Origin of the sequence: Halalkalibacter nanhaiisediminis, from assembly GCF_007830185.1 — a bacterium.
GTDB lineage: Bacteria > Bacillota > Bacilli > Bacillales > Bacillaceae_D > Halalkalibacter > Halalkalibacter nanhaiisediminis.
This window is the reverse complement of sequence record NZ_VLKZ01000005.1, coordinates 1-57,671: the sequence shown is the minus strand read 5'-3', so window position 1 is coordinate 57,671 and position 57,671 is coordinate 1. Positions and strand designations below refer to the sequence as shown.

General features: G+C 36.1%; 43 protein-coding genes, 14 tRNA genes, 5 pseudogenes and 1 riboswitch (1 of these 63 running past the window's edge). Of the genes and pseudogenes, 14 read left to right on the top strand and 48 right to left on the bottom strand.

The genetic code is table 11. From position 1 onward, the window contains the following. The 14 genes and pseudogenes from IQ10_RS09830 to IQ10_RS09760 all read right to left on the bottom strand — a co-directional run. Nucleotides 1-1,161, bottom strand: the 5' portion of a protein-coding gene (locus IQ10_RS09830) for an MFS transporter (RefSeq protein ID WP_144450317.1). It extends 108 nt beyond the left edge of the window; the window shows 1,161 of its 1,269 coding nt (coding positions 1-1,161); it begins with the start codon at nt 1,159-1,161; its stop codon lies beyond the left edge, outside the window. A gap of 179 nt (nt 1,162-1,340) precedes the next feature. Next, on the bottom strand, nt 1,341-3,020 hold the full coding sequence (locus tag IQ10_RS09825) for a glycerol-3-phosphate dehydrogenase/oxidase (protein ID WP_144450316.1): 1,680 nt from the start codon (nt 3,018-3,020) through the stop codon (nt 1,341-1,343). A gap of 249 nt (nt 3,021-3,269) precedes the next feature. After that, the gene (glpK, locus tag IQ10_RS09820; RefSeq protein ID WP_144450315.1) at nt 3,270-4,763 is read right to left on the bottom strand and encodes a glycerol kinase GlpK; all 1,494 of its coding nucleotides are present in this window, start codon (nt 4,761-4,763) and stop codon (nt 3,270-3,272) included. 37 nt (nt 4,764-4,800) lie between these two features. Next, nucleotides 4,801-5,625, bottom strand: a complete 825-nt coding sequence (locus IQ10_RS09815) for an MIP/aquaporin family protein (protein WP_144450314.1) — start codon at nt 5,623-5,625, stop codon at nt 4,801-4,803. Nucleotides 5,626-5,842: 217 nt separating this feature from the next. After that, nucleotides 5,843-6,400, bottom strand: coding sequence for a glycerol-3-phosphate responsive antiterminator (locus IQ10_RS09810; protein WP_144450313.1), 558 nt, complete (start codon nt 6,398-6,400; stop codon nt 5,843-5,845). Nucleotides 6,401-6,561: 161 nt separating this feature from the next. Then, nucleotides 6,562-7,797, bottom strand: a complete 1,236-nt coding sequence (locus tag IQ10_RS09805) for an MFS transporter (RefSeq protein ID WP_144450312.1) — start codon at nt 7,795-7,797, stop codon at nt 6,562-6,564. An 88-nt stretch (nt 7,798-7,885) separates the two neighbouring features. Then, nucleotides 7,886-8,533, bottom strand: a complete 648-nt coding sequence (locus tag IQ10_RS09800) for a flavin reductase family protein (RefSeq protein ID WP_144450311.1) — start codon at nt 8,531-8,533, stop codon at nt 7,886-7,888. A gap of 356 nt (nt 8,534-8,889) precedes the next feature. Beyond that, the gene (locus IQ10_RS09790; protein ID WP_144450310.1) at nt 8,890-9,186 is read right to left on the bottom strand and encodes a thiamine-binding protein; all 297 of its coding nucleotides are present in this window, start codon (nt 9,184-9,186) and stop codon (nt 8,890-8,892) included. Nucleotides 9,187-9,293: 107 nt separating this feature from the next. After that, nucleotides 9,294-10,145: a 3-hydroxybutyryl-CoA dehydrogenase gene (locus tag IQ10_RS09785; protein ID WP_144450309.1), complete on the bottom strand. Its 852-nt coding sequence runs from the start codon at nt 10,143-10,145 to the stop codon at nt 9,294-9,296. Between the two features lie 46 nt (nt 10,146-10,191). Further along, nucleotides 10,192-11,151 carry an NAD(P)H-dependent flavin oxidoreductase gene (locus IQ10_RS09780; RefSeq protein WP_242009806.1) on the bottom strand — a complete coding sequence of 320 codons (960 nt, stop codon included), beginning with the start codon at nt 11,149-11,151 and terminating at the stop codon, nt 10,192-10,194. Nucleotides 11,152-11,188: 37 nt separating this feature from the next. Next, entirely contained in the window at nt 11,189-12,376 is a 1,188-nt protein-coding gene (locus tag IQ10_RS09775) for a thiolase family protein (protein ID WP_144450308.1), read from the bottom strand. Nucleotides 12,377-12,401: 25 nt separating this feature from the next. Further along, entirely contained in the window at nt 12,402-13,928 is a 1,527-nt protein-coding gene (locus tag IQ10_RS09770; protein ID WP_144450307.1) for a class I adenylate-forming enzyme family protein, read from the bottom strand. Between the two features lie 88 nt (nt 13,929-14,016). Beyond that, nucleotides 14,017-14,559, bottom strand: coding sequence for a TetR/AcrR family transcriptional regulator (locus tag IQ10_RS09765; RefSeq protein ID WP_277877993.1), 543 nt, complete (start codon nt 14,557-14,559; stop codon nt 14,017-14,019). A gap of 131 nt (nt 14,560-14,690) precedes the next feature. Continuing rightward, nucleotides 14,691-15,118: pseudogene (locus tag IQ10_RS09760) on the bottom strand (acyl-CoA dehydrogenase family protein); the annotation flags it as partial. Between the two features lie 616 nt (nt 15,119-15,734). Here IQ10_RS09760 and IQ10_RS09755 point away from each other — a divergent pair. Then, nucleotides 15,735-17,474 (top strand): methyl-accepting chemotaxis protein, encoded by a 1,740-nt coding sequence (locus tag IQ10_RS09755; protein ID WP_144450306.1) that lies wholly within the window; start codon nt 15,735-15,737, stop codon nt 17,472-17,474. 680 nt (nt 17,475-18,154) lie between these two features. Here the strand turns inward: IQ10_RS09755 and ilvD are convergent. The 3 genes from ilvD to IQ10_RS09740 all read right to left on the bottom strand — a co-directional run bounded on the left by ilvD (nt 18,155) and on the right by IQ10_RS09740 (nt 22,502). Next, the gene (ilvD, locus tag IQ10_RS09750; protein ID WP_144450305.1) at nt 18,155-19,843 is read right to left on the bottom strand and encodes a dihydroxy-acid dehydratase; all 1,689 of its coding nucleotides are present in this window, start codon (nt 19,841-19,843) and stop codon (nt 18,155-18,157) included. 348 nt (nt 19,844-20,191) lie between these two features. Further along, nucleotides 20,192-21,238 (bottom strand): AAA family ATPase, encoded by a 1,047-nt coding sequence (locus tag IQ10_RS09745; protein ID WP_144450304.1) that lies wholly within the window; start codon nt 21,236-21,238, stop codon nt 20,192-20,194. Between the two features lie 211 nt (nt 21,239-21,449). After that, a complete protein-coding gene (locus IQ10_RS09740; protein WP_144450303.1) occupies nt 21,450-22,502 on the bottom strand; it encodes an aliphatic amidase in 1,053 nt (350 codons plus the stop codon). 308 nt (nt 22,503-22,810) lie between these two features. Here IQ10_RS09740 and IQ10_RS09735 point away from each other — a divergent pair, with 308 nt between their 5' ends. From IQ10_RS09735 to IQ10_RS09720, 4 genes and pseudogenes are all read left to right on the top strand, one after another. Beyond that, on the top strand, nt 22,811-25,651 hold the full coding sequence (locus tag IQ10_RS09735) for a transporter substrate-binding protein (RefSeq protein ID WP_158640025.1): 2,841 nt from the start codon (nt 22,811-22,813) through the stop codon (nt 25,649-25,651). 589 nt (nt 25,652-26,240) lie between these two features. Continuing rightward, nucleotides 26,241-26,693 (top strand): MarR family winged helix-turn-helix transcriptional regulator, encoded by a 453-nt coding sequence (locus IQ10_RS09730; RefSeq protein WP_144450301.1) that lies wholly within the window; start codon nt 26,241-26,243, stop codon nt 26,691-26,693. 25 nt (nt 26,694-26,718) lie between these two features. Next, nucleotides 26,719-27,226, top strand: a pseudogene (gene paiA / locus IQ10_RS09725) (spermidine/spermine N(1)-acetyltransferase). 22 nt (nt 27,227-27,248) lie between these two features. Beyond that, nucleotides 27,249-27,860, top strand: coding sequence for an FMN-binding negative transcriptional regulator (locus tag IQ10_RS09720; protein WP_144450300.1), 612 nt, complete (start codon nt 27,249-27,251; stop codon nt 27,858-27,860). 472 nt (nt 27,861-28,332) lie between these two features. On the opposite strand, the gene istB (IQ10_RS09715) is transcribed toward IQ10_RS09720, so the two are convergent. Further along, complete coding sequence (istB, locus tag IQ10_RS09715) at nt 28,333-29,100, bottom strand: IS21-like element helper ATPase IstB (protein WP_144450299.1); 768 nt, start codon at nt 29,098-29,100, stop codon at nt 28,333-28,335. A 1-nt stretch (nt 29,101) separates the two neighbouring features. After that, nucleotides 29,102-30,676 carry an IS21 family transposase gene (gene istA / locus IQ10_RS09710; protein WP_437177679.1) on the bottom strand — a complete coding sequence of 525 codons (1,575 nt, stop codon included), beginning with the start codon at nt 30,674-30,676 and terminating at the stop codon, nt 29,102-29,104. 187 nt (nt 30,677-30,863) lie between these two features. On the opposite strand from istA, the gene IQ10_RS18025 reads away from it, so the two are divergent. After that, the gene (locus IQ10_RS18025) at nt 30,864-31,037 is read left to right on the top strand and encodes a hypothetical protein (protein ID WP_158640024.1); all 174 of its coding nucleotides are present in this window, start codon (nt 30,864-30,866) and stop codon (nt 31,035-31,037) included. A gap of 650 nt (nt 31,038-31,687) precedes the next feature. Here the strand turns inward: IQ10_RS18025 and IQ10_RS09705 are convergent. The 5 genes from IQ10_RS09705 to IQ10_RS09685 all read right to left on the bottom strand — a co-directional run bounded on the left by IQ10_RS09705 (nt 31,688) and on the right by IQ10_RS09685 (nt 37,121). Further along, nucleotides 31,688-33,463: an ATP-dependent helicase gene (locus IQ10_RS09705; protein ID WP_144450297.1), complete on the bottom strand. Its 1,776-nt coding sequence runs from the start codon at nt 33,461-33,463 to the stop codon at nt 31,688-31,690. Beyond that, nucleotides 33,460-35,427, bottom strand: coding sequence for an ATP-dependent nuclease (locus IQ10_RS09700; protein WP_144450296.1), 1,968 nt, complete (start codon nt 35,425-35,427; stop codon nt 33,460-33,462). The genes IQ10_RS09705 and IQ10_RS09700 overlap by 4 nt, the downstream gene beginning before the upstream one ends. Before the next feature lie 427 nt (nt 35,428-35,854). After that, nucleotides 35,855-36,100 carry a hypothetical protein gene (locus IQ10_RS09695; protein WP_144450295.1) on the bottom strand — a complete coding sequence of 82 codons (246 nt, stop codon included), beginning with the start codon at nt 36,098-36,100 and terminating at the stop codon, nt 35,855-35,857. Nucleotides 36,101-36,365: 265 nt separating this feature from the next. Next, a complete protein-coding gene (locus tag IQ10_RS09690) occupies nt 36,366-36,764 on the bottom strand; it encodes a hypothetical protein (RefSeq protein ID WP_144450294.1) in 399 nt (132 codons plus the stop codon). 117 nt (nt 36,765-36,881) lie between these two features. Beyond that, nucleotides 36,882-37,121, bottom strand: coding sequence for a hypothetical protein (locus tag IQ10_RS09685; RefSeq protein WP_144450293.1), 240 nt, complete (start codon nt 37,119-37,121; stop codon nt 36,882-36,884). A gap of 689 nt (nt 37,122-37,810) precedes the next feature. Between IQ10_RS09685 and IQ10_RS09680 the strand changes: the two are divergent. Continuing rightward, nucleotides 37,811-38,924 (top strand): annotated as a pseudogene (locus tag IQ10_RS09680) (IS4 family transposase). 299 nt (nt 38,925-39,223) lie between these two features. Further along, a riboswitch (cyclic di-GMP riboswitch) is annotated at nt 39,224-39,311 on the top strand. A gap of 89 nt (nt 39,312-39,400) precedes the next feature. Beyond that, nucleotides 39,401-40,777, top strand: a complete 1,377-nt coding sequence (locus tag IQ10_RS09675) for a hypothetical protein (RefSeq protein ID WP_144450292.1) — start codon at nt 39,401-39,403, stop codon at nt 40,775-40,777. A 389-nt stretch (nt 40,778-41,166) separates the two neighbouring features. On the opposite strand, the gene istB (IQ10_RS09665) is transcribed toward IQ10_RS09675, so the two are convergent. The 3 genes from istB (IQ10_RS09665) to IQ10_RS18395 are packed head-to-tail and all read right to left on the bottom strand — an operon-like array spanning nt 41,167 to nt 42,880. Continuing rightward, nucleotides 41,167-41,931 (bottom strand): IS21-like element helper ATPase IstB, encoded by a 765-nt coding sequence (istB, locus tag IQ10_RS09665; RefSeq protein WP_144450291.1) that lies wholly within the window; start codon nt 41,929-41,931, stop codon nt 41,167-41,169. Further along, on the bottom strand, nt 41,928-42,683 hold the full coding sequence (locus IQ10_RS09660) for a hypothetical protein (RefSeq protein ID WP_242009804.1): 756 nt from the start codon (nt 42,681-42,683) through the stop codon (nt 41,928-41,930). The genes istB (IQ10_RS09665) and IQ10_RS09660 overlap by 4 nt, the downstream gene beginning before the upstream one ends. Then, nucleotides 42,671-42,880, bottom strand: a complete 210-nt coding sequence (locus IQ10_RS18395) for a hypothetical protein (RefSeq protein WP_242009803.1) — start codon at nt 42,878-42,880, stop codon at nt 42,671-42,673. Before IQ10_RS18395 ends, IQ10_RS09660 begins: the two co-directional genes overlap by 13 nt. Nucleotides 42,881-42,919: 39 nt before the next feature. On the opposite strand from IQ10_RS18395, the pseudogene IQ10_RS18895 reads away from it, so the two are divergent. Next, a pseudogene (locus IQ10_RS18895) lies at nt 42,920-43,030 on the top strand (recombinase family protein); the annotation flags it as partial. 23 nt (nt 43,031-43,053) lie between these two features. On the opposite strand, the gene IQ10_RS09655 reads toward IQ10_RS18895, so the two are convergent. The 3 genes from IQ10_RS09655 to IQ10_RS09645 all read right to left on the bottom strand — a co-directional run bounded on the left by IQ10_RS09655 (nt 43,054) and on the right by IQ10_RS09645 (nt 44,716). Then, complete coding sequence (locus IQ10_RS09655; protein WP_144450290.1) at nt 43,054-43,980, bottom strand: hypothetical protein; 927 nt, start codon at nt 43,978-43,980, stop codon at nt 43,054-43,056. Nucleotides 43,981-44,120: 140 nt separating this feature from the next. Continuing rightward, nucleotides 44,121-44,489 carry a tyrosine-type recombinase/integrase gene (locus IQ10_RS09650; RefSeq protein ID WP_144450289.1) on the bottom strand — a complete coding sequence of 123 codons (369 nt, stop codon included), beginning with the start codon at nt 44,487-44,489 and terminating at the stop codon, nt 44,121-44,123. 32 nt (nt 44,490-44,521) lie between these two features. Then, nucleotides 44,522-44,716, bottom strand: a complete 195-nt coding sequence (locus tag IQ10_RS09645) for a site-specific integrase (RefSeq protein WP_144450288.1) — start codon at nt 44,714-44,716, stop codon at nt 44,522-44,524. A gap of 237 nt (nt 44,717-44,953) precedes the next feature. On the opposite strand from IQ10_RS09645, the gene IQ10_RS09640 reads away from it, so the two are divergent. From IQ10_RS09640 to IQ10_RS09620, 5 genes are all read left to right on the top strand, one after another. Beyond that, a protein-coding gene (locus tag IQ10_RS09640; protein WP_199757411.1) for an IS3 family transposase occupies nt 44,954-46,074 on the top strand; the annotation gives its coding sequence in 2 pieces (ribosomal slippage) (nt 44,954-45,203 and nt 45,203-46,074; 1,122 coding nt in all). A 603-nt stretch (nt 46,075-46,677) separates the two neighbouring features. Continuing rightward, nucleotides 46,678-48,192 (top strand): HNH endonuclease, encoded by a 1,515-nt coding sequence (locus tag IQ10_RS09635; protein WP_144450286.1) that lies wholly within the window; start codon nt 46,678-46,680, stop codon nt 48,190-48,192. Between the two features lie 21 nt (nt 48,193-48,213). Then, a complete protein-coding gene (locus IQ10_RS09630) occupies nt 48,214-48,810 on the top strand; it encodes a hypothetical protein (RefSeq protein WP_144450285.1) in 597 nt (198 codons plus the stop codon). Nucleotides 48,811-49,452: 642 nt separating this feature from the next. Further along, a complete protein-coding gene (locus tag IQ10_RS09625; protein ID WP_144450284.1) occupies nt 49,453-49,908 on the top strand; it encodes a PCRF domain-containing protein in 456 nt (151 codons plus the stop codon). A gap of 847 nt (nt 49,909-50,755) precedes the next feature. Next, nucleotides 50,756-51,355 (top strand): recombinase family protein, encoded by a 600-nt coding sequence (locus IQ10_RS09620; protein ID WP_144450283.1) that lies wholly within the window; start codon nt 50,756-50,758, stop codon nt 51,353-51,355. Nucleotides 51,356-51,649: 294 nt separating this feature from the next. Here IQ10_RS09620 and IQ10_RS09615 read toward each other — a convergent pair whose 3' ends face one another. The 18 genes and pseudogenes from IQ10_RS09615 to IQ10_RS09530 form a co-directional block, all read right to left on the bottom strand. Then, the gene (locus tag IQ10_RS09615; protein ID WP_144450282.1) at nt 51,650-52,063 is read right to left on the bottom strand and encodes a hypothetical protein; all 414 of its coding nucleotides are present in this window, start codon (nt 52,061-52,063) and stop codon (nt 51,650-51,652) included. A gap of 154 nt (nt 52,064-52,217) precedes the next feature. Then, nucleotides 52,218-52,562 (bottom strand): hypothetical protein, encoded by a 345-nt coding sequence (locus IQ10_RS09610; protein ID WP_144450281.1) that lies wholly within the window; start codon nt 52,560-52,562, stop codon nt 52,218-52,220. A 412-nt stretch (nt 52,563-52,974) separates the two neighbouring features. Continuing rightward, entirely contained in the window at nt 52,975-54,153 is a 1,179-nt protein-coding gene (locus IQ10_RS09605) for a YonV family putative phage-derived protein (RefSeq protein WP_242009802.1), read from the bottom strand. Nucleotides 54,154-55,156: 1,003 nt separating this feature from the next. Continuing rightward, nucleotides 55,157-56,145 (bottom strand): annotated as a pseudogene (locus tag IQ10_RS09600) (tyrosine-type recombinase/integrase). Nucleotides 56,146-56,329: 184 nt separating this feature from the next. Further along, nucleotides 56,330-56,411, bottom strand: a tRNA-Leu gene (locus tag IQ10_RS09595). Nucleotides 56,412-56,422: 11 nt separating this feature from the next. Further along, nucleotides 56,423-56,499: transfer RNA gene (locus IQ10_RS09590), tRNA-Arg, on the bottom strand. 8 nt (nt 56,500-56,507) lie between these two features. Beyond that, a tRNA-Leu gene (locus tag IQ10_RS09585) sits at nt 56,508-56,593 on the bottom strand. Nucleotides 56,594-56,615: 22 nt separating this feature from the next. After that, a tRNA-Cys gene (locus IQ10_RS09580) sits at nt 56,616-56,690 on the bottom strand. Between the two features lie 13 nt (nt 56,691-56,703). Then, a tRNA-Gly gene (locus tag IQ10_RS09575) sits at nt 56,704-56,775 on the bottom strand. A 5-nt stretch (nt 56,776-56,780) separates the two neighbouring features. Continuing rightward, nucleotides 56,781-56,855 (bottom strand) — tRNA-Gln (locus tag IQ10_RS09570). 13 nt (nt 56,856-56,868) lie between these two features. After that, a tRNA-His gene (locus tag IQ10_RS09565) sits at nt 56,869-56,944 on the bottom strand. Between the two features lie 20 nt (nt 56,945-56,964). Then, a tRNA-Trp gene (locus IQ10_RS09560) sits at nt 56,965-57,038 on the bottom strand. 8 nt (nt 57,039-57,046) lie between these two features. Further along, a tRNA-Tyr gene (locus IQ10_RS09555) sits at nt 57,047-57,131 on the bottom strand. 75 nt (nt 57,132-57,206) lie between these two features. Beyond that, nucleotides 57,207-57,279, bottom strand: a tRNA-Thr gene (locus IQ10_RS09550). A 7-nt stretch (nt 57,280-57,286) separates the two neighbouring features. Further along, a tRNA-Phe gene (locus tag IQ10_RS09545) sits at nt 57,287-57,362 on the bottom strand. Nucleotides 57,363-57,375: 13 nt separating this feature from the next. Beyond that, nucleotides 57,376-57,452, bottom strand: a tRNA-Asp gene (locus tag IQ10_RS09540). Nucleotides 57,453-57,456: 4 nt separating this feature from the next. Next, nucleotides 57,457-57,533 (bottom strand) — tRNA-Met (locus tag IQ10_RS09535). Nucleotides 57,534-57,550: 17 nt separating this feature from the next. Beyond that, nucleotides 57,551-57,626: transfer RNA gene (locus tag IQ10_RS09530), tRNA-Val, on the bottom strand. Nucleotides 57,627-57,671: the final 45 nt, after the last annotated feature.

Sequence of the window (57,671 nt, the reverse complement as noted above, 5' to 3'; positions counted from 1 at the left end):
GAGACCAGGTACATAGGAACCGAGCGCTGCTCCAATTTGGTGACTAAAGAAAAATAAACCAATAATAAAACCTAAAGCCGATGGATCAAAATACTGTGAAGCGAGTTTCATTGTTGGGGCAACTGTTGAAAAATCAACAATGCCAAACGAAACAGAAAAAAGCATAAGCAGAAATGAATTACTAATCACAAACCCAAATAGCGTCGGTTCATAAATAATAACAATGAGTAACACAATCGTTAATGCACGAATCCCGTACAATCCCCCGAGCATCCATCGACAATCCCACTTATCTGAAAGAAAACCAGAGACAATCGTTCCTGAAAAATTAAATAAAGCGAGAACACTAATAGCTGTTCCTGCAAAAGCAGCTGACAGGCCGCAATACTGAGCAAACGGAACAAGATGTGTATCGATAAGACCACTTGTTGTAAAGCCACACACAAAAAAAGGAAGTAGTAAAAATAAAAACGATCTGCTTCGTAATAATTGGCTTATTACAGCAAATGGAGATACTTTCTTTTTTTCTTCCTGCTTAAGATTTACTTGCGTGTGCTGTCCACCATATGGATCAATCCCACGCTCTTGTGGAAGCGAGACATAGAAGAAATAAATAACTGGAGCAATGACAACAAGAAGTAAAAGTCCAAGCAGCATAATGGCCATATTCCATCCGAATGCATAAATCGTGAAAATTGAGAGAGGCACAACAAAAAATTGTCCTGAAGCCGTACCCGCGGTCATAATCCCAATTGCTAATCCTCGTCTTGCCGTAAACCACTTTGTCACAACAACTGTACCTAACACATTGGAGGCTCCTCCAAATCCTACTGATGCAATGACTCCATAAATAACCATCAACTGCCATGGTGTAGTTGCAACTGATGTAAGCATCATCGAAACAGAAACAACGAGAACACTGATCATCAGAACCTTTTTGGCCCCTATCCGATCAATGAGTCGTCCGACAAAAGGCTGAATAATACCAAACACTAAGTAACTAACAAAAGCAACGGCTGAAATTTCAGCACGGCTTGATTGAAATGAATCTTCCCAAGGTGTTAAAAAAGCGCCAAAAGAAAGACGAATTCCTTGAACAAGCATTAAAGCTGCAAAAGTGATAATTAAGATCACCCACGCATTTTGCTTTTTTCTACTCATCTATTCACCCCATTACTTTTTAAACTCTGTTAACCTCAACCAATTTCATTATACGTTTCTCTTATCAATATTTGGAGAAAACATTCCAAATAGAAAGAAAAAATCAATCCTACTTCCGAATATCAATTGAAAAAGGCTGACTATTTTTGACTAGTCAACCTTTTTTTCATATTGCTATTTTAGATGATTTGTTTATTTTCTTCTTGATGCTCATCAACTGGATGCTTTGCATAATGCATCTCTGACTCTAAGTAATCCTTATGTTGATTTGCCTCTTCATTCGTCCACTGAAATTCTTTTTTCATATAAGAGATAACACTCTCTTTCCATTCTAATACCCAATCAATATTGAAAAACAGTGCCCCTGTACGACGATTAAAGAAATCAATCGGTGTTGTCACCATCTCTTCCTCGATTCCATAATGAAGCTGGGCATAGACAAGTGGTGAAAGATTGTTTTCCTTAGCTTTTTCTTGTCCGTTCGTGTAGTTGGCGAAAACCTTATCTACGTTTGTTCCATACAATTTCACCATTTTCCAAGCATCGTTCTCTGACATACCAAGAGCCTTACCCTCTGAAACTTTTTTCATTATGAACTGTTCAAACATAGTAGAGCCACCAACATCTCCCCCAGAAAGAGTGATGCGATCTGTTGTACATGACTGATCGTTTCCTAAATCTTTCGCTACGAGATCGATAATTCTTTCAGCCATTTTACGGTAGCCAGTCAGTTTTCCACCAGCAATTGATATCAACCCAGACTCTGAGACGAAAATTTCATCTTTACGGGAAATTTCTGATGCACTTTTTCCTTCCTCATGAATAAGTGGTCTTAAACCCGTCCAACTAGATTCAATATCATTTTTTGTCATTTGAACGCTCGGGAACATATAATTAATGGCATCAATAATGTAATCACGATCTTCTGTTGTCATTCTTGGATGAGCAATCTCATCTTTATAAAATGTATCAGTTGTTCCCACATACGTCTTCCCATCACGTGGTATCGCAAATACCATGCGACCATCCTTCTTAGCAGTATCAAAATAAACAGCTTGCTTCAGTGGGAAACGGTTCCCGTCAATCACTAAGTGAACACCCTTTGTTAGGTGAAGGTATTTTCCTTTTTTCGAACCATCCTTCTCACGGAGCGTATCAACCCAAGGGCCAGCTGCATTGACGATTTTCTTTGCATAAATATCATACGTTTTACCAGAGAGGATGTCTTTCACTTTAACAGCAACAGCCTTTCCATCTTGATAAATAAAGCCCTCAGCCTTCGCATAATTGACGGCTTTTACCCCACGATCAACGGCTTCTTTTATGACTTCTAATGTTAAACGAGCATCATCCGTGCGATATTCAACATAAACCCCTCCACCTTTAAGACCGTTTTTCATAATGAGTGGCTCTTTTTGCAGAGTTTCCTGCTTACTCAGCATTTTGCGACGTTCTGTTCTTTTCACACCTGCTAAATAGTCATACACTTTTAAACCAATTGAAGTAGCCATTTTTCCAAATGTACCTCCCTCGATCATTGGGAGTAACATCCATTCAGGTGTTGTCACATGGGGTGCATTTTCATACACGATTGCTCGCTCTTTTCCAACTTCAGCGACAAGCTTTACCTCAAACTGTTTTAAATAACGCAAACCACCATGGACGAGCTTTGTTGATCTGCTCGACGTTCCCGCTGCAAAATCTTGCATCTCAATTAAACCTGTGTGAATCCCTCTTACTCCAGCATCAAGAGCAATTCCTGCACCCGTAATTCCTCCACCTATGACTAATAGATCTAGTTCCTGCTTACTCATTTCCTCTAAATAATCTAATCGTTTTAGACTAGAGAAAGTTCCCATTACAATCACTCCTCGTATTAGATAAGGTTTATCACCCATTTATTAACGGCAAAGCCTTAGTTGTTAGACATCCTTGAAACTTCAATTTTTCACTACTCTATAAACTCCTGTGAAAAAAAAGAGAAGACCACAACCGCTCTATCTCAGTTTTCACTAAAAATAGAGAGTTGTGGTCTTCTCCTAATCTCCGACCGCAATAATTAACTTACTAAGAGTATATATCACATTCTATGAACATTGCAAGATTTATTACTTAAATGCCATCGTAGCATTCACTGCCTTCTTCCAGCCATTATAAAGTTTTTCTTGCTCCTGCTTATCCATTTTCACATCAAATGTATGATCCACAACCCACTGTTTTGCGATCTCTTCCTTACTATCCCAGAAACCAACTGCTAACCCCGCTAAGTAAGCTGCACCAAGAGCCGTTGTCTCTAGAATAGTAGGGCGTTCAACTGGCACACCTAGCATATCGCTTTGGAATTGCATTAAAAAATTATTCGCTACGACCCCACCGTCAACACGTAACGTTTTTAAAGAGATTCCTGAATCGGCTTCCATTGCTGTCAAAACATCCTTTGTTTGGTAAGCAAGTGACTCAAGTGTTGCTCGAATAAAGTGCTCTTTCTCTGTCCCACGTGTGATACCAAATACCGCTCCTCGCACCTCACTATCCCAATACGGTGTTCCAAGCCCAACAAAGGCTGGTACAACATAGACACCATCAGTAGACTCAACCCGTGTTGCATATTCCTCTGAATCCTTTGCTGATTTTAACATTCTCAGTCCATCTCGCAGCCACTGAATCGCTGAACCAGCAACGAAAATACTTCCTTCAAGTGCATATTCAACACGCCCGTCAACACCCCAAGCTAATGTTGTTAATAAACCGTGCTCTGATTTAACCGCTTTCTCTCCAGTATTCATGAGCATAAAGCAACCTGTACCGTACGTGTTTTTCGCCATTCCTTCTTCAAAACAAGCCTGACCAAAAAGGGCTGCCTGCTGATCACCAGCTGCCCCTGCAATTGGAACACGTGACCCAAAGAAATGATAATCAATCGTCTCACCGTAAATTTCCGAAGAAGGTCTGACCTCAGGTAACATCGATTTAGGAACTGTCAGCATATCAAGTAATTCATCATCCCATTTTAATTCATGGATGTTGTACATTAATGTTCGTGATGCATTCGAATAATCCGTTACATGCGCCTTCCCACCAGAGAGCTTCCAAATGAGCCACGTATCAATCGTTCCAAATAACAAATCTCCACGTTCCGCTTTTTCTCTTGCTCCCTCCACATTATCAAGTATCCACTTCACCTTTGTTCCTGAAAAATAAGCATCAATCAATAAGCCTGTTTTCTCTCGTACAACTTCCTCATAACCATCTTTTTTCAACTGCTCACAAATTTCTGCTGTTTGACGAGATTGCCACACAATCGCATTGTAAATCGGCGTTCCCGTTTTTTTATCCCATACAACTGTAGTTTCACGTTGATTTGTAATGCCAATCCCTGCAATTTCTTTCTCACTAACATTTGCCTTCAGCATCACTCCAGACATAACAGCAAGAATCGAAGCCCATATTTCATTTGCATTGTGCTCAACCCAGCCTGGATGAGGAAAAATTTGTTTAAATTCCTTTTGTTCTACATCGACAATCTTTCCATCTTTATCAAATAAAATCGCTCTTGAACTAGTTGTTCCTTGATCCAAGGCTAGAATATATTTTTTCTCCATGTCTATTCCTCCGCTATTCGAAATTTTTAGTTATCAATTAAGCTACTACTGTTTTCTTTTTTTCAATAAGGCTTGCTTTCTTCTCTAGTCTGATGCTTATGATTAACACAACAAAAAATGCTGCAATAAACACCCATAATGCTGAATAAACGATTCCTTCAAACAATGCTGCATGTGTTAAAGCTCCTAAGCCACCACCGATGATCGGACCTACAATCGGAACCCACGCATATCCCCATTCGGAATCCCCCTTTTTCGCTATTGGCCATAGAAAATGAGCAATACGTGGGCCTAAATCACGAGCAGGATTAATTGCATAGCCAGTTGTTCCTCCTAAAGATAAGCCAATTACCACAATGAGTAAGCCGACAATTAGTGGATTTAATCCTTCTGTAAATTGATTTGCCCCAATTGCCAGAATTCCAAGTACAAGTATAAATGTTCCAAATACTTCACTAAAGTAATTTGATGGAGTATGACGAATAGCTGGCGATGTGGAAAAGACAGCTAATTTCGCACCTTGATCATCTGTTTCCTTCCAATGAGGGTAATAATGCAACCATACGAGAGTTGCGCCAATGAAAGCACCAAGTACTTGAGCTACAATATAACCAGGTACGTCACTCCAAGGAAACTCCCCCACAAGCGCAAGCCCGACAGTAACGGCTGGATTAAGATGAGCACCACTAAATTGTCCTACAGCATAAATGGCTGTTGCAACCCCTAATCCCCATGCAGCTGTAATCACCATCCATCCACCATTTTCTGATTTTGTTTTTTTCAAGACTGCACCAGCGACAACCCCACCACCAAACACAATCAAAATCATTGTACCGATTAACTCCCCCATAAATGGCAACATGCAATTTCCTCCTTCATTGTTATTAATAAAAATTAAAGAGAGAAAAAAAGAGACCAGCAAAAACCTTCCCTATCTCAAGTATTACGATAGGTAAGCTGCTAGTCTCCGAATCTCCGTCACAAATTATTAACTTACTAGTAGTAAAACATATCATGTAAACGCTGTCAACGTTTTAATTTTTAGAAAATTAAGTTTATTTTACCTTTCGAATAAACTATTACACATCCCATAAATCTTGCCTAGATGTCGTGACTCCTACCGCACCAGCTTCTAAGGCTCTTTTTACTTCCTCTTTTTCACGAATTAATCCACCAGCGATAATTGGAATTCCTGTTTTTTCGAAAACTTCTTGAATAATGTGTGGCATGACTCCAGGAAGCACCTCAATATAATCAGGCTGTGTCGTCTCAAGTAACTTATAACTTGATTCGAGGGCAATAGAATCAAGCAAAAATAGACGTTGAATCGCAATAATTTTGTTTTTCTTTGCTGTTAAGACAACATTTTTTCTTGTTGAAATAATCCCTGCAGGCCGAATGTCCTGACAAAGAAATTGCGCCGCATATTCATCATTCTTTAATCCTTGGATGAGATCCGCATGCACAAATACTTTTTTATTCGCGCTTTTTGCCAGTTGAATCAAGCTCTTCAATTGTCCAATATGACTATTTAACAAAATAATCACTTCAAAATCACTTTTGACTAATTTCTCAAATTCCTTTACCGACCTCGCTGCTGGAAAAATGCGTTGCCCGTCAAAATCATGCGTGACCATTATGATCAACTCCTTCGCACTTACTCCGTTTAATTAAAACAAGTCACAAAAGTAATGTCAAAACATAAAAAACTGTACTACCTCTTCACCTTGCTCTTAGGAAACAAAAAAGTATCCTTAAATGACTTAAGTAAGGATACCTTAATGAATTTATTATTCTCTTAAAATGATCTTCGTTTTCTCAGTCCTATTAATAAACCTATTGCGACAATCATTAAAATGGACATAAACATCCATGCTAACGTAAAGCTTCCGCTCATATCGACGATAAGCCCAAACAGCGGTGGTAGGGTGATAACTCCCATTGAACCAATCGTGAGACTCACACCGCTTGCTAGCCCAGCTTTATCTGGTGGAGTCAACTCTGTTGCGATATTCATCCATAAACCATTGAACCCTGAAACGGCGAACCCCAATATAAAAATAATCATTGTTAGCAGCCATAAAGGAATTGTCGTTTGTAAAAAGGACATTGTGAACATACCCGAAAATGCAATTATTGTAAGCAAGAGCATGACAGCAAAACGACTACCTTTAAACAATGTGTCACTCATCGTTCCCCAAACAATCCTTCCAACAGATCCCCCGACCTCTGATAATACAAGCATCATTCCTGCAATCGCTAAACTATAAAGAAGCTCATTACTAACAAAAAATATTAAATACACATTTAACGTCATTTGTGCTCCATTTAATAAAAAAGCAACAAGACTGATTAGCAATAAAGGACGGTGTTTGATCACACTTAGTACTTGAGATACTAATGGACCCTTGTCTACACTCTTTACTTTTTCTTCGATCGGACGTTCTTTATAGCTCCAATAAGAAAGAATACCAGCAAAAATTAATAATAGGCAGGCAACAGCCATTGCTATTCTCCATCCGATGGTAAGGGCGAGTGGTAGAAGTAAAATAGCTGCTAATGCAGACCCAAATGTAACCCCCATCTGCTTAATGCCCATTGCTGTGCCTCGACGTCTTTCAGGAAACCAGTAAAGAATGCCTCGATTCGTAACAGGATGCATTGTCCCATACGCCATTCCACCTAGCATAATAAAGACTAGTATCCACACAAAAGAAGTAAGGAATGATGCCACTAAATAAGAAGCACCAAGTAAAAAACAGACAACCAACAAGAGCCTACGCGTTCCAATTCGATCGACAAGTAACCCTGATGGAATACTAACAAGCATTTGTCCTAAGAAGAGAAAGGAAGGAAAAAGCCCCACTTGTGCATTAGTTAGCTGTAAATCCTCGGCCATAAGAGGCGCAAGTGGTGCTAAACTTCTCCCAACTAAAGCAACCATAATTTGGGCAAGGAGTAACCACCCAAGCATTTTCCAAGCAAGATAGGCATCTACCTGCACACGATTTAGCTGTAACGACTCTCCCCTCATGACATCCTGACTCTATTCTCTTGTCTAGATACTTGATAATCAGTATTGCAGCTTATCTTTTCCACTTGTTTAAATTGAGTTTCCATTATCATTTATCGGTCTTACTTTTATCCACTGGTGTCGTCAAGACTTGTTCTAGGTTGTCATGAGGAAGCGTGAAAATCGTTTCCACAGGCGTATAAGTTCCTGCTAATCTGCCTAATGGAGCAAGCTTCTCAAGATTAATTCTGCCATTGTCATAAAGCTCATCCTTTACATGAAATTGTACCACCTGACCAATAATAAGATGATCACTTCCAAGCTGGATAATGTCGTGAAGCTTACACTCCATATTAACTGGTGATTCTTTCACCCGTGGTACTTTCACAACGACACTTTCCGCTGCAGTAAGCCCTGTGTACTCAAACTCATCCACATCACTTGCAAGATTCTCACCACTACGATGCATTTCATTGCCAAGAGGAGCAGACACAATATTTACAACAAACTCTTTTTGATCACGGATATTTGTTAACGTATCTTTAATCGTTCCTTCTCGTTCTCCCACGCCTGGACCAATTGAAATCACAAGCATCGGCGGTTGTCTCGATCCAACCGTAAAAAAGCTAAATGGTGCTAAATTATTCTTCCCATCTCCCGAAATTGTTGATACCCAAGCAATAGGGCGTGGCACAACACTTCCCTGCAATAGCTTATAGCTTTCTTTTACTGTTAAGTCATCTGGATTAATCTTCATATCAACCACCCTTTCTTCTATACTACATTTTACTACTTTTTTCTCCTCTTATACTCGTCTCATCTCTTGCCAGGTATCCATAAAGCTTTACCCGTGCTTTGTCTACTTTCCACATATTCATGAGCTTCCGACACAGCTTCTAATGGAAAGCGTTCTCCTACTTCATATCATACGATTGCCTTCATATTTCTTCACTCTTTTCCTTATATATCTGTTAACCGTTACTGTAAATATTCTACAATAAGTATATCGATTGATTTTCTGAAAATAAAGTATTTAATAAAAAAACAAAATTAATGATCTAAAAAGACGCTTCCTTATTCAAGAAACGTCTTTTTTCGTGGAAGGTTCTTGTCTTAGACCTCAACACTTCTATGCGTTAATTTCTCCTTAATGGAAACACCATTTGGTTTGTAATGGATTTTAATATTTGTTAGCACTTCTGATGCACCCTCATCAATTCCTACTTGTTGTGCTTGTTTGATCAAGCTAAAGACCTCATCCATTGTCCCTTCAATAACTGTCTCCATTGGACCAACATCGTACTTTAACCCTGAATCTTTCACGACTTCAATAATTTTCGGAATCACACCGTCTGTATTTACATCTTTCCCATTCGGCAATACTTGAAAGCCTGCTGTTACAGTAGCCATTGTACGCATCCACCCTTTCTTATTTTATAGTTACGATATCCTTTATAGAGAATTTTAAACATTGAGAAAACAGAACCTCATTTTGACAAGGTTCTGTTAAAATATTTTCATTTATATTCATAAAATCCCCTTCCTGTTTTCCTTCCTAAATGACCTGCTCTCACTAATTTTTTAAGTAAGGGACATGGTCGGTATTTCGAATCTGATGTTTCTTCATATAATGTTTCTTGGACAAAGAGTAGCGTATCTAAACCGACAAGATCAGCTAGCGCAAGGGGACCGATTGGATGATTAGCACCTAGTACCATTCCTTTATCGATATCCTCTGCACTCGCCGTCCCTTCTGCTAAAACAAAAACCGCTTCATTGATCATTGGAACGAGAATACGATTGACGACAAATAATGGTGCATCATTAATCGAAATGCCATCCTTGCCTAACAATGCCGTTAGCTGTTGTACTCTTTCGTACGTTTCCTCAGATGTATCCGCTCCTTTAATCACTTCGACTAACTTCATGACTGGTACAGGGTTGAAAAAGTGCATCCCAATCACTTTCGTAGGTCGTTCTGTAGCTGAAGCCAGTTCTGTAATACTCAAACCAGATGTATTCGTAGCAAAAATCGTTTCAGGTGGACAAATCGTATCAAGCTCTTTAAACAAGCTCTTTTTAATATTCATTTTTTCCACAATCGCTTCAATAATGATTTCTGCATCTATCAATTCATTTAAACCTACAATAGGCTTTATTCGATTCAATATCTCTTCCTTTTCAGCCGCTTCGATCTTCCCTTTTTTGACGATTCTATCTACATTTTTTTCAATCATTCGCAATCCTTTTTGTACTAATTCCTCATTCACATCACTTAATATCACGTTACACCCAGCCTGGGCAGCCACTTGTGCAATACCATTTCCCATCGTTCCTGCACCAATGACCCCAATTGTATTAACAGTCATGACTCTACTCCTTTTTCTTTAAATCGAATTTTCTTATCTGTTCCTGTTACTTAGAACAGATATTGGATAGTGCATCCTCATATTCTTGTTTTAAATCAGCAATCACATCAGCAATTGGAGTTATTTCTTCAATTGTTGTTACTCCTTGGCCTGCAGACCACAGGTGCTTCCAAGCTTTTGCATCAGACATATGAGATAAATCAACCTCTGCTTTTTTCTCTAATTTTGTTGGGTCAATTCCTCTGTTCTCTAAACTAGGAATTAAATAATTAGCATTTACCCCACTTATAGCATCGGTATAAATGAGGTCATCGAGCGTTGAATCAATTAACATTTTCTTATATTCATCTGCTGCTAAGCTTTCTGAAGTTGCGATAAACCTTGTTCCCATATAGGCAAAATCTGCCCCTAGTGCTTTCGCCGCCAAAATATCCTTACCGTTAGAAATGCATCCAGATAGAATCGTAATCCCGTCCCAAAATTGCTTAACCGCTCCCATAAATGCAAGAGGATTAATCGTCCCTGCGTGTCCTCCTGCCCCACCACAAACAAGGATCAATCCATCAACACCTGTTTGTGCTGCTTTTTTAGCATGCTTAAGATTACTCACATCAGAAAACACCAAGCCTCCGTATTTATGTACAATATCAACAACGTTCCCTGGATGACCTAAAGAAGTAATCACAATCGGAGGCTGATATTGTTTAATTAATTCCAAATCCACATCATATCGTTTATTCGTGCGGTGAGAGATGAAATTCACAGCCCATGGCGCAATTTTTCTTTCTGGATCTTTCTCTTTGGCAACAGCAAGCTCTTGTTTGATTTGTTCGATCCACTCTATTAAAACCTCGTTCGTTCGTGCATTTAATAGTGGAAATGAACCAATAATTCCTCCTTTACAAGCTTCGATAACAAGTTGCGGGCTTGAAACAAGGAACATAGGTGCTGCAATAACAGGTAAAGTCATTTCTGCTAATACTGGTTCAGCTAAATGTTGTTTCATTTCTTTCATCCTCTCTATCTAGATCTTTTAGTCTACATTATCCATTCCCATTCTCAATAACTAAGGCGATCCCTTGTCCTCCGCCAATACACAAACTAGCAACACCATAGCGAAGTCCCATTCTTTTCAGCTCATATGCTAGTGTTAACACAATGCGAGCACCACTTGCTCCTACTGGGTGCCCTAGGGCAATGGCTCCTCCATGTACATTTGTTTTTTCTCGGTTTAAGCCCAGCTCTTTTTCAACAGCTAAATATTGTGCCGCAAACGCTTCATTAATTTCAATTCGATCGATTTGATCTAACGTTAACGCAGCACGTTGTAGTGCCTGCCGAATCGCTGGTACTGGTCCAATACCCATGATATTCGGATCGACACCTGCAATACCCCAAGAAACAACTTTCGCTAACGGTTTCTGACCACGTTTTTGCATCTCTTTTTCACTTGCAATGACAAGTGATGCAGCCCCGTCGTTAATGCCACTCGCATTTCCTGCTGTCACCGTTCCCTCTTTTTTAAAGGAAGGCTTTAAAGAAGAAAGCTGCTCCAATGTAATATCCTTTTTGACATGCTCATCTTCTGAAACGATGATTTTTCCTTTCCTTGTCGCAATCTCTACTGGCGTAATTTCTTCAGAAAAAATGCCTGTTTCAATGGCCTCTTGTGCGCGCTGCTGACTAAGCAGAGCAAATTCATCCTGCTCTTTTCTTGTAATCTCATACTTGTCTGCTAGATTTTCTGCCGTAATACCCATACCAATGCCAACATGTTCATCCGTAAGCGTGCATGAGAGCATATCCTTGAATTCGAAATCACCATACTTTACTCCGCTAAATCTACTAGAAAAATTCGAATGAGGAGTCATCGTCATATTTTCAGCTCCCCCTACAAGGGCGAGGTTCGTCTGTTCTAATTGAATACTTTGGGCAGCTGACACAATCGCTTGCATCCCTGAACCACAAAGACGATTTACCGTTAGAGCAGGTGTTTCTATTGGAATTCCAGTATTTAATGCAATATGCCTAGCAAGATAAGCAGCATTCGTTTGTGAGTGAATGACATTTCCATAGACAACATCATCAATATCTTTCACTTCTACACCTGAACGTTTTAATGCTTCAATAGCTGTTGCAGTTCCTAATTCTGTAGCCTTCACCGTTTGAAAAGAACCTCCAAAAGCCGTAAATGCTGTTCTTGCTCCATCTAAAATATATGAATGACTCATAGCATTTCTCCCCTTTTATCTATTTTTATAAATCAATTTTTTCTTTTACATTTCTCAACACCGTTTTCAGCACTTTACCACTTGCATTTCGAGGTAATGCTTCGATAAATTCCACTTCATGAGGCATTTTGTACTTTGCTAATCGTTTTTGACAGTATTCAAAAACATCATTTTCATTTATTTGCATACCTTCTTTTCTGACCACGATTGCTTTTGGAACCTCTCCTAGTACTTCATCTGGAATACCAATAATTGCAGCTTCTAAAACCTCTGGAATTTCGTAAAGAATTTCTTCGATCTCGACTGGATAGATATTTTCGCCACCACGAATAATCATGTCTTTTTTACGATCAACAATATAAAGGAGTCCATCTTCATCAAAACGTCCGAGATCACCACTATAAAGCCAACCATCTTTTACGGTTGTTCGTGTCGCTTCCTCATTTTTTAGATATCCTTTCATTACTTGAGGTCCTTTGACAATAATTTCACCGACCTCACCAATTGGTAACTGCTCTCCATTTTCATCAACTACACGAACTTGCGTCTGAGGTAAGGGCTCTCCTACTGACCCAATTTTTGATAGGGCATAATGGTCTTTTAATGTCGTAGCTGCAGGGGAGTTTTCTGTTTGTCCATAGAGATTTTGTACTTTGACCTCTGGGAAGATTTCTTTTACCCGTTTCACAAGTTCGTAAGGCATCGGCGCAGCTCCGTACGTAAGAAGTCGTAAATGCGGTAGAGAAGCTTCTTTTAAAGCTGGAACCGTAAGAAGAATGCTGTACATAGCTGGAACACCAAAGAAGATCGTTACCTTTTCTTTTTCCATCGTTTTGATCGCTTGTGCAGGTGAGAAGCCTTCTTCAATAACGAGCGTCCCCCCCGAATAAATCATTGGAATGCTAAATACATGACATGCTGCACAATGAAATAACGGAGCAACAACCTGCATGCGGTCTTTATTTGTAATATCCATTGCTTCAGACCAAATTTGAGCAGTCGCAATTAAATTTTTATTGGTTAGCATAACTCCCTTAGGTCTTCCTGTTGTTCCTGACGTATAAAAAATGACAGCCGTATCATCATCTTCCCTAGACGTAGGCATCACTTTGCACTCTTCTCCTAAAAAAATATCCTCTATTCGATTCTCATTCATTTTGCTATAACCAGTCGTTAGTGTCTCTTTAATCGTTGGAAGCTTTGGTACAACAGCATCAATCGTTTCTTCAAATCTCTTATCATAAATAAGTCCTCTGGCCTCTGAATGACTTAATATATATTCTATTTCCCGCGTTGTTAACTTTGTATTGATTGGCAATACAGTAAAACCACCGATTTGACAAGCATAATAGCATAGTAAAAAATAGTCAGAATTATGAAGAGCTAAGGCAAGAATATCGTCTTTTTGATAGCCTTTTGCTTGAAAATAAGCCGCTATTTTTTCAGCCAGCTTATAAAATTCCAAGTAGGTTAATTCCCTACCTTTATAAGAGGTAATAATATGGTTTGGTTGACTATCAACCTTCTTTTTTAATTCATCAGCAATGTACATAAGCTCTGCCCCTTTCAACCTTTTATAATTTTATAGCCACATCTTTTCAGGACACCAACAAATTGAACACGCTTACAATTTTATGTTTTCATGTAACAATCTTGGACAAATACTCAGAATAAATGGCTGAAATCTCTTCTTTCGTTCGCTCCCCTTCAAGGTTATACCATTGTTGAATCCAGTTCATCGCCCCTAGCAACATCATCCTGGCTATTTTCGTTTCTGTAATGTTAAATTCACCATTATCAATTCCTTGCTGAATAATCGCATCAAAAATACTTGCATATTTGTGACGTTTTTTTAGCATGGGATGTAGTTGATCAGCTGAAAAGGTTTGTTCTGGCTTAATAATTAAATTAAAGGTTTCTTTCTCAGAGATAGCGAAATTAACATGCGTTTCAATCGCCTTCTTTAATTTATCGAGAGAAGAAAGATCTTCATGTAAACATTGTTCTACTGCCACAATTGCTTGCGTGAGGACGAGCTCATGACAATGATAAATTAAATCTTCTTTGTTTTTAAAGTAATAATATAAAGCTCCTTTTGTCATCAGCAATTCTGCTGCAATATCCTCCATTGTAGCTCCGTGATACCCTTTCTTCGCTACTATTTTTGCTGCAGAGCGTAAAATAGTCTCTTTTTTTTTAACGTCTTTTTCTCTTTTAAGTCCATAAAGTTCACCTCATGACTCATCAGTGTGTCTCCATTATAAATCTAGCTTCTTAGCAATAATTGTCTTCATAATCTCAGTTGATCCTGCATAACCGCTGTCGTTCGAACACCTGCAAGATCAGATCCAGCACCAGGTTCAGTCATCACAATCGCAGAAATATATTCACCACTTATGCATTTAGGCAACCATCTTTGTTTTTGTTCTTCATTTCCATAGTCAAAAAAGTACGGCAGCACAATATCGTTATGCAAGCAAATTCCTGAGGCTAGGCCTGACCAACACGCTCAAGTTTTTCATTCAATATGACCGAATAAGCAAAATCAGCTCCGTATCCCCCGTACTTCTCTTCTATCCATGGACAAAGAAAACCGTTCTGACCCATTTTCGTCCAAAATTTACGAGGAACTTGCCTTTCCTTTTCCCACTGGCCAAAATAGGAGTAAGCCTCTTTTTCTAAAAACTTTCTAAGGGTTTTACGAAAGATAACATGTTCTTCGTGGATATAACCATTTGCCATGAACTTCCCTCCCTTTTCAAATCTTTCTCTCTTCCATTTCTATTATATGGATTATTTTAACAAAGAACTTTCTTTGATGTCTATCATTTATTTGAATTTTGTTTAAATTTTAAATATTGTTTAATTTTAGAATACTATAAGCTATATTGAATTATGTTATAACTGACATTCCGTATGTCAAAAATTAATATCAAGATATTTTATTTATTGTCCAAAAATTTGGGAATATATTGATTTATATTACTAATTCTGATTTTATTTTAATCTGTATATTTGAATTAAAGGAATAAAATGAACTAGCCAAATCGTTCGAATAAGGATTAATGTTCTTTAATTGGTGTTAATTCCCAAAAAATATTATTGGATAAATCTAACATGCGAGATGTCAGTAGTATAGTGAAAATTTACTTTTTTTACTTTCTTCCGTTTATGCTCAGTTATTCACATTTATAAAAATACTTTTCTTGATTGTACATGCAAAATTGGACGATTTATAAATATGGTAACTTATAATGCTTCGTGATATAAAAAGATTAGGTTTTAGTTTTATAAATTCGGATGTTTTTGTGGAAGCTGGTCTTGGAAGAAGAGATAAGAACATTTTGGAGGGGTTAGGTTGAGAAAGGGAATAAGCTTAAAATATCAATTAATGCTGTTTATTTTTGTGATCTTAGCGACTGTTTTAACCGTTATGTTTTTCATTGCCTATGACAGCGCGAAAGACGAAATTATCGATCTTGGTGAAGAAATGTTCACCAATGTGAATAAAGATGTCATCGGTATTGCGGATTTGTTAAATGAAAGAGTAGAAGCAGGCGACATGACGTTAGAAGAGGCACAGGAAACTTTCAGGACATATGTCAATGGCCCGAAAATGCCTGACGGGTCCAGGGACATCACCCAGACCAAAATGTCGCAGAATGACTATATGTTTTTCTGGGCTTTTCAGGAAGACGGCGTCATGACTATGCATCCCGCTCCTACGGAAGGCCAAAACCTTTGGGATTATCAAGTAGATGGGAAATATACGGTCCGGGATACCTGGGCAAACCGGGAAGTGACGGGCGGCATCACAAGAGAAATATGGCAGAATGAAGGAGAGCCTATTTACACGTACATCAGCCATTTGGAGTACTATGAGCCGTGGGGCTGGATCATCGGTGCCGGCGGGCGGGAAGAGGTTTTATATGAAAGAAGAATGGAAGGCCTGCAGAGGGAATTTTTGATTACGGCCATTCTGTCATTAATTGGTGCGCTGGCTGCCTCTTACTTCTTTGCACAGCTTATCTCTAAAAAGATAAACAAGCTTCGTTTTGCGATTGGAAAAGCAAGCGAAGGGGATTTAACACAGTCTGTCGATATTCATTTTAAAGACGAATTTGGCCATTTAGCTGATAATTACAACATCATGACAGGTAATTTGCGGCACATTGTCCAGCAGGTGTCGGATGCTTCGCAGCAGGTAGCGGCCACATCCGAACAGCTAACGGCTAATGCAGAAATGACAAGCAAATCGAGCGAACAAATTGCGGAAACGCTTGACAGCGTGGCAGCAGGCACAGTCAAGCAGCTGCAAAGCATAGAAGACACGGTTCAGGCAGCGGAGGGCGTCGCCCGCGGTGGAGGACAGATTGAAGAAAATATGGAGAAAGCATCAATTCTGGCTGTTGAAGCTTCCCAAAAAGCGGCGGAAGGGGTTGAATCCCTGAAAAAGGCGGTTCAGCAGATGAATTCGATCAATAAAACCGTTGGAGGGCTAGCAGATGCCGTAAAGGGGCTGGGTGAAAACTCAAAAGAAATTGGGCAGATTGTCCAGGTTATCACCGGCATTTCCGAGCAGACAAACTTATTGGCCTTAAATGCGGCTATTGAAGCGGCAAGGGCAGGTGAATCTGGAAGGGGATTTGCGGTTGTCGCAGATGAAGTCCGCAAGCTTGCGGAACAGTCTACAAAATCCGCTGAACAAATCACACAGCTGATCAATGTCATTCAGGCGGAAACAAACAAAACCATCGATTCAACGCAGCATGCCACAGCCGAAGTATCAGAAGGCATTCAGGTTGTCGGCCAGGCTGGTGAATCATTCCAGCACATTCAAGAAAGCATCGGGGAAGTATCGGTCCAGTTTGAACAGGTCCTCGAGGCGGTGAAGAATGTTGCTCCTGACACGGAAAAAATGGTGCACTCTATTGGCCTTGTGTCTGAAGTAGCCGAAGGAACAACGGCAAGCACTCAGACCGTTTTAGCGTCTACGGAAGACCAGGTCGCTTCCATGCAGGAAATTACAGCTTCAGCCGCGGCTCTTTCCAAAATGTCTGAAGAGCTTCATAACCTGGTAGGAAAGTTTAAAATTTAAAGCTCAATCCACCAGCCATCCAGGCACTGCTTCTTGTAGCAGGGAAGGAAAAATCAGACAAGAGCATGCATTCCTCAAGAACAAGAACCCTCAGTGCGCGGACACTGAGGGTTCTTTTAATAAACACGACACAGAGGGAGTGTTTGTATGTTTTAAAACAAAAGCGGCATTTTTATCCAGTCATACTTTTGTGAAAAGTACATGTCAGACGATACTCTTTATTTTGCAAAAGAAAAAGAATAAGAAAAGGGTTGCACACTGGATCATCCCGAAGCCCATTACGCTGCTTTTTTAAAAAGAATTCTTACACGACAACCACTTTTCCGGGCGTTTCATACAGCCGGTACGTTTTGTCGGCTGCCGTTTTTGCTTCTCTCCATTTGTTCTTTTCAAATGCTTCGCTTTTGGCTGATTCATTCAGGTCGAAGGTATCTGACAGGCGCGACAGCCTTGTCAGGGCGAAGCCCAGCGCACAGCACCGACATGAATGGCTTGATCATTTGGTGATTCATGGTGAAAACATCCTTTCTCGAACGGTTTGTTACAAAATAATTCGAGAAAAGACGTCCTTCATCCTGCTTTAATTCGAAAATGTTAGATTATGACATGCGGAATGTTAGTTATAAAGAAAGAAAAGAACCTCTACTAATTTGTAGAAGTCCTTACTTGTACATCCTTTATTAATCCGTTACCGCCCCTTTAGATGCAGACGAAACTAATCTTGCATATTTGTTTAAGATTCCTCTTTGATATTTAAGAGGAGGAGCTGTCCATTCTTTTAAACGCTGCTCCATCTCACTTTCCGATACATCGACCGTCAATTCCTGTGTTTCACTATCAATCGTCACCATATCTCCTGTTTTGAGAAGAGCAATTGGTCCACCAACTTGCGCTTCTGGTGCGACATGTCCAACGACTAGTCCGTGTGTTCCGCCAGAGAATCGTCCGTCCGTAATCAAACCAACCTTCTCTCCTAAGCCTTTCCCAACGATAATTGCTGTGATGGAAAGCATCTCAGACATTCCAGGTCCACCTTTTGGTCCTGCATAACGAATCACGACCACATCTCCTGCTTGAATCTCATTACTTAAGACAGCTTCTGTTGCTTCTGTTTCTGTATCAAATACTTTCGCAGGCCCAGTCAATTTTTTCACTTTCAAACCAGACATCTTCGCCACTGCTCCCTCAGGCGCTAGATTTCCTCTTAATACGTAAAGCGAACCTGATTCACGTAACGGGTTATCTAATGAACGAATAATCACTTGCCCCTCTTTTAATGAAGGCACTTCTGCCAAATTCTCTGCAAGCGTCTTCCCTGTAACAGTCAGGCAATCTCCATGTAAAAGACCAGCTTCAAGCAATAGCTTCATAACCGCTGAAACACCGCCAACCTCATGAAGATGTTCCATCACATACTTACCACTAGGCTTTAAGTCTGCTAAATGAGGAACCTTTTTACGAATGCGATCAAAATCATCTAAAGATAAATCAACATCAACCGAATGAGCAATTGCTAACAAATGCAAAAATGCATTCGTCGATCCACCAAGGGCCATCACAACAGTAATCGCATTTTCAAACGCTTTTTTCGTCATAATATCTTTCGGGTAAATCCCTTTACGAAGGAGCTCGACAACCGCTTGACCTGCTTTATCACAATCCTCTAGCTTTTTAGGTGATGTAGCTGGATTGGAGGCACTACCAGGCAAGCTCATCCCCATCGCTTCAATAGCAGAGGCCATCGTATTTGCCGTGTACATACCGCCACACGAACCAGCCCCTGGACAAGCATGACATTCAATATCTTTTAAAGTTTCTTCATCCATATTTCCTGCATTTCTTTGTCCTACCGCTTCAAAAACAGAGACGATGTCGAGATCTTTGCCATCCTTAGATTTCCCTGGTGAAATTGTGCCTCCATATGTAAAAACAGCTGGTACATTTAAACGACCAATTGCGATCATACAGCCAGGCATATTTTTATCACAGCCACCAATCGCCACAAGCCCGTCTAAACGTTCCGCTCCCATTACCGTTTCAATCGAATCGGCAATGACTTCACGACTAGGCAAGGAATAGCGCATTCCTTCATGCCCCATCGAAATTCCATCTGAAACCGTAATGGTATTAAAAATAAGCGGAGCGCCACCACCCTCTCTTGCTCCTTTCTTCGCTTTTAGTGCAAGCTGATCAATATGCATATTACACGGAGTGACCTCACTCCACGTACTAGCAATTCCAATCATCGGCTTCTTAAAATCCTCATCCGTAAAGCCAGTCGCACGCAGCATTGCTCGATTCGGCGCGCGGTTTTCTCCCTCACTAATGTCAATACTCCGAATTCTCAAATCCTTATTTGGCTTTACCATTTCTTCTTCACCTTCCCTTAGAGACTAATTTTATTTTTGACAAATAAAGCTTTCTTAATCTTTCTCTATATCATCGTAACGTATTTTAGGATTATAATCTAATTATTCACATTATTAATAGGTACGGAAGATAATTTTTAAAATTATTAGAAATGGTGGTAGATAAAAACAAAAGCCAAATCACCAAAAAAATTTGGAAATTCAGCTTTATCATTTTAACCTACAAATTCAGTTATAGAAGGTTCTGTGTTAATTGAAAATACTTTAACACTAAATTATTGCCCCATTTTAGAATTTACTTCTAATAATCTTAAAGGGATTTCATTATTGCATAAATCGGATAAATCATTATTGGTTTTCTCTTACCTCTCTAAATGTAATAGCTCTCTCGTCAGTTGAGATATCTCCATAAAAAACGAGTGAGTCTACTGAGTCACTTTTCCGGAGGAGCATATCTGCAACGGGAATTTCCACAAATTTTCTAAACGCTCTTTTAAGTGATCTAGCTCCATACTTTATGTCATAACCTTTTTCGATTATAAGATTTTTGGCTGCATCACTTAATTGAACACTTCGATTATGAATTTGAAGCTTTTTTCTTAAATGATCAAGCCTTTGATCAATAATTAGTTTTACTGAATGTTCGCCTAACCAATTGAACGTAATGACGTCATCGATACGGTTTATAAATTCTGGTGCAAATTGTTCTTCTAATTTTTCTTGAATGATCTTCTTTGTTTGATCCTCATTAAATGACTTTCCCTCTTGGTCTGACTGGTTGAGGATTTCCTTTGCTCCAATATTACTCGTCATGATAACGATGGAATTTCTAAAATTAAGTTCTGTATTACCTGATGTAATCTTAAGACGACCATTATCAAAAATATTTAATAATGTAAGTATAACGGCTTCATTTGCTTTTTCCACTTCATCAAAAAGAACAATTCCTGGCTTACTAAATGTCCCTTCAATTAAGGATTTATCAAATAGCGTTGTTTCTTCTTTACTACCAACATATCCTGGTGGGGCCCCCGTTAAAGCCGCAGAGTAGTGCTCACTAGCTAATGTGTTCATGTCTATGCGACAAAATTTATCTCGATCTCCATAAATGGCTTCCGCTAAAAGCCTAACAATCTCTGTTTTCCCCACTCCAGTTGGCCCTAAAAATAAACCAATATATAATGGTCTTTCATGATCTGCGATATCTGCTTTAATGAGCTTTAACATGTTTTCTATCGCATTCATCGCCTTATCTTGACCAAAAATACGCTTGTTCATTGTCATCATAATCGTCTCAATATCAAAGGTAAACCGAGAAATCATTTTGTTCTTTACAGCTGCACCTTCTTTATTTTCTTTTTCATAATAGTTGAGTTTATCACTGATAAAAGACAATGATTTTACCCTCCCTACATAAAAGTTTTTCTAAACTAAACTTGGTTTTTCATCAAATCCTTAATCACAAAAATCTTCATTCCCAACACCTTGTGCCTTCAAATTTTTAACTACGTCGATCATTTGTCATCTTAAAAATGTATACTAACATGTAAAAAAGAAAGGGTTAGTATTATCATCGTCATTACTAACCCCCTCTCATCATTTAGTTTTAAACTCTAGATCCTGCTTCTTTTTCCTTCTCTTCATAAGGTATACCTTCAATTGGACACTCAGCTGTTCCGACAGTTGAACGGGTAATTTTTTCAGCATTTTCTTGCGCTTGTTTTGCATCCATAACCCAAGTTCGATAAAAATCAAACGGGCAATCAGCAACTCCCTTTTCACCATCACCTGATTTAATCATGCCAGTATAGCCTCTATGAAGGAGCTTGAACAAATGGTTTTGTGACTGCCAATTTGCACGCGCATCTCTAATTTGTGAAATGGAGAGTTCAGCATATTGAATACCATTTTCTTCAGTACCGCAAGCACCTAAAACCGAACCATCGAAACCAACAATACTTGAATGACCAAAATAAGAATAGACACCGTCAAAACCTGACGCATTTGCAACCGCTACGTAAGAATTATTCATCCATGCCATTGTTTGAGCAACATTAATTTGTTGTTCTTTTGCAGGATACATATAGCCTTGACAACGAACGATTAGTTCTGCCCCTTTCATTGCACAATCACGCCAGATTTCAGGATAGTTTCCATCTTCACAAATAATTAAGCTAATCTTCATTCCTTTAGGGCCTTCTGCTACATGTGTTGTCCCACCTGGATACCAAGGTTCAATCGGATTCCACGGGAAGATTTTACGATATTTTTGAACAATTTCACCTTTATTGTTCATTAAAATTAGTGTGTTATAAGGTGTTTTATTGGGATGATCTTCGTGACGTTCTCCTGTTAGTGAAAAGACTCCCCACACATTTGCTTTACGGCAAGCCTGAGCGAAAATTTCCGTCTCTGGTCCAGGAATCGTTGTTGCCGTATCATACATTTCTTGTTCATCATACATAATACCGTGTGAGCTGTACTCAGGGAAAACAACTAAATCCATCCCTGGTAGACCTTTCTTCATCCCCACCACCATATCGGCAATATTATGGCAGTTCTCAAGAACCTCTTCCTTTGTGTGTAATCTTGGCATCTTATAGTTTACAACCGCTACCCCAACCGTATCATGACTACTAGAAATATCTCCGTGTCTCATAAAAATAACCTCCGTTATCATTGTTTTTTTGATTTCACTTTATATAAATGCAAATTTCGTGCCAAATTTTTTAAAAAGCAAAAACTTTTTTCACTTCCTATTAATGACAACAAAAAAAGCAAATTATCAGTACATCCTTTCGTATTTGACTGACATGCAAATCATCGTTTTATGTTCATAATTGTTCAAATGTGTAATCAAAACCGCTTTTTCAAAAAAGTATGTCAGATTTTATGACACCCTATAAAGTTAGCTTTAATGGATTTAGTTATGATTAAAGAGACAGATCTAAATAGGAGATGGTTAGATTGGATATTAAAATAGGATTGCTATTTTCAACCACTGGAACAATGTCTGTCACTGAGGAAGGGCAATACAAAGCTGCTTTACTAGCTATCAATGAAATTAATGATAGCGGGGGTATTATGGGGAGAAAACTCACACCCGTACATAGAAATATATGTTCAGACCCTCTAATAGCCGCTAAGGAAACCGAATCCTTACTTAATGAAGGCATTAATCTACTTGTTGGTTTATATACATCAGCTAGCAGAAAAAGTGTTTTACCTGTCATTGATAAATATGATTGTCTTTTATTTTATCCAACCCAATACGAGGGAGAAGAACAACATCCTAATATTTTTTATTGCGGTCCTTTACCAAATCAGCTTTTATTGGATTACATACCATGGATTACTCAAAATTTAGGTAAAACCTTTCATTTAATAGGGTCTGATTACATTTATCCACGCGAAATGAATAAACTCATTTATCAATTAACTGAGTCAAATGGAGGTTCCGTTGTTAATGAATCTTACATTCCTCTTGGAGAAACGATGTTTTCAAACGAAATAAAAAAAATTCAACAGAAGAGACCAGATGTCATATTTTCTACCTTAGTTGGTGGGAGTGCTGTTGCATTTTATAAAGAGTACTATAAATCGAATCTACAAGTTCCGATTGCTAGCACTATAACCGCCGAAACAGAAGTTTGCGCTCTTCCAACGAAATATATGGTTGGGCACTATTCTTGTTTTCCGTATTTCAATTCAATAGAAAGCAAAGAAAATAAGGAACTAAAACAAAAATTCAAAGCCAACTATGGAACAGAAATGATTAGTTCCGCAATGGAAAATGCATATAATAGTGTGCATCTAATGGCCAAAGCTTTAAAGATAGCGAACTGTTTAGATGTTCATTTAATTAAGAAAAATATAGCTGGTTTAACGTTTCAAGCTCCTCAAGGAGAAATTATTTTTGATCAATATAATCAACATTTATGGCTACATTCAAGAATTGGTCAGGTTAAGGATAATGGCACATTTCAAATCATCTGGGAATCGAATAAACCACTTAAACCACTACCATTCTCAGTCCAATCAGAAAATCTTGGGTATCTCGATAAGAATTTTGAAGAATCTCTTGCGGAAAATACACAGCTCATCCATGAGTTAAAAAAAGCAACGTCTTTCTTTCCGCATCCGATAATCTTTTTTGATTCATCTGGGATGATGCTTGATATCTTTGATTCTAATTTGAAAGACTTTTTCAAAACAGAACAATTTGAATTTGGACTATTAGTGTGGACAAACAAATTTCTAAAGAACTCCGGTATTACAAAGGCTTTTCTTGAAAAAGAGATTTCTTTTTCAGTTGGTTCTGAACATGAAAATCAATTCCTAAAAGATTGGATTACATTTGGCATACCTATAAAAAATAAAAATAAGTTTTATGGAGTTTTAGGTGTTTTTATCAATAATATGTCTGATTTTAATCTTGAATTTTACTCAACACTTATTCATGCACTCCAGATCGTTACACAAAATTGTATTGATATCATCGACAAAACGAAGGATTCTATATTCTTATATGAATTATTAAATGATATTTCTAATCATTTTGAACAAGCACTCCTCGTAAAAAAAGGAGGAAATCTACTATTTAAAAATAATAAGGCTGAGCAATTAATTAATGCTAAGAATGAATTAATCTTAAACTTGTACCGTGAAAATTTTGATGATATTACCCATTTCAAAAGACAAAGTTATATGAGCGAATCACGAAAAAATTTCAATGTGGAAATTATTCCTGCCCATGATTATCGCTATGTATACATTAAAGAGCTCGAGCAAAATAAACGAAATCTCAAAAAAAACCAACAAAAAAGGTCATTACTTCTCGAAGATATTATTGGAACAAACCCACGGTTTTTAGATGCTGTTTCTCATGCACAAACTGCTTCTAAAAATTCTGCCAATGTTCTTATCTTAGGAGAAAGTGGAACAGGGAAAGAAGTTTTCGCACGAGCTATCCACAATGAAAGTTCTCGGAAAGATAAACCTTTTATTGCAATAAACTGTGCTGCCATTAATGAGAATTTACTTACTTCAGAGCTTTTTGGTTATGTAGAGGGTGCTTTTACTGGTGCAAAAAAAGGGGGAAGTCCAGGAAAATTCGAGCAAGCCAATGAAGGAACTTTATTTTTAGACGAGATCGGGGATACGCACCCAGACCTACAAGCAACACTTTTGCGTGTTCTGCAAGAAAAAGAAATTACAAGGGTAGGAGGACATAAGACAATCCCAATTGATGTCCGTATCATTGCAGCTACGAATAAAAATCTTTCACAAGAAATTGCTTATAAAGGCTCATTTCGCAGTGATTTGTACTATCGCCTTAATGTATTCACGATTGAATTAATCCCTTTGAAAGATAGAAAGGATGACATTCACGAATTAGCTAATCACTTTTTACTAGAATTCGCTACCAAAGAAAGTGGAACCATTAAAATAATATCTAATGAAGCTCTAAATTGCCTTAAAAAACACGATTGGCCCGGTAACATTCGAGAATTACGAAATGTGATAGAAAGAGCTTACTATTTATCAGAATTAGAGGAAGAGATACTCATTGACCACTTGCCACGTTCTATTTATTCTTCCTCAATTCAAGAACATACTACCCTTGTCCAACAGGATAGTATTAAAAGTGTGGAAGATATAAAAAGACTAAATCAAATCGAAGAACGAGAAAAGATCTTAAATACGTTAATAGAGTTTAAAGGTAATATATCGAAGTCCTCTCAACATTTAGGAGTCTCAAGAAATACATTGTATAAAAAGATAAAAGAATACAATTTAAATATCTAGTAAACGCTTTTGAAGGAGTTAAGCGATTTGTATTGCTTAACTCCTTTTGACATATTGGTATTCCTCCAAGGTTTGAAATTTTTAATGGTAAAAGTGCAAGGTTCCATTATTTTTCTGGTCGAATAATGCTCGGTAAATACAAAAAACGTTCCCTTACCTTAAAGGAAACATCGATATTATGAAAAACGGTTACTAATTATCGATGATTACAGCTATTAAAATGTACCACCTTTGATATAGCATTTACCACTGCAATTCATCTGGTAATAAAACATATAAAACCATCATTTTGAGAATTAAAAATGTAATAAAAGATGGATTGACTTTCAATAAGATCAGTCTTCTGCAAATGATGCAGGTTAACTCTTATATTACACAGTAGACTGAAACTACCCAACAAATGTCTTCACTTTTTAAGTGTACTTTACTAACGAAGTAGGTCTTGGACAAAATAACAAAAACCATTCAATATAGGATGGTTTTTATTTTCATCATTATTTTTATTGTAAATGCAACAAAAATAAGTTAAGTTTAACACATATTATTTTTATTGCGTTTGCAATAAAAAATATGTACTAAGGAGCTTCTTATGAAGGAAATTCTTCGTGAAATTGGAATGATAGCAAGAGCATTAGACTCTATAAGTAATATAGAGTTTAAAGAATATGATCTTACAAAAGGGCAGTATTTGTACCTTGTGCGAATATTTGAAAACCCAGGAATTATTCAAGAAAAGCTTGCTGAGATGATAAAAGTAGACCGAACAACAGCAGCTCGAGCTATAAAAAAACTTGAAATTAATGGCTTTATTGAAAAGATAGAAGATCAAGATAACAAAAAAATTAAAAAACTCTTCCCAACAGAGAAAGGGAAAAATGTTTATCCTTTTATAATAAGAGAAAATGATTATTCAAATATGGTCGCATTAGCTGGACTTTCTGAAGAGGAAATAGAAGCCATTTTTAATTCCCTTCAAAAAGTTAGAAAAAATATAGAAATAGACTGGGAATTTGTCAAAAAGGGAAACAAGAGAAAGTATTGATGATTTAAAGGAGTTAGATATTAACATGACTGTAAAAATTAAAAAGTGCAGCCTTGAAGATTTACAAATACTCCAAGAAATAAGTATTGAAACTTTCAACGATACATTTAAAGATCAGAATTCACCTAAAAATATGAAAGCCTATCTGGAAAACGCATTTAACGTAAACCAATTGGAAAAGGAATTGTCAAATTTCTTTTCGGAATTCTTTTTTGCTTATGTTAATAATGAACTCGCTGGATATTTAAAGGTCAGCTCAGTCTGAAGATATGGGTAATGAATCACTTGAAATAGAGAGAATTTATATAAAGAACAAATTTCAAAAACATGGGCTTGGTAAATATCTGCTAAATAAGGCTATTGAAATTGCGATGGAACGTAATAAAATGAAAATCTGGTTAGGCGTATAGGATAAAAATGAAAGTGCAATTGCTTTTTATAAGAAAATGGGGTTTATTCAAACCGGAGCTCACTCTTTTTACATGGGTGAGGAAGAACAGATGGACTTTATTATGACCAAAACACTAATTTAACTTTTTTGAAAGGTGGATTTATATGTATATTCCTTCACATTTTAAAGTCACAGATGAAACAACGGCATACGATATTATCAAAGAACATAGTTTTGCGACGCTTTTTTCTCAACACAATGGAACGCCATTTGCAACTCATTTACCGTTAATTTTGAACAAGGAGAATACATACTTATATGGCCACTTTGCTCGTCCAAATCCTCAGTGGAAGGATATAAAAAATCAAACCGTTCTAGCTATTTTCCATGGTCCTCATTGTTATATCTCCCCATCTTGGTATGAAACGAATAAAGCAGTACCAACATGGAATTACGTGACAGTCCATGTTTATGGAGAAGTCGAACTTTTAGAGGGGGAAAATGAGTTAATGGATTCCTTACACCAAATGGTATTAAAATATGAAGCTCCTGATAGTTCATATAGATTACAAGATGTAGATGCTGAGTTTCTTTCTAGTTTGAACAAAGGAGTACAAGGTTTTAAAATAAAAATCAACAAGGTAGAAGGGACAGCTAAGTTGAGTCAAAATCATTCATTGCAGCGACAAGAGCTAGTTATTAAACAACTAGAACAAATTTCAAATACAGATGAGCAACAGATCTCTTCATTAATGAAGACAAATCTAAAAAAGTAATTGTTTAATGTTATTGCAATCACAAGTGGCTATTTTGGCATGTTGAACGACATCTGAAACTGTATTCCTTGAATGACCAGTGCTAGAACTAATGGTTCTTTGACTGATTCCTTCAGAATACAGTTCCAGAATCTTTCGGCAATTAACCATAAAAAAGTCTCCTGTATAATAGTGTCATGCTTGCTCGCATGCAACATAATTATACAAGAGGCTTTTCTTGATCTATTAATAGTGGCTCTCCACTCTCACTCTGCAAAGGGGTGGCTCTTTACTCCGCATTGACTGGCTCAAAACTCCGCATAAGTGGCTCAATTCAACCGCAATAATCAATTCATAACACTTTCTATTTGAGGTCATAGAAGTTTTTCTACTTTCTGCTAAAAAATTGCATAGACAGACCAACACTGGGTATAAGTAGAGAAAGCATAGAAACAGTTGTAACCGTCAAGTAGTTTTGAACACATTTTGCTCATTAATTTTGAACACTTTTCGCTTGAAATAAAGACTCTCGATACTTAATTCTATGACTGGCTCCATCAAAGTGAACAACTTCAGAGCGATGGAGAAGGCGATCTAAAATCGCCGTTGTTATTCCTTTGTCTCCTATTAATTCGCCCCATTCCTCTGGTCCTTTATTTGATGTAAGAATAATAGAACTTCGTTCATAAAGATGATTAATTAGATGGAAAAAGAGATTAGCTTCATTTTGATCCATGGCCATATACATAAGATCATCAATTATTATCAGATCAGCTTCTCTAATTCTCTTCATTTTTAGTTGGGATTTACGGAGGTACTCCTCACTTTTTAATAGAGGGATTAATTCTCCCATGGACACAAATGACACACGGTGTCCTTTATGAATAGCTTCTAACCCAATCCCAATAGCTATATGGGTTTTGCCAACACCTGGTGGCCCTAAAAATATTAGATTAAAAGATTCATCAAGCCAAGAGAGCTCTTGGAGCTGCCTTAATTGTCTCTTACTAAGTGATGGCAATTCCTTAAGATCAAACTCATCAAGACTTTTTTGATAAGGGAACTTTGCCCACTTCAAGTGTTTTTCGATCATCTTTTCTTCTCGACGATTTTCCTCATAAGAAAGTAATTCCCGAAGAAACTCTTGATAGGTCCATGAGTGTGACTCTGCTTTCCGCAAAAAAGAAGGCAGCTCCTTAGATGTTTCGGACATTCTTAAATGATGCAGTTGTCTTTGTAAACTCTCTACTGAGTATTCCAACTTACACACCTCCTAAAATCTTAAGATAACCATCTAGTTCTCTAACCAATGCTTTTTCTTTGTAGTAAGTGGAGGACATTTCTACAATTGGAATATCAGTTGAGGGTATAATACTCTCTTGATCTTGAATCCTCGCTAAATGTCTAACGACATCATGAAAATCATTGGTACTCCATAAGGTCTGTTTAATACAAATTTCTAAGGCAGATTCAGTAAATGGTTCAAAGTTCTTTACTGCTCTGCTTAAAATCTGTAACTGATCTCGCATGTATCTCGGATATCGCTTTTCAACTTCTTCAAGAAATATTTGAATCTTTTTCTGATCATCAAAAGAAGCTTTTATAGTTTCCATATATGCTTGTATACCTTTTGACTTATCTCTTGAATGATCCGAGTTCTTTATCAGCTGCCCTTTTCTTCTTGAAAGAGGATGGGTAGCTAATAGTTTACCTCCAGGATTCTTTTCGATAATCAGTTCTTCCTTATCAATTCGAATATAAACGGTATTATCTCCCTGTGGTTTATAAGTTCCAAGTGGTAGCGAGTAACGATTCGATTGAAATTTGATAATATTGTCCTTATGGACAGTTCTTGTTATACTTGTTCCATGGTTACTCTCGAAAGAGAGTAGGGAGGAGACTTCTCGTAAGTGTGGCTTTTCCAGGGCAAACACTTCGATAGGTCTCTTTTTTATTGTGTTATGTACTTGATAGTTTCCTTTTCTATCAAGCCAAGCTAAACATTGCTCATTCCAAGTCTCTAGCTGATGATACACTCGATTTTTCGCAAAGTTTCTTTTAATGAATTTCACCACATTTTCAATCTTACCTTTAGTTTCTGGATCTGCTGCTTTACACAAATAAACCGAAAACCCTCTTTGCTGTTTATAAGCTTGAAACTCTTCTGTATATATAATGTCGCCTCCATTTTCACTTACTGTCATAAGCTTATCTTGGTCATATACAATCTCGTCTGTTCTGCCTCCGTAATACTCAAATGCATTCTCATGAGAACGTAACACATCACGAGTAGTAAAAGGCCGATCTTGCCACTCCGCATATTTATAACGTGAGTGAGAAAGTACAAAGGCAATTACATATATTTTTATCCATTTCCCTTCAAATGTCCTAATCTTTAATTCTCCAAAATCTACTTGCATTTGTTTTCCTTTTGGTAATTCTTCTATTGCTTCATAACTTCTAAATGTGACGGTTTTAGGTATATGATACTTCTCCCGCAGTTCCCTAACATATGTACGAACCGTACTATCTCCTATGTCAGTGAACGAACAACGTTCCTCTAACCAATCAGAGATTTGTGAGGCAGATAAATCTGGATGCTCTTTTAGCCAGCCTAAAATTTGATCCTCGAAAGGATCAAGTTTTCTTTTTCTTGTCTTTAAGTCATCCACCCACCTATAAGCTTCCTCAAAATCTTTTTCTAGATATTCATAAACAGTTGTTCTGGATAATTTGCATTTTCTTGCAATAGCTGCAACTTTAAATCCCTGTCGTTTCAATTGATGAACTTCTACAATCACTTCTAATTTCAACACCTTCCCGATCCTCCAGTACATCAGTCATATTCATACTTCTTGATTTTAACTGATTGGAGGTTAATTAGCAGAAAGTGTTCATTTTTATCAAGCAAAAACTGTTCAATTTAGTCTAGCAGTTACAACAGTATTCTGTTTTTCATTTGTAACAACCATGCGTTATTGTTACGTACCGTCAACTTATATCAATGCAGAGGAGGAACAGAACATGCAAAAACGATTCTCGCAAATGTTAATGGCCTTACTTATAGTTGTTTTCGCGGCATGTAGTGTCCCTGAGAATGAGGATGAAATCGTCGAACCAGGTGAATTGATTGAAGAAGGAGAAACAGAACCAATGCGTGATGAGCCAATTGAAGAACCGCATGTCGAGGAAGAATAATAAATCTTTTACAAAAAACATCTATTAGCACACTTATCAAGGTTCGCTCTCTTATTAGGAAAACAAATAAATTGCAAACAAGAGACCTCATTTTAACGGTCTCTTGTTGACCTATAACTAGTAAAACGATTAAACACTCGGTAAAAACATAAACATCAAAAAACGTCCACTCACATTGAGTAAACGTTGATAGATCAATATTCTAACGATCTTAAAATATACCGGTGGTCGGGGTCGATATAGGTCTTAAAGTATTGATATTATAAAGTTTTGAGTGAGTGTTGTGTAATTTTTTCTAATGTGCAATCTAGAAGATATATCTTTCCTGCTGCCTTTGTTCCATACTCCACATGTGCGGAGTGTATGTGGAAAGGCAACACCAGTAATATTTTTGGATCTATTAAAGATTGAATCCCTAATATAGTGGGAACTAAACTGTTTTACTGTTTTGAATTTTTCAACTATACATCTAGTGTTAAAACACTTTAATTATATTATGGGACTCGGTGTATGCGAGTAGTTATAAAAAACTTGGCTAGTAATTGTTTCTTAATGCATTTTAAATTATTTAATAAATTTGGACATAAATAATTAAGCAAATGCTACTTTCTAATACATTGGAAAGTAGCATTTACTCATTACACTCAAATTTACATATCAATAATTTTGTCGAATGCAAAACCCTGTAAAAACCTTGATAGATTTTTGGGATAACCATTAATTCTTTTAGACATTAATAAATAACATGTATTTTTAGCTCTAGTTAAACAAACAAATAGAACCCTTTTTTCTTCCTCAATTCTTTGGGGGTTGTTAAAATTTTTATAAAAAGGTAGGCTACCGTCTTCTACCAATGGAACAATAACAACCTCAAATTCCAATCCTTTCGAACTATGTCTAGTAAGTAGGGCTACTTTATCTCCTTGAATACCAGAAGAGGAAAACTCTTCCTTACTCAAATTAATATTCCTACCTCTTTTTACTGAAACTACAAGTGCTTTAAAACTTTCTATACTTTCTGTATAGCGTACTGATTCTTTTAAGGATTGTTTGAAATTGAAATTTTCGTGCAGATACTTTAACCATTCAAACATGGTTTTAGAATTACTAATTGAATTAGTCAGAACCCTATATAAGATGGTTTTTTCTCTAACAATCTCTTTAGCATTAGATGTACGGACACCTTTAATAGATAGCCATTGCTCAAAAAGATCTTTAAAAAGGACGTCACGTGATTTTAACAACCAACCCATACAATTTTCTAACCAAATGATAAATTCTGTTCTTGCATATTCCTTATTAGATATATAATAAGGAATATTATTTGTATCTAAGTAGTTTATCATTTCATATATCTTATTTTTACTAGGTAATAAGATTGCAATTTCACCGTATGAAACACCGTTCTTTTGAGAGTTAGGAATCAAATTGTTTACTATATGTTTCAATTGATCGTCATGGTTTTGCTCACACCTAATTAAGTTTATTTCAGCGTTCTTCTTACTATTAACTTTAGATATATATTTTTTTGGTGAATTCAACATTTTTGAAGAGGCATCTACAATTTTTTTTTCACTTCGATAGTTGTTTACTAATTCTATTACATCAAATGAGTTTATACTTTTTAGCTCTTCAAAAAAATCTGGCATGGCTCCATTGAAGCCGTAAATAGATTGGTCCGAATCCCCAACTGCAATTATCTTTATTTTTGTATTTTTTGCAAGGCATAATACCATTTCATGTAGTGGTCGACCTAAGTCTTGATATTCGTCGATTAATATATAAGGATAGCGCGCTTCTAAACATTGACGAATATATTTTTGATTTTGAATCATATGAGTAGAAAGTTTCACTATAGAAATAAAGTCTACAAGGTTATTTTTAATTAAGTACTCTTCATATGCCATTGCAACCTTCTTAGCTAAATCATAATTCTCTATTTTAATTTGACTTAGTCCGTCTATTAATAAAGTACGTTCTTTGTCCATTTCCATTAAAGTAACTTGATCAGGAGGAATATCTAATTCCTCTTTAATATCACTTAATATTTTTTCTTTTTTCTCATCTGTTACTATTAAGAATTCTTCACTAATACCGTAATTAAATAATTTCAAGAAAGGTTTTATAATTTGCGATAGACAAAAAGAATGTATGGTACTTATATAAAAGTTATTTTCTGTTGGCTCTAAAATGGTCTGTATTTTTCTTTCTAGATTCCTAGTAGCCTCATTACTAAAAGTAATACATGCAACTTTTCTTGGTGATTTAACTTGCTCTTTTATTAGTTTTGCAAGTTTCATTGAAAGTATAGTTGTTTTACCACTACCCGGACCAGCCTTAATTACTAATGAATTATTATTTTCATAAGCCTCTAATTGTTGTTGATCTTTTGATATTGTTTGAAGAACTTCTTCGAACTTTTTCAATTTTCATCACTCGCAGTACGCTCTACTAAGTCTACTAAACCATCTTTTATATATTTTGGAACTCTTAAACCTTCGTAAGTAGATATTCTCTGTGCAAATCTACCTTTTCCAATTTTATTAGAGCTATCTTCAATTCTTTTTAGGCAATAATAGTAATCACCACTTTTTAGTTTTGCGAGGAAATTTGCCTTTTGAGTATCCCCACCAGTTGTAAGTTCTGAAAAGCTCTCATTAATAATTCTCTCCATCTGAGTATTATTTTCACTTAATATCATTAGATCTACTTCTAATGTATAATCACTAAAGTAATAACCAGCTCTGTTCAACTCTTCTTCCTCAAAATCTTCTGAATCAATTGTAATACCAAGTTCCTTTAATGTATCAATAGCTAATTCTAAACCCAAATACCCGAAATTATCATGTTCCTCTTGTGCCATGACCTGGTATTTTCTATTACCATCCTCATCAACGAAATAATAATCACCGTCAGTAAAAATGACATAAGGAATTTTTAATTCTTTTAATAAAGTTATATAAGGCTTGAAATTAGTAGAATTAATATTACAGCAGACTATCCCATGAAAGTCCAAATTAATTCCACATTCCTTTGCCAGCACAGGAATTAAATATTCTTCTGCTATTCCTTCAACTAAAATGACACCTTTACCAAAGAAAAGTTCACTTCTTTTAACATCTAAATATCTTTGTATATCAGCCAACTCTTTCCCAGAAACAGCTAATTTTGCACTTGATGATACTTCAGTCGAAGATACATTGGAACGCAAATGCACTATAGAATCAACTGGAGATACAGAGACTATGTCTGAAGAATGAGTAGTTAGAACTATTGAATGCTCTTTAGACATTACTTCACGATAAATTGAACGTTGTAGTATAGGATGTAAATGTGCTTCTGGTTCTTCGATTACTAAAATAGTGTGACTCTGATTCATATTATACTCGCTGAAAAATTCATAAAGTTCCTCTGTCACCTCAGTTTCTTCCTTAATTTTATAATATCTTTCTGAAATTTTCTCATAAAAAGCATCAAGCAAATTTAGAGTATCAGCAGTTTTTAATTCATCAAAGTCTGTTACTTTGATTAGAGAAGGTATTGTGCGATCTTCAATTGATAAGAGTACTAATGCGATATATAAAATATTAGTTACACCTAGACTTGTATCAGGAACTGATCGTTGTTTGTTAAGTCCAACCATGAGTTTTAAGGTATTTAATATGCGATTTGGATTTATATCTAAAGTTTCTAAATTTATTTTAGAATATGGTACATGTTCGCCCACAATCTTTATTAAGTTACTATTTAACTTGTCACTTAAATCTTCAATCTCCTCTAGTTCTAAAATAACATTTCCTTTTTCTTTCATTTCTAAAGCAATCTCATTTAATAAGTCCTTGTCGACTTCATATGTTTTTAATAATTTATTGAAGGGGGATTTTTTGGAGTTTTTCAAATCATTATTAGCATCTCTTAAACCATTAATAACTTTAATATTTAAAAGTTTTCGATGGATATGTGTAAAAGGGAGATCACGATTGTCACCTAAAAATATGCTATATCCATATTCTTTATCATTAATTGGCGCAAATTCATAAGTGATTTTTATTGTAGGTGGTTCTTCACACACGCTTCCATCACAAAAAGCTGCTAGTAGAGCAGTGTGTTTCTCGAATCCTTGTATTTCTATTGAAATTTCTATCTTTTGTTTGCTTTCAAAAGGACTGTCAATAGAGTCATTGAAGTCGGATTCTTCCAATTCTCTATCTGAATCCGAAAAATTAGGATCCAATATTAACTGTAGGGCTTTAATAAAGTTAGTTTTCCCTACATTATTTTCACCTATAATAACTTGCTTTGAATTTAATATAACTTCTGTATCTAAAAAATTTCTAAAATTCTTAATTGTTACTTTTGATATATACGGAGCTTGAACTTTTTTCCTCATTTTCATATCACCTCTAACAACAATTTTAACTCTAAAATAGAAAATATTGTATATAAAAGTCTTAAGGTGGCAGATTAAATTTTTACTTATGCTACCTATTTCAGATAAGATATGTATTATACTAATTTCAGAGACAAAAGAATAAAGACCATCCGTATATAACTTTATAGAAGTATCGGATGGTTTATTTATACATCTCTACATAAAGACTTTTAATGGAAGCTATTAACCTTTTTTCAAATTTAAAAGTATTTTCTTTGTAATGACATGAATTAGTAATGGTTAATTTTTGTAGTTTCTTTGCGATGGTTTTAGTAAAGTATTCTACTCTTCAATTGTTCTCACCTTAATACCTAACTGACCCAGCCGATTTAAAGCTTCATTACACACAACTTATCCCTACTTATTCGATCTAAAGACTGTACTACTACAGTATTAATACCCCCTCTTCCACATCATCTATTAACCTTAGAAATTCAGGTCTTTCCAATGGATATTCTAATCCATTGCATTGAATCTCATAAATACCATATATCGAAATTTGACCTTGGCCAAATTCATTATCATTATTTCGGTTATAAAACACTCTACCTTTGTCCAACGATTGAATAATCATCATTAATTTTTCAGTTGGATTTAGGCTTGATAAAATTTTATCGTTTATATTTTTCATTTTCCATTCACTCCTAGTTATTTTTTAATACAAAAACCCCCCAACTTATAAACTAGTAGATTAAGCAATCCACTTAGCTTTAAGTTGGGGGTCTCCCTTGTCGTTTTATTGAGTTATTATTAATATATAACATTATTGACTCCTTTTTAAAGTGTCTCCAACGAAGTCCAAGCATTAACATAAAGGTAAATTAATTTAAATTGGTTCTAATTAACTTTCAAAGAATAAAAGGCAATGTCTACAGTTAATTAATTCTTTAATAAGATTAATAGTTTTTAAACCATCTTACATAATTATTCGCCTTTTCAAAAGCAACTGCAAAACTTACACCTTGAATAATCGTTTTATCTTTGATTGGATAAGCTTTATGTCTCCATGTACCACGCCATACGATATAAGTTCCATTAGCTTCAGCAAAAATATAAACAATATTATTTTTTCCTACCCTCATCTCATAAGCTTCTCTATATGGATATACCAGCCAACCTTTTCTCCTTGCTTCTACTTCTTGCTCCAACAGCTCTAAAATATCTACTTTTGATTCTTTTAACCTATTTCTATGCATGTTTGTAAGCAACCTTGGATCATGGAGCTTGAGCATATCTCCTTCTCTTGTAACTGCACATCCTAACCCTTCAATTTCTTTTAATAATGCTCGAATCATATTAATTCAGAAATCACCTTCTCAGAATCTAGTGAAGAAGTGAACTTAGGTGATGTATTTGCACCATACTCTTTTAAACTCGTCTTACTTTTATTAAAATCACTTTTTTCTACTTCACTAAACTTTTATTATTTTAGGAAGTAAGTATGCGGAGTTCGTCTTGCTCAAATTGTACATTTTTAAATAATATCCTTCTTCTTCCCTATTCCCTTCTACTAAAAGATCTTCAATAGTCTTCTTGGTATCCATTACATTGTATGATTGCTTAATCATCTTCCAAGTTTCTAATAATTGACCATCATTAGCTGCTACTAAGAAAACAGTATTATTGTTAGTTCCCATTATTGAATCTGCCATTACAGATAGGATTTCCCTTTCACTTTCTAGAAGCTCACTTAGATCTTTTATAAAGACTATTTTATATCTATTAACCACTAATTCTTCTATTTTTCTATTCTCTTCCCACTCAGCCTCTTAACCTCCTATCTTTTTCCATATTTCTCTACAGTAGTATGTCTTCCCGTCGCCAGCAGTACCAGTCAAAATTACGGAATATGGATTATCCGATAAAAAGTTATCTACTAACTCATCTAAATATTCGAGATCGATTTAATCGGCGTGACCTTTTTCTTTTTCAATATAGATTGTATTGTTTCGTCGTACATATTATCATTTTGAGGAATAGGGCCGTACTGTCTTAAAAAGTTAATCCAGTTAGATCTAATTGTATTCATCTCTTCAATCCTTTCCCTGTTTTCACGTTACAAATTTTACCTAATTCTATTATACTTGAATATTCTGGTCTATTAAACTACCAGTTATATGGTTCTATAAAAAATGCTTCTATACATTGTTTTTTCATAGGTGAAAAGACTCAATCGTAAAATAAAAGAACTAATGTATTTCACTAGTGTTGAACTAATTTAAAATAACTATTAAAAATACTCTAAATGTTTCAATTTCTTATTTTGTATAAAGAAAAAGTCCTTTATAATGGATAAGTCAGGTGATAATCCGTCTAAATCCACTAATAAAGGACCAAACTCATGGACAAGATTACACGAAAAACTTCATTAGGACAATGGTTTCCACCAATAAATCTTCGATTATTTGAAGAAAGGTGAAAACGTTGAAATTAGATTATTATACAAAGAAACTTACGACAGAGTCATTTCTAAAATTACTGCTTTATGCGCAACTAGAAGAAGTTGAAAGTCTTCATACACTGAGTGATTGTCTTTTCGATAATCAGCTACAAAAAGGGATTGATCTTGATTCAATCAGTATTTTTCAGCTTTCACGCCGATTGAATGGGTTGAATCTGGATATCTTTCAAAGTCTTTTCCATGATTTAGTTGCACAAATTCAGGCAAAGACACATCATAAAACCCATGTGATGCCGCTGAAAATCATTGATCAAGCACCTTGCCACTTAATTTGACGAATCATAAGTGGGCACAATTCCGCAAAACAAAAGCAGGTGTAAAACTACATTTGCGGCTTGTGTTTATGGAAAAATGTATCTCCTATCCTGAAAAGGCAGTTATTATCACAGCCAAAGAACATGATCGTGGTCAACTGGAAGTCATGATTGACGACAAAGAATGCATGTATGTTTTTGATCGTGTCTATTTAGATTATGAGCGCTTTGATCGCATGACAGATGATAGGTTCTTTTTTCTGTCAAGGTTGCGTAAAAACGCAGTCATCCGGAAAATGGAAGATTTTAAACTTCCCGAAGGGTCGAATGTTTTGTCTGATCAAATGGTGTTGATTGGTACGACTCAAAACCGCGCTGAAAATACCTTTCGCCTATTGAGAGTGCTTGATTCAAAAGGGAACGAGCTAGAATTAATCACAAATCGTTTTGATTTAAGCATCGAAGACATTTCAGAGATGTACAAATCACGCTGGGCGATTGAGTTATTTTTCAAGTGGATCAAACAGCCTCTGGGCATCAAAAAATTCTATGTTCAAAGCGAATGGGCGATCCAAAATCAGATGTTTATTGCGCTTATTGTTTTTTGCCTTCATGTTCTCGTTCAAATTGAGACGAGTAGCAAGCGAAAAACCTTATAAATTAGTCGCTATTTACGGGTATCTTTATGGAAATCAGCACACATTTGGCTTCGGAAAATTGAAGGAAAAGCCATTCCCTAAAAGGAAATTGTCGTCGTTGCACTTGTCTAATTGTAAATAAATCACCAAATGGATGAAGCCACCTTTATTTGGGTATTTACTTTTTGGCTCTCGCAAGCGAACATTTATTATCTAAATATTAAAACATTATTTTTGCAACACTAGTGAATGTATTTATATATCTTATACTGAATATAAATTGACTTTAGAAGCTCTACTAGTAGATACTGCTTTTATTTTTTCATTTGTCAAAAAAATAATTGCCAAAATCTCCATAATTAATATAATAGGATTAAATAGATATTTTTTACTAGAACCCAACTAAAAAAAGGCAAACTTACCGAAAGATAAGGACGCAAAATCATAGGCCTTCAGCATAACATTTGCTATGGTTGCCAGATCACCAGTATGTTACAAGCTACCCTACTGTGTGGGTAGCTTTTTTACTGTTGGACAAGCTTACAAAGCGGAAAAATATACTTGAAAGTAGGAGTACGATGGATAAATCCCTAGTCATCTCACAAGTAAAAAGTAAATTATATCAAAGATTAATTAATAACCTCCAGATTGCATCTATACAAAAACAGAAAGTGGAAAATTTACAATTAAGCACAGGACTTGAGGAGCATTTGTGCCAAAACCTATTACAAGAAACGGGCTGGGAGATTGACAAAGCGGAAAGTTATCTTGTCAATTATATTGGAGGTATGACGGGTACAATTTTATCAAAAGAAGCAATTGCAACCAGTATAAAAAATTCTGGATTGTATGAACAACTCGCTACTAATTTAAGTAATTTGAATACAATGCGAGGCGGTACAAAAGGCTTTAGAGGATTTGTGTTTGAGGAACTGCATGCAACAAATGCAACTATTCATGGTCAGGCAACATCTGTTCTCAATAATAATGGTATTGCTGATTTTGCAATACTAAATCCAGATGGTACTTTAACCCTTGCCCAAGCTAAAATGGGGTATGGCACGGGGCAGGTAGATTTTACTTTGTATAAGAACCAGACTTTAGTCGTAGACAAAGGCAATACCTACCTCATACAAAAAGCTAGAGAAGCAGGGGTTCAAGTGATAGAATCCAAAGTCAGCGCTAAGGATGCTACTAAACTTGCAAAGCAAATGCAATTAGAGACAAAATTCACCGGACGGCCAAAATCTGTTATTGTGCCAAAAGCTCACGCGGCAGTGAATGTTGCAAAGGAAGCACATCTTGCTGGGATACAATCAGCGGGATCTGCAGCCAAATTGGGCGGAGGTTTCAGCTTAGGTTCAAATGTAGTAGATATTATTAGCGGTGACAAATCCATCAAGGAAGGTGCAAAAGCTGTTGCAAAAGATACGGCGGTGTCAACCGGTGTTGGGTATGGTACAGGAATACTAGCAACAACTGCCGGGAAAACAGCGGTAGTTGCAAAAGTGGCTGGTGTAGTAGGTACCAAAGTGGCTGGTGCTTCTTCTGCTGTAGCAGGAACATCTGTCGGTGGTGCAGCAATTGCGGCGGGCAGCGGTGTCATTGGAGCGATAGGTGGAGTAGGAACGTCTGTTGCAACATCAACGGTAGCTGCAACGACAGCTGTTGGCGGGACCGTAGCAACGGTAGGAACGGCAGTGACTTCCGCCGTAGCTGGTACTGCTGTCGGAAGTGCGATTGCTGCAACAGGTACTGCTGTAGCGGGAACCGCAGTCGGCGGTGCCGCAATTGCCGCTGGTACAGCAGCAACCGGCGCGGCAGCAGCAACCGGCGCGGCAGCAGCAGCAGGTACTGCTGTAGCCGCTGCTGCTGTAGCCGCTGCACCAGTTGTAGCTGTAGGTGTAGCCGCTGGCGCTATTTTTAAAGTAGGCAAGAAATTATTCGGAAGATAGGTAATTCATAACTTATCAATTCAGCTAAGAGTTTTCTAAGATGATTATAAGTTTTCTATATATTTACTAAATCAATTTACAAATCAGAAAAGAGCATTGTGGGATAAACCTCAATGCTCTTTTTGAACTTGATATAAAGGAGAATCTTGCCTTAACCTTCCCCGGTTTATTAGGCATAATGACATACGCAAGGTACATCATTTTCTTCGACAAGTTTTTTAGCTATTTCTGAATCTCTATCTAGTTCTTTTCTATAATTCTCCAACGTAAATGGCTTTCCATTTTTTTTAAGGATAGTAACCTCACCCAATTGTTCTCTTAATCTATTTTCCATTTCTTCTTGTTCAATATACTGTGACCGTCAAGTAGAATGACACAATTTTTGCTGATTAATTTGAAACACTTTGTTCCCCAAATATGGTTTTTCGATTTTTCATTCTCCAACTATCTTCATTTAAGTGAATAATCTCTACTCGATGTAAGATCCTGTCTAATATGGCTGTAGTGATGGCTTGGTCGCCCAATAGCTCACCCCATTCTTTAGGTCCTTTATTTGACGTAAGTATTATTGAGGTTTGATTATAAAGATTATTGATGAGATGGAAGAACATATTAGCTTCCTGCTTATCCATTGCCATAAACATCAAATCATCAATGATGACTAAATCAGCTTCCCTGATTTTCTTCATTCTTACTTTGGATTTTCTCGTTATTTCTTCTGTTTTTAATGCCTGAATCAAATCCCCCATTGTCGTAAATATCACTTTATATCCCTGATTCAGAGCCTCAATGCCCAGACCTATTGAAAGATGCGTCTTACCGACACCTGGCGGTCCAAGAAAAATGATGTTATATAGCTGCTCAATCCAAGTTAAATCTTTTAACTGATTTAACTTCTTGCTGCTTAAGGACTTTTGCTCATTCACGTCATACTCATCAACAGTACTATGAAAGGGGAACGTAGCCCACTTGAATCGCCTTTCCAATTGCTTTTCATCTCTTCGCTTTTGTTCATAGACTGCTACATCTAGTAGAAACTGAGTAAAGGACAGGTCCTTTTTCTCAGCTTCTCTAATTAACTCTGGCAATCGATCAGCTGTTTCGGCTAATCGAAGGGACCTCAATATACTTTGGATCTCCTGAAGCTGGCTCAACTTTGATCGCCTTCTTCCAATAAGACAGTATAGGAATTTATACTTCTTTTTTGCGCTTCTGTTTCCATAACCCAACCGGATATATTGTTTAATGGTGAGCTAGTCTCAGCACTGTCGTTCCTCGTATCATCAACCTGGCGTTGTCGCTTGAGGTATAGAATGATATCGCTGAAATCTGTTGCACTGTATAAATTTCTCTTCTTACATTCCAAAAGCGCCGCTGTTAGAAGTTGCTCGTCGCTTTGTTTTGTTTCCCTAAGTATTATTTGTAATTGATCACGAATATAGCGTGGATACTTCTCTCGAAGTTTATCCAGGAAATCATAAGCAGCTTCTGTTTCTTCGAATCGAGTTGCTACAGTATCAATGAATGCATCGATTCCTTTTGACCGATCTCTTGTATGTTTTCTATCTTTAATTAATTGGCCTTTCCCATCTGGAATCTGATGATTAGCCAGATATTCTCCTGTCTCGGACACATAGATCAAGAGGTGTCGATCCTCTGTTTCTTTTACTGAAACAGTTTCATACTTATGGAATGTTCCAAGTGGAAGAGAGTACCTATTTGATAAATACCGTATGGTATTGTCCTTATGGACACTTCTTGTTATACTATTTTCATGTTTGTTTAGGAAATTGATATTTCCCATGACTGGTTTTAAGTGTTGCTTTTCCAAGGAGAACACTTCGACCGGTCTTTTTTTTGTTGTGTTGTGAATCTTGTGATTGCCAGTTCGATTTAACCATTCCAACCTTGTTCATTCCATGACTCAATAGTATGAAACACTCTGTGCTTCGCGAAATTGTACTTAATAAATCCTACTACATTCTCGATTTTCCCTTTGCTTTCTGGATCAGCTTTCCGACAAACCCGAAGGTTTAACTTTCTAGTCTGTTTATATTGCTGAAACTCTTTCGTTAGGATGAGATCTCCACCGTTCTCGTTCACTACAATTAAGCTATCCTGGTCATAAACGAGTTCCCTAGGAATTCCAGAGAGATTACAGGTGTTGAGTTCATGGAACTACTAAATCTCAAAAAAAATTCCTTTTATAAAATCATTAAAGAATACAAAGAAAAGCACTTACAAAAAATATAGTAAGTGCTCTTCTCTTCATTTAATTACTCATATGACTCTAGCAGCTCTTCAAGCTCTATTACTGCTCTCTGTGCTTCTATGTAATAATCATTACTCTTAGCTACCAATTCTTGAACTTTCCTTCTAAACCTATCTATTTCGCTTGGTTTAATACTTTCTTTATCAAATATTTTTTTTGCGTATTTCGCTAAGTCCTCTCTTTGGTGATAAGCATGTGACAAGTTATTAATATATCCTATAACTAATTCTCTTTCTTCTTCTATGAAAACATCATTAGGAAATTTTAATGTTTCTGAACGATGATACCTAGATACTGCTTCCAAGTCTTTCATATTCTCATATGCTTCGTAATTAGATAAGTTTCCATTTGCAGTTGGTACCCAAAAATCATCCCAAATACGTTCATACTGATAATTAGATGCTTCTACAAAACCTTTAAATTCTTCATCGAAAAGTACCTTAGCTTCTTTTCTACGTTCCATCTCTATTAATTTATCTTCTTCTGCCTTTTTTTGTGCTTCTTCCTCTTTGGCTTTATTTCTAGCTTCCTCTTCTTTCTTTTTAGCTGCCTCTTCTTCTTCTTTCTTTTTAGCTTCTTCTTTCTCTGTATCTACAATTTGATTAGAAGCTACTACAGCATCTACTTTTTCTTCATTTACTTCTTCTCCAGCAGATGTTAAATAAGAGTGTAGTTTAGGTTGTGAATAATCTGACACCCCAAAAATAACTATAGATGCAATTAATAAATATAGGTAATGTGAAACGCCACTTTCTTTTCCAGCTTTTCTATTTTTAACAAAACTTACAATAGCCATAACAATGAAAACAAAAATCCCTATTAGAGAAATCCATTTCAAAAGCACTAATAATAGATTTAATAACCATAACGCTGCCGCAATTACTAGCAAGACTATTATCACTAGCAAAAATATTCCAATAATATAATGCACTTTATCCCCCCTAGTAAAATATATACATAAAAATATTACCATATTATTGAGATTTTTTGTAAAAAATCTACATAATTCTATCTTTTAATTATTGATTCGACTGGAGAGTATTTGCGGTGCATATTTTGTAAGTCAGTACCTCATAAAGAAACATAGTGACGACACATTTCTAAAGAAGAATGACCTAAGAGTTGTTGTAAGGAAAATATATCCCCGCCCTGCAAAATGTACATTTTCGCACAAGTATGACGGAATGTATGAGGACTAACTCTCTTATTAACTCTTGCCATTTCACCATACTTTTTCAACCTATCTTGAATAGTTTTATGGGTAAGGGGTTTATCATCGTGAGCAATCCATAAATAGTCATGATGAACACTTCCTCTAACTTTTAGGTACCTTTTTAACTGCTCTTTAGTGGTAGCTTGAAACATTACGTCCCTTTCCTTACTCCCTTTACCTAACACAGTAACTTTTCCACTATCCAAGAATAGATCAGTTGTTTTCATATTCACTAACTCAGAGAGTCGAACTCCAGTATCTAAAAAACTAGCATAATAGTATAATCCCTAAAGCCTACAAATTCTTTTTTATTAGGTTGCGCTAAAAGCTCCTTTACTTCATCATCTGTAAAAGGTTTTATTTGCTCTTTCTTTCCTTTCTGTTTTTGGAGGGAACGAGCGGGGTCAATAGATATGACTGATTCATTATGTAAAAACGCATAGAACTGCTTCATGCTCCTAATACGGTGGTTTATCGTAGTGGGGTTATTACCTAACTGTTCCATGCAGTAAACAATAACATCTTTAAGCATTTTTTCAGTGGTATGTAATGGGGCTGTAGAATATTCTAGACTCTTTAATGACCGTTCTATAATAACTAAATTCTCCTTGTACTGAATCGGCTACACTGAACTAGACAGAAAAATTAAGGTCAATTAGACTACAGATAATATAAATCGAGGAGAATCTACATGACTAAAAGAGAACGTCGATCATTTACTGATGAGTTTAAAGAACAGATTGTGCAGCTATATCAAAACGGTAAACCAAGAAAAGAGATTATTCGTGAGTATGACCTTACTCCTTCGTCTTTAGATAAATGGGTGAGTCAGAGTCAGACCTCTGGTTCTTTTAAAGAAAAGGACAATTTAACACCTGATCAAAAGGAGTTAGCAGAACTAAGAAAACGCAATAAGCAACTAGAAATGGAGAATGACATTTTAAAGCAAGCCGCGCTGATACTAGGACGAAAGTAAATGTGATTAAGAATAATCAACACAAATACTCGATATCAGCAATGTGCAAAGTCCTACAGCTTTCGAGAAGTACCTATTATTATGAAGCAAAAGAACGTCAGGCCGAAGACGATATCACTTCTGACATTATCGAAATTTTTCATGAAAGTTTTCAAAACTATGGGACTCGTAAAATTAAAAAAGAATTACTCAAGCATGGAAAGGTCGTCTCTAGACGTCGAATTGGACGAATAATGAAAGAGCAGGGTCTAGTGTCTACTTATACGCTTGCACAATTCAAGCCACATTCCAGCGGAACAAACGAATCAGAACAGAAAAATGAACTTGATCGTCAGTTCACACAAGATGAAGCTCTATCAGTCGTTGTGAGTGATTTGACATATGTGAGAGTCGATAAAAAATGGCAGTACATATGTGTATTTGTTGATCTCTTTAACCGTGAAATTATTGGCTACAGTGTCGGGCGTCGTAAGAATGCTTTATTAGTTTACCGCGCCTTAGCGTCGATCAAAACGGATCTGCGAAAAATGAAGCTTTTTCATACAGATCGTGGAAGTGAGTTTAAGAACAAGCTTATTGACGATGCATTAGCAATATTTAACATTCAGCGATCGTTAAGTATGAAAGGCTGCCCTTATGATAATGCAGTGGCCGAAGCTACGTTTAAAATCATTAAAACTGAGTTCATCAAAGGACGTCATTTTAATAGCCTTGAAGATCTGGAAAATGAATTACACCGTTATATCCGCTGGTTTAATTACAAACGAATCCATGGAACACTAGGCTACTTGAGCCCAATTGAATACAAACTTGGACACCTTAAGAAAGTTGTCTAGTTTAGTGTTGACTATCCATACCAACGTTTAGTATGATAAGCTAGGTTTCTCATTGTCATGTCTTTTAAAAACAAATCTAGACAAGTCTAAAAGTCCTCACCTCCACTTACAAAGGTTTGTTCCTCCACGTGTAATTCCTCAATAATCGTTCTTCTTTTCCTTACCATTTTCTACACTCCTTTAAGTTTTCAAATAAGAGGTAGCACAATATTTTTACGCACACGATTATAAGACACGACTAAAACAAAAAAGGATTGCGTGTCCAGTCATAAGACTAAACTCACAATCCTTGTTATATCGGCTGAAAAAAGCGGTTTTAGTTAAAATAAATACCGGTGGTCGGGGTCGAACCGACACTCCAGAAGGAACACGATTTTGAGTCAGATAGTTCCTCTTCATTTACTTATAATAATAGTTAATTACTGTGATATTAAGTAATTCTACAGTAATTGCTAGTTGTTGCTATTCAATCTGTTCACACGATATTTATAACTATGTACTATTATACTTTTAGTATAATCAAATTTCAAACATTATTCTGTTCTGAATACCATTATTTAAATTGATGGTACAATTCAAAATATATAGTTAGGAGGAATGTTTATGAAATTAAGACAACCTGTATCAATTAACGATAGAGACAAACCTGTTATCATCTACAAAAATAATGTTTTTTTGAAAGAATTTCCATCAATTCAAAAAGCATCTCTTTGGTTAAAAGAATATACTAATTATGAATACATTCCATATAAACAAGTGGAAAGTGGAATATTTTTTGATGAAACATGGTCATTTAATGGGGCTACATATGCTTTCACTACAGATGAAAATGTCCGCTTAAATAAATTAAGAGAATTGGGTATTGAAACGGAAAACAGTAACAAAGTTGACCCTACTGGATTTTGGACTTTTTTCTGTAATCCGAAGAAATGGGCTATAGATGACTTTTTAGCCTCTAATAAAGTTGAAGATACATTTTCAATAACTAGTTGGCAAAAAGATTGGTTTAAACAAGGACAATTAGGTGTTATTAGAGTTGGTCACGACTATAGAAATAAGGAACAGCTAAACGATAAACCCAAGCTAAAACGTGGAATTTATGCAGTAATTGAAATTACTGGGGAACCAATTTATTCATCACAAAGAGACGAACATTATTACGAAGAAAGCGATAAAGAAAATTTCCGTGTACCTGTTAGATACATAAGAAACTTATTAACTAAACCTGTACTACTTGATGATTTAATTTTAGAAGAACATGAATATGATAAATACTTAGTTGAAGGCTTTCAAGCGTCCTCAATGCCCTTAAACCCACAAACGTTAAGAAAAATCTCCATAATTGTAGATAGTCCAATATACATCAACACTAGCCCTCTTAAAGTAGGAAATGAATATGCAAGAAAAGACGTTTATAGAGTTTTCAATGTACCAGAAGAAAAACAAGGTGGTAATTGGAACACTGGTTATACTACCTTCGATAATGACATTTTTATATTCGCCAACATTAACTCTGCTGGTCGTACTGGACATGATTATGACAATAAGTTTATCGGTGATGACTTTCAGTGGTTTGGCAAAAACCATCACTCTCTATCTACACCAACTATTCAAGCCATGTTAAATGCGAGAGGAAATATTTATATATTCACACGTGAGAACAGTAGTAATCCTAACTTTGTATATCAAGGTAATGGTAGAGTTAAAGAATATGAGGATACAAAGCCAGTAAAAATCATATGGGAATTTAGCGATGAAAATGAGGAATATCCTAATAAAACTACTGAGGAAGTAGATAACTCAGAAAAATATACAGAAGGGGCTACTAAACAAGTGTCGGTTAACGTTTATGAACGTAATCCGGTAGCTAGAAGGAAATGTATAGAACACTATGGGTGTAGTTGTGTAGTTTGTAATTTTAACTTTGAAGAAACTTATGGTGAGATAGGTAAAGATTTTATACATGTTCACCACCTTAAAGAACTACATACTATTGGTGAAGAATATGAAGTTGATCCAATTGCTGATTTAAGACCTGTATGTCCTAATTGCCATGCTATGCTTCACAAAAGAAAATCGGCTTATTCAATTGAAGAGTTAAAGAAAATTCTAAAGTAACTTTACTAGAGGAGAGTTTTTATGAAAGCATTTATTTTTACAGTTATAAGCGGGATAATCATAACAATCTTCACTTTTTATATAAACTCTGATAAACCGAGTATTGTTTATACAACCTCGGAAAACATAGCACCTTTTAACGAAACTAATTCAGATACAAATAGCAATATACAACAAATTACTGTTAAAAACATAGGAAAATCAGCAGCAAAAAATATACAAGTCATAATAAATGGTGAGATTATAGATAGTGCTGTTATCAAAGATTCAGCCGCAGACAATATAGAAATTCATAAAGAAGGTTTTGAGTTAATTTATGAAGAACTTCCTCCGGATGGAAGCTTTAAACTGGTTATTAAATCCATGCTAAATACTTTAAACGATAATGTACTTACAGTGAAAAGTTCAAACGGACTAGCTAAAAATGGTCTCGAAGATAGTAAATCAGCATTGGATGTTCTTTTCTATTTACTCATATTGTTTTATACCTTACTATCTGGTTATTCATTAAGAGAAATTTTTGTGAATAATAAGGTAAGAAGATATGCACTAGACCCCTATGAACCAATAAGCTTTCTAAATAATAAAAAACCATTTTATTTTGGGGAGAGTGACTGAAGGGAACTTTTAAAGAGTTTTATTCAAGAGAAAATTCGTAGTGACCTTAGCTTAACAACTAAACAATTAAAAGACTTAAATTCATACTTTATTCTAGTAAATAAAAAGCCTAAATATTTTACTGATGAAGAATGGGAGAGAACAAATAAAAAAGCAAAGGAAATTATCATTCTAAATATCGAGAATGCTTTTACTAGGATAACTTATCATGACGATAGCCTAAATAAAGTTCTAAATAGTTATTGTGATTCTACAATCCAATTACCTGAAAACTATAGCGATGAGTTATCTCATACAATAAGTCAAAGTTATATCCGTTACAAAAAGAATAAGTATTACTATAGTACTGACGTAGTAAATAATGCACTAGCAGAAACAAGGCCTAACTTTGTAAGGATTACCGACTGGGAAGAATATATTACTTATCTAAGAAATCTTCAGTTTGTCTTTATCCTAAATGATATATACAAATCATTTAATCAGCCTATTACAAAACTTGAACAATATAAAGGAAATTTAACAGAAAACAAAGATACATTAGAAAAAATTGCTTATGATATTGAACTTTACAGGTTTATCTCAGATACTTTCAAATATTTCGGCAGTGATAACCAGTTAGAACTTCCGATCAAGCCAGATTGGATGACTGATATTCATTATAATGAACTTAAGAAAGTAATAACTACTTTTCAGTCAATGAAGAAGAAGCAAGAAGAAATTAAAAAGCAATTTGAAATAATTTCAAAGGCATTATCGAATTTACAATTACCTGAATCAAAGCCTACTTTTATTTCTGATTATAATTGGGGGAATTTAAAAGAATATATTCAAAGGTCAGAAAAAGTTAAATCAATTCAGGAAGAGTTAACCGAAAAAGAAAGGCTGTTAATTGACAGAGAATCTTTATTAACCAACGAAAAGGAAGAGGTAGATAGACTAAAAGTAAAAATAGAAACTCAACTTAACATTATTAACAACCTTATAAATGAACCATCCTCAATATATAGGATAGAAGAATATAGTAATCCTTTTGCTGTTGGTAACATGGAAAATTTAAAAAGATTAGCTGATCTATTTATGAAACATAAATCTGAATAAATCGAAAAAAGTGTAATAAAAACGAACTTACCTTCTTTCTTATACATTGTATTTAGCAAGATAACTAGCTTTACTAAGCCTAAGTAAATTCGCTGTAGACCTCCTTAGTAACAAAAGTTAAGGTAAGTTAGGTCTGATTAGTGCTAGTCACTCGAAAAATATGGTAATCAAATTTCTAAGACATGGTGTATGTAGAGTAACCATCAGTCAAGGCATGGAGGCATGGCGTACCCCACCCATGTACCCCTTCCCAGCGTTATAGCATTACAGTATTATTATGATTGGGTTACTAGCTGTTACTGTGCTATTATCATTTCTTTCAATGTTGTTCTTTCTTAGTTGTTCTATTGTCTTGTCCTTGCCTTGTGTGCTGTGCTGTGTCTTGCCCTTACTTTTGTGTTGCCTTACCTTGTCTCTATCGTTGCTGTATGGGCGTGTGGTGAGGGCGTGGGTTATAGGGTGTTTATACCTTGTCTACTATTCTATTACAGCGTGGGCTTATTTGATGGGCGTGAGGGTGGTATTATTAGCTATAATTATTGGGTGACACTTTTTTGATTGATACCTACCCTTTATTCCTGTTGGGCTGGTTAGTGACGATCATTACTGTGGAGTTGTGATCGTTTTCCCATAAAAAACCTCTATAAAGAAATTTCCTTAAAAATAACCTGTAACGAAAGGTATACTTACAGATCACTTTTTTCTGACAATTGTAAACCCAGCATTTTCAATGTGTCTCGATAAATAGATTTGTAACGAAAGGTTGTAACGAAAATGAAAAGGTGATATAGTACGTGTAACGAAACAAATACATAACATTCCGTTACAAAAATAGGAGATAAAAAAAATGAGTACAGTTTATGGGTATTGCCGAGTTAGCACGTCAGGACAGAAACTTGATACACAACGCCAAGTATTAAGACAGTATGATGAAAACATTAAATTGATTGAGGATAAGTCAACTGGTAGAAATAAAGATCGTGAAGGACTAACAAAGCTAATGAATACGTTACAAGCTGGTGACACTATTGTAATCACTCGTATTGACCGTATAGCACGTAACGTTAAGGATTTACTAGTAATAGCTGAGGAATTAGAAACTAAGGGCGTTACATTCGTCATATTGGATTTAAAAGGCGACAGAGTTAACACTTCTACATCAATGGGTAAATTTATGATCACAGTTCTAGGTGCTGTTGCTGAACTAGAAATAAACACGTTAGATGAAAAACGTAAGGCGGGTATGCAACTAGCTAAAGAAAATGGTAAACATATTGGTAGAAAAGCAGATTTAACACTAGACAATCCCTCTGTACAAGAGGCTATTAGAAAGTATCAGGAAGGAAAAAAACCAGTGACAATGATCTGTGAAGAACATAATATCAACCGTATGAAGTTCTACAGATTACTGAAAAGGCATGGCATTACTAAAGAGGCGACACTATAACAGGTGTGGTCTTTTTGTGCATACCCCAAAATGGAACACCTGTCCATTACTTGTCCTGACTAGCGTTGTGCAAAAAAAATATTTTCAGGCTGCACAAGTATGCACAGCAAGGAAGCGATATTTTATCAAAAAAAGCACCCTAAATAGTATTATTCATCTCCTTTCACCTTGCTTATATATTTGTCGGTTTGAGTTCGTTCACCTTTGAAAGTAAGTCTTTATTATCCATTAGCCGTCCCTTTCTTTTGCCCTGCCTTAAAGACTTTTAAAAAGCACTCCTGAGAGTGCCTATGTTTATTTTAGAAGTATATCTCCAATAAGTTGAGTGAGTTTCTCTATTTCTTTTTCGCTATCTTCTTGCAGTACCAAACCTCTAATATATTCACTTTCGCTAAATTCAATTTCATTTGATGGGTTCAAGCAGAAACTGTTATTTAAAACTCTTATACTTTCAATATACTGTCCAAACCGTTCAACTAATTTTCTATGCTGATTTTGTACGATAAAAGGTACTTTAACCTCTGCTAGTGATTCCTCAGCATAATCATTTCGTTCTACAGCTTGTTTTAACTCATTTTTATATGATGTAATACCTTCTACTGATAATATTGTAGCTTTTTCAGTTGTTTTGATTAAATTGCTACTACTAACAATTACGTCACCAATGGTATTTAATCTATTAGCGTAGTTAATGTATTCTTGTTTCATTGTTATATTCTCCTTTGATGTCATATCAGTCACATTATAAGTACTATTCGATAAAAGGAATTATTTCCCTGCTAGATTTATAATAATTCATACCCTACTGTAAGCAGCATTTTATCGCTGTGTAAGTAGCTGAGAAGCCTATTGTGTATCGAAACTATAAACTCTGTCTAGATTTACTTAACAAGTCTATACAATTCATTAACCCTACTATCCCAGTTTGGATTACTTTAGTATTTTCTTTTTCTTTCAACTCTAACTCTCTCACTCTCTTCTTCAATTCACTATTTTCATTCTTCAACTCATCATTTTCATTTTTTAAATGAACAATATCTATCTTTCCAAAAACATGAAAAGTTTCATATGTGTGATTTACACATACTTTTAATGCATCATTTATACTCACATTTTCAATCGATTCCTCTTTAAAATATTCATGTAAATCAGATAGCCTATTCCGATCCTCTTGTGGAAAATATCCACTTAGTTTATGTGTTTCCATTATAAATCACTCCACTTGTTCTATGATACTTATACTTTAGCACACAAAATCAAAAAAGCAAAAAAATTATTGACTTTTTAACCGAAGTATGTTATTTAATGTACTTCATGGTAAGTTACGTTAACTTAGTTGCTTTGTTATTAAACTCGGCTAAAGCCTCGTGTTCGGGTATGCACCCTCACCACTATAGATTCTGTTCTTAGTACTATTACAATCCTTCTATTACAGCCAAATTAACATGGAGAGGGGTAGCCGTTTTTTGGCTATCCCTTGGAGTGTTATTTGGTAAGGTTTTTAACCAAGTTTATTATAATTATCTTTCTTATAAGGAAACACTCAAAAAAACCAGTGATACCAAGGCTTTTGGCGTTTGTTTGCTAAGTTATAGTTAGCAAGAATAATATACTAATTTTCACATTTTATTCTCTAAATAACTTTCAAGCAAATTTCTCATTCTTTCGGAAGGGATGTAAATGTCAATAACTTGTCCTTTCCTCACTCTACTTCTAAAAACCCACTGTAATAACTCAGATAAAGCAAACAAATCTTCATTCACAGTAACACCTTTAGATAAGAAGAATTGCTCTGTAATAGGATTCATATAACGATTGGCTAGATATATACAGACACATTTTTCAGCATAATCATTGGTAGCCCTAGATGTTACTTCTACAAAACTTTTCTTTAGTCCTATCGGTTGTATTTTCTGCTTAAAATCTTTGAATGTCGTCCACATGACTAAATCAGTGTTTACCTTCATTTTATGACGATAAAAATTATAAGCATTATCCTTAATAATCTTTCTATGCTGTTTACTCCCAAGCAGTTTATTCAAGTGAGATTTACTAAATGAATGTCGTCCACTGCCAATTTTATTAAGGTCAACTCTGTCTGTTTGCTTAGAATAATAGATATGAATAAGATCCTTTAAATGATTTCTATTTTCTTCCCCTAATGAAATATAATCTATTAACTCATATCTACCATTAGTAAAAATCACCGAAAAAAACTCATATTCTAAATTAAATAGATCATAGTAATAACGTTGTAACTGTCCATTGAACATATAAGTCATAACATATACTTCCTCAAAACCTTTAAATGCTGCTACCGGGAACAACCAATACATTGCAGTACTCTTATAGATCATTAAGTTTCCTGCTTTAGCTAGATTGCGGATATTCTTAAAATTCCCTTCTGCATAATCTTCATCATTCCATTGAACAAATCCCTTAGAGTCAATAGTTATAATAGATTTCCCATCTCCATCTCTTGCAGATAATAGTACTTTCAAATCATCCTGAGATATTTTTACATCTTGTAAAACATTCATAACCTCATCAAGTATTAGGGTATATCCCTGCATTTCAATTAACTCAATTAACTCTTTTTCCATCCTTTGAAATAAAGCATGCGTAGAAACAATGTCCCGACCTTCTACAATAAGTTTTTTTAATGATTCTAATTTAGTACCACCTTTTGTAGTTTCAGGCTGAACAAATTCACGCTGCATAGAGTTAAGAACACGTTCAATCTCTGTTTTAAATGGAGTAATGTAGATATATCGTTTAAATAATGGTGCTTCGTTCATAAACTGAATAGCCCAGCTAGTCTTTCCACTTCCCATAATCGAATCAATAATGTTAATTTTCGTTGATGTTGGATTTTTGCATAGCATTTATAATTTTTCCCTTCTTCATGTGTTTTTGTAAGAGTTCCCTTACACTTGACTACTTGCAATTAGCACGTGAATTAGGACAAATAATAAAATAATTTATTGGTACTTCTTGATTAGTCCTCTATGAATAATACCAATCATCCCCCGTTCTTCTGCTTCGTCTCCTGTTTTAATTTTATATTGACTGTACATGGAGTTCCTTAACTTTCTAACTGTTTCTTTATCAATCCCTCAAGCTATTAGCATCTATCCGAATGCTTCTCTGTTTGTCATTTACTTATTTTCTCTCTAGGCATTTTTATTTTATATTTATTATTTTTTATCTTTTGTTTTTCTTGATTTTTGGTTTTGATATCCATTGAATAAACAAGATTTGTCTAGGAAACATTGGACAAAAGAATAACTACCTTTACAGTATTCAAAAAAAATAGAGTACTGTAAAAGTAGACATTCTCGAATACTTTGAATGAAACTGAGTTTGCTGAGGTTTCCATGTATCACCTTGTTTGAACGCTTAGATTTCTCCAACAACGAACTTTCTACATATTTAGCTAGTCCTATATGCTTTAAGTCTGTTCGCTGCTACCTGCACCGTAATGCACCTAGCTACCAAACCGAACCGTTAATGGTCGTTCACACCTAGTAACCACCAGCAAACAAGGAAAACTGTCATTGTGGTTACGGTTGTACTTTCTACATTGGCTACAACCAGCACCTATCAAGTTTATTTTCACAACGTGTTATTAGGTTTCCACGTTGGAAATACCGTAAAAAAAGATATACTAAAGACACCTTGCATTATTCCAATTTTTTGATAAAATTAAGGCAAGTAATACGGCATTTCGTATTCAATTTTATAGTTTTTATTTAGGTCACCTACTGCGAATAGGTGGCTTTTTATTTTACCTAAATGGCTTTATAGTCGTCTTTCTAATACCTTCAATGGTGAAAATCTTTTATGGCTTTCTCTAACATCACTCCCAAACAGATTTACATATGTTTTCACAATCTCCATACTGGAGTGTCCTAATATTGTTTGTAACTCAAATATGTTTGCCCCTTGTTGAACACTCAATTTGGCAAAAGTATGCCTAAATGTATGACAGCTACAACGTACCCCTTTGATTTTTGCCATGTCACCATACTTAATAATTCGCTGTTGTATCCCCCTTTTAGTAAGCCTTGCCCCATCAATAGTGACAAATAACGCTTCACTTTCAACATAACCCCGAATAGCGATATACTTCTTAAGTTGTTCCTTCATTTCTTTCTGAATAGGCACTAAAGTTCTCTATAACTTTTTGCATTTCGAATACAGACTAGATTATCTTCCCACCGTATATCGTCTAGTGATAGTCCAGCAAGTTCATTTACCCTTATACCTGTTTCAAGCATAAGTAGCATGATTGTATAGTCTCTTACACCAGTAAAGGTTGTTAAATCAGGTTGACGAAATAATTTGTTTAACTGTTCTTTTGAAAATGTAGGTATGACACGCTTTCTATCCTTTAGTAGTTTTATATTTTCCATAGGATTTTGTGGAATGTGCTTGTGCTTATGTAAGAAATTATAAATTGACCGTAAAGCACGTAAACGAGTATTTATTGAAACAACTCTGTTACCCTTATAATTCTTCATATACAGAATGACGTTTTCTTTTATATGTTCATCTGTCACGTTGTAAGGTTTTAAAACAGCAATATCAATACCTTGTTGAGAAAGCTGGTTAAGACATGCCTTAAATTCATTTAAATAGTACTGGATGGTATATGGTCTTAAGTTTCGTAACTCACAGTCTTTTACAAAAAGATTGATTGCATCCTGAAAACTATCTACATACGATGTAGCTTCCTTTTTCATAATGGCTATTTCACCTTTATCCAAAGCGTTCTTACGTCTAGCCAAATAAACCACCTCCATTAAGAGTGAACACGATTGATGAACACGATTTTAATCATTTTTGTCGTGCCCTAAATTAACTAAAAATGAATACAAAAAAACGTCTCTACATTACTGTAGAGACGTCTTTAAACGTTGATATTACTTAATTCTATTGTAATTGACTATTATTAAAATCAAGTAAATAAAGTACCGGTGGTCGGGGTCGAACCGACACTCCAGAAGGAACACGATTTTGAGTCGTGCGCGTCTGCCAATTCCGCCACACCGGCAAATACAAAAATGGTGCGCCCTGAGAGATTCGAACTCCCGACCTTTTGATTCGTAGTCAAACACTCTATCCAGCTGAGCTAAGGGCGCAATTATAATGCCGAGGGCCGGACTTGAACCGGCACGGTAGTCACCTACCGCAGGATTTTAAGTCCTGTGTGTCTGCCAATTCCACCACCCCGGCACGGCAGAAAACAAAAAAAATATGGAGGCGGTACCCGGATTCGAACCGGGGGATAAGGGTTTTGCAGACCCGTGCCTTACCACTTGGCTATACCGCCTAACAAAGACAAAAGCGGAAGACGAGATTCGAACTCGCGACCCCCACCTTGGCAAGGTGGTGTTCTACCACTGAACTACTTCCGCAATATTGGCTGGGCTAGCTGGATTCGAACCAACGCATGACGGAATCAAAATCCGTTGCCTTACCGCTTGGCGATAGCCCAATAAGTTTAAAAATGGGGCGACTGATGGGAATTGAACCCACGAATGCCGGAATCACAATCCGGTGCGTTAACCACTTCGCCACAATCGCCATAATAAATTTAATTAAATTGGCAGGGGCAGTAGGAATCGAACCCACACCGGAGGTTTTGGAGACCTCTGTTCTACCGTTAAACTATGCCCCTAAATAAAATGGTGGAGGGGGACGGATTCGAACCGCCGAACCCTGAGGGAGCGGATTTACAGTCCGCCGCGTTTAGCCTCTTCGCTACCCCTCCAAAATCACAATACTTATAATACACAATGTAGACGTTATAGTCAATATGTGATTATATCTTATAAGTATTTGAGAGTGCCGGCCAGAGGACTTGAACCCCCAACCTACTGATTACAAGTCAGTTGCTCTACCAATTGAGCTAGGCCGGCATATAAATGGTGGCTTGGGACGGAATCGAACCGCCGACACATGGATTTTCAGTCCATTGCTCTACCGACTGAGCTACCAAGCCAAACTAATAAAAATGGCGGTCCGGACGGGACTCGAACCCGCGACCTCCTGCGTGACAGGCAGGCATTCTAACCAACTGAACTACCGGACCATTTTGGTTGCGGGGGACGGATTTGAACCGCCGACCTTCGGGTTATGAGCCCGACGAGCTGCCAGACTGCTCCACCCCGCGTCGTTTTAATTTAATAATGGTGGAGGATGACGGGATCGAACCGCCGACCCCCTGCTTGTAAGGCAGGTGCTCTCCCAGCTGAGCTAATCCTCCATTAATAAGTGTTATTAATATGTATAAAGTGGTGACCCGTACGGG

Excerpts from the sequence above, each read along its gene's own strand:
- IQ10_RS09825 (WP_144450316.1), bottom strand. The coding sequence starts at position 3,020 with ATGGGAACTTTCTCTAGTCTAAAACGATTAGATTATTTAGAGGAAATG.
- glpK (WP_144450315.1), bottom strand. The coding sequence starts at position 4,763 with ATGGAGAAAAAATATATTCTAGCCTTGGATCAAGGAACAACTAGTTCA.
- IQ10_RS09815 (WP_144450314.1), bottom strand. The coding sequence starts at position 5,625 with ATGTTGCCATTTATGGGGGAGTTAATCGGTACAATGATTTTGATTGTG.
- IQ10_RS09810 (WP_144450313.1), bottom strand. The coding sequence starts at position 6,400 with ATGGTCACGCATGATTTTGACGGGCAACGCATTTTTCCAGCAGCGAGG.
- IQ10_RS09805 (WP_144450312.1), bottom strand. The coding sequence starts at position 7,797 with ATGAGGGGAGAGTCGTTACAGCTAAATCGTGTGCAGGTAGATGCCTAT.
- IQ10_RS09800 (WP_144450311.1), bottom strand. The coding sequence starts at position 8,533 with ATGAAGATTAATCCAGATGACTTAACAGTAAAAGAAAGCTATAAGCTA.
- IQ10_RS09790 (WP_144450310.1), bottom strand. The coding sequence starts at position 9,186 with ATGGCTACTGTAACAGCAGGCTTTCAAGTATTGCCGAATGGGAAAGAT.
- IQ10_RS09785 (WP_144450309.1), bottom strand. The coding sequence starts at position 10,145 with ATGACTGTTAATACAATTGGGGTCATTGGTGCAGGAACGATGGGAAAT.
- IQ10_RS09780 (WP_242009806.1), bottom strand. The coding sequence starts at position 11,151 with ATGAAACAACATTTAGCTGAACCAGTATTAGCAGAAATGACTTTACCT.
- IQ10_RS09775 (WP_144450308.1), bottom strand. The coding sequence starts at position 12,376 with ATGAGTCATTCATATATTTTAGATGGAGCAAGAACAGCATTTACGGCT.
- IQ10_RS09770 (WP_144450307.1), bottom strand. The coding sequence starts at position 13,928 with ATGTACATTGCTGATGAATTAAAAAAGAAGGTTGATAGTCAACCAAAC.
- ilvD (WP_144450305.1), bottom strand. The coding sequence starts at position 19,843 with ATGGTAAAGCCAAATAAGGATTTGAGAATTCGGAGTATTGACATTAGT.
- IQ10_RS09740 (WP_144450303.1), bottom strand. The coding sequence starts at position 22,502 with ATGAGACACGGAGATATTTCTAGTAGTCATGATACGGTTGGGGTAGCG.
- IQ10_RS09730 (WP_144450301.1), top strand. The coding sequence starts at position 26,241 with ATGAAGGAAATTCTTCGTGAAATTGGAATGATAGCAAGAGCATTAGAC.
- IQ10_RS09720 (WP_144450300.1), top strand. The coding sequence starts at position 27,249 with ATGTATATTCCTTCACATTTTAAAGTCACAGATGAAACAACGGCATAC.
- istA (WP_437177679.1), bottom strand. The coding sequence starts at position 30,676 with ATGTACTGGAGGATCGGGAAGGTGTTGAAATTAGAAGTGATTGTAGAA.
- IQ10_RS18025 (WP_158640024.1), top strand. The coding sequence starts at position 30,864 with ATGCAAAAACGATTCTCGCAAATGTTAATGGCCTTACTTATAGTTGTT.
- IQ10_RS09700 (WP_144450296.1), bottom strand. The coding sequence starts at position 35,427 with ATGAGGAAAAAAGTTCAAGCTCCGTATATATCAAAAGTAACAATTAAG.
- IQ10_RS09695 (WP_144450295.1), bottom strand. The coding sequence starts at position 36,100 with ATGAAAAATATAAACGATAAAATTTTATCAAGCCTAAATCCAACTGAA.
- IQ10_RS09690 (WP_144450294.1), bottom strand. The coding sequence starts at position 36,764 with ATGATTCGAGCATTATTAAAAGAAATTGAAGGGTTAGGATGTGCAGTT.
- IQ10_RS09685 (WP_144450293.1), bottom strand. The coding sequence starts at position 37,121 with ATGGCAGATTCAATAATGGGAACTAACAATAATACTGTTTTCTTAGTA.
- IQ10_RS09675 (WP_144450292.1), top strand. The coding sequence starts at position 39,401 with ATGGATAAATCCCTAGTCATCTCACAAGTAAAAAGTAAATTATATCAA.
- IQ10_RS09650 (WP_144450289.1), bottom strand. The coding sequence starts at position 44,489 with ATGAAAACAACTGATCTATTCTTGGATAGTGGAAAAGTTACTGTGTTA.
- IQ10_RS09645 (WP_144450288.1), bottom strand. The coding sequence starts at position 44,716 with ATGAAGCAGTTCTATGCGTTTTTACATAATGAATCAGTCATATCTATT.
- IQ10_RS09635 (WP_144450286.1), top strand. The coding sequence starts at position 46,678 with ATGAAATTAAGACAACCTGTATCAATTAACGATAGAGACAAACCTGTT.
- IQ10_RS09630 (WP_144450285.1), top strand. The coding sequence starts at position 48,214 with ATGAAAGCATTTATTTTTACAGTTATAAGCGGGATAATCATAACAATC.
- IQ10_RS09625 (WP_144450284.1), top strand. The coding sequence starts at position 49,453 with ATGACTGATATTCATTATAATGAACTTAAGAAAGTAATAACTACTTTT.
- IQ10_RS09620 (WP_144450283.1), top strand. The coding sequence starts at position 50,756 with ATGAGTACAGTTTATGGGTATTGCCGAGTTAGCACGTCAGGACAGAAA.
- IQ10_RS09615 (WP_144450282.1), bottom strand. The coding sequence starts at position 52,063 with ATGAAACAAGAATACATTAACTACGCTAATAGATTAAATACCATTGGT.
- IQ10_RS09610 (WP_144450281.1), bottom strand. The coding sequence starts at position 52,562 with ATGGAAACACATAAACTAAGTGGATATTTTCCACAAGAGGATCGGAAT.
- IQ10_RS09605 (WP_242009802.1), bottom strand. The coding sequence starts at position 54,153 with ATGAACGAAGCACCATTATTTAAACGATATATCTACATTACTCCATTT.